The organism is Actinomadura rubrisoli, from assembly GCF_004349215.1.
Classification (GTDB): domain Bacteria; phylum Actinomycetota; class Actinomycetes; order Streptosporangiales; family Streptosporangiaceae; genus Spirillospora; species Spirillospora rubrisoli.
Map to the genome: position 1 here is coordinate 1 of NZ_SMKU01000024.1, position 48,456 is coordinate 48,456.

39 protein-coding genes and 2 pseudogenes are annotated in these 48,456 nt (G+C 71.6%); 28 read left to right on the forward strand and 13 right to left on the reverse strand.

Annotated elements, in window-relative coordinates; genetic code table 11:
• The 6 genes from E1298_RS07850 to E1298_RS07875 form a co-directional block, all read left to right on the forward strand.
• The coding region (locus E1298_RS07850) for an SAM-dependent methyltransferase (protein WP_207944498.1) at positions 1 to 254 on the forward strand (254 nt) is incomplete at its 5' end.
• Between the two features lie 161 nt (positions 255 to 415).
• Positions 416 to 1,978, forward strand: coding sequence for an ABC transporter substrate-binding protein (locus E1298_RS07855; protein ID WP_243725441.1), 1,563 nt, complete (start codon positions 416 to 418; stop codon positions 1,976 to 1,978).
• On the forward strand, positions 1,979 to 2,962 hold the full coding sequence (locus E1298_RS07860) for an ABC transporter permease (protein ID WP_131890456.1): 984 nt from the start codon (positions 1,979 to 1,981) through the stop codon (positions 2,960 to 2,962). It abuts the gene before it with no gap.
• Entirely contained in the window at positions 2,952 to 3,848 is an 897-nt protein-coding gene (locus E1298_RS07865; protein ID WP_243725442.1) for an ABC transporter permease, read from the forward strand. The genes E1298_RS07860 and E1298_RS07865 overlap by 11 nt, the downstream gene beginning before the upstream one ends.
• Positions 3,842 to 5,320 carry an ABC transporter ATP-binding protein gene (locus E1298_RS07870; RefSeq protein WP_131890457.1) on the forward strand — a complete coding sequence of 493 codons (1,479 nt, stop codon included), beginning with the start codon at positions 3,842 to 3,844 and terminating at the stop codon, positions 5,318 to 5,320. The genes E1298_RS07865 and E1298_RS07870 overlap by 7 nt, the downstream gene beginning before the upstream one ends.
• Before the next feature lie 213 nt (positions 5,321 to 5,533).
• Positions 5,534 to 6,232 (forward strand): S1 family peptidase, encoded by a 699-nt coding sequence (locus E1298_RS07875; protein WP_131890459.1) that lies wholly within the window; start codon positions 5,534 to 5,536, stop codon positions 6,230 to 6,232.
• A gap of 153 nt (positions 6,233 to 6,385) precedes the next feature.
• Here E1298_RS07875 and E1298_RS07880 read toward each other — a convergent pair whose 3' ends face one another.
• Positions 6,386 to 7,609: a cytochrome P450 family protein gene (locus E1298_RS07880; protein ID WP_207944499.1), complete on the reverse strand. Its 1,224-nt coding sequence runs from the start codon at positions 7,607 to 7,609 to the stop codon at positions 6,386 to 6,388.
• 207 nt (positions 7,610 to 7,816) lie between these two features.
• On the opposite strand from E1298_RS07880, the gene E1298_RS07885 reads away from it, so the two are divergent.
• The gene (locus E1298_RS07885) at positions 7,817 to 8,017 is read left to right on the forward strand and encodes a hypothetical protein (RefSeq protein WP_243725443.1); all 201 of its coding nucleotides are present in this window, start codon (positions 7,817 to 7,819) and stop codon (positions 8,015 to 8,017) included.
• 103 nt (positions 8,018 to 8,120) lie between these two features.
• On the opposite strand, the gene E1298_RS07890 is transcribed toward E1298_RS07885, so the two are convergent.
• Positions 8,121 to 8,738 (reverse strand): HNH endonuclease family protein, encoded by a 618-nt coding sequence (locus E1298_RS07890; protein ID WP_131890461.1) that lies wholly within the window; start codon positions 8,736 to 8,738, stop codon positions 8,121 to 8,123.
• 288 nt (positions 8,739 to 9,026) lie between these two features.
• Between E1298_RS07890 and E1298_RS07895 the strand changes: the two genes are divergently transcribed.
• From E1298_RS07895 to E1298_RS07950, 12 genes are all read left to right on the forward strand, one after another.
• Positions 9,027 to 9,827 (forward strand): SAM-dependent methyltransferase, encoded by an 801-nt coding sequence (locus tag E1298_RS07895; protein WP_207944500.1) that lies wholly within the window; start codon positions 9,027 to 9,029, stop codon positions 9,825 to 9,827.
• Positions 9,828 to 10,107: 280 nt separating this feature from the next.
• The gene (locus E1298_RS07900) at positions 10,108 to 12,429 is read left to right on the forward strand and encodes a VWA domain-containing protein (RefSeq protein WP_131890463.1); all 2,322 of its coding nucleotides are present in this window, start codon (positions 10,108 to 10,110) and stop codon (positions 12,427 to 12,429) included.
• Positions 12,430 to 12,450: 21 nt separating this feature from the next.
• Complete coding sequence (locus E1298_RS07905) at positions 12,451 to 15,624, forward strand: tubulin-like doman-containing protein (RefSeq protein ID WP_131890466.1); 3,174 nt, start codon at positions 12,451 to 12,453, stop codon at positions 15,622 to 15,624.
• 31 nt (positions 15,625 to 15,655) lie between these two features.
• Positions 15,656 to 17,839, forward strand: coding sequence for a hypothetical protein (locus E1298_RS07910; RefSeq protein ID WP_131890468.1), 2,184 nt, complete (start codon positions 15,656 to 15,658; stop codon positions 17,837 to 17,839).
• Positions 17,836 to 18,870, forward strand: a complete 1,035-nt coding sequence (locus E1298_RS07915) for a protein kinase family protein (RefSeq protein WP_131890471.1) — start codon at positions 17,836 to 17,838, stop codon at positions 18,868 to 18,870. The genes E1298_RS07910 and E1298_RS07915 overlap by 4 nt, the downstream gene beginning before the upstream one ends.
• A gap of 5 nt (positions 18,871 to 18,875) precedes the next feature.
• Positions 18,876 to 19,925 carry a GTPase domain-containing protein gene (locus E1298_RS07920; RefSeq protein ID WP_131890474.1) on the forward strand — a complete coding sequence of 350 codons (1,050 nt, stop codon included), beginning with the start codon at positions 18,876 to 18,878 and terminating at the stop codon, positions 19,923 to 19,925.
• 34 nt (positions 19,926 to 19,959) lie between these two features.
• Entirely contained in the window at positions 19,960 to 21,012 is a 1,053-nt protein-coding gene (locus E1298_RS07925; RefSeq protein WP_131890477.1) for a toll/interleukin-1 receptor domain-containing protein, read from the forward strand.
• Positions 21,013 to 21,138: 126 nt separating this feature from the next.
• On the forward strand, positions 21,139 to 21,861 hold the full coding sequence (locus E1298_RS07930; protein ID WP_131890479.1) for a Crp/Fnr family transcriptional regulator: 723 nt from the start codon (positions 21,139 to 21,141) through the stop codon (positions 21,859 to 21,861).
• 56 nt (positions 21,862 to 21,917) lie between these two features.
• Positions 21,918 to 22,559, forward strand: coding sequence for a hypothetical protein (locus E1298_RS07935; RefSeq protein ID WP_131890481.1), 642 nt, complete (start codon positions 21,918 to 21,920; stop codon positions 22,557 to 22,559).
• A gap of 24 nt (positions 22,560 to 22,583) precedes the next feature.
• Positions 22,584 to 25,820, forward strand: coding sequence for a hypothetical protein (locus E1298_RS07940; protein ID WP_131890482.1), 3,237 nt, complete (start codon positions 22,584 to 22,586; stop codon positions 25,818 to 25,820).
• 11 nt (positions 25,821 to 25,831) lie between these two features.
• Positions 25,832 to 28,411, forward strand: coding sequence for a CHAT domain-containing tetratricopeptide repeat protein (locus E1298_RS07945; RefSeq protein WP_131890484.1), 2,580 nt, complete (start codon positions 25,832 to 25,834; stop codon positions 28,409 to 28,411).
• Positions 28,383 to 29,258, forward strand: coding sequence for a toll/interleukin-1 receptor domain-containing protein (locus E1298_RS07950; RefSeq protein ID WP_131890487.1), 876 nt, complete (start codon positions 28,383 to 28,385; stop codon positions 29,256 to 29,258). The genes E1298_RS07945 and E1298_RS07950 overlap by 29 nt, the downstream gene beginning before the upstream one ends.
• Before the next feature lie 76 nt (positions 29,259 to 29,334).
• On the opposite strand, the gene E1298_RS07955 is transcribed toward E1298_RS07950, so the two are convergent.
• From E1298_RS07955 to E1298_RS07970, 4 genes are all read right to left on the reverse strand, one after another.
• Complete coding sequence (locus tag E1298_RS07955; RefSeq protein ID WP_131890489.1) at positions 29,335 to 30,531, reverse strand: cytochrome P450; 1,197 nt, start codon at positions 30,529 to 30,531, stop codon at positions 29,335 to 29,337.
• 195 nt (positions 30,532 to 30,726) lie between these two features.
• Positions 30,727 to 31,167, reverse strand: a complete 441-nt coding sequence (locus E1298_RS07960) for a VOC family protein (RefSeq protein WP_131890492.1) — start codon at positions 31,165 to 31,167, stop codon at positions 30,727 to 30,729.
• Positions 31,168 to 31,228: 61 nt separating this feature from the next.
• Positions 31,229 to 31,801, reverse strand: a complete 573-nt coding sequence (locus E1298_RS07965; RefSeq protein WP_131890495.1) for a TIGR03086 family metal-binding protein — start codon at positions 31,799 to 31,801, stop codon at positions 31,229 to 31,231.
• A gap of 252 nt (positions 31,802 to 32,053) precedes the next feature.
• The gene (locus tag E1298_RS07970) at positions 32,054 to 33,070 is read right to left on the reverse strand and encodes a LacI family DNA-binding transcriptional regulator (RefSeq protein WP_243725444.1); all 1,017 of its coding nucleotides are present in this window, start codon (positions 33,068 to 33,070) and stop codon (positions 32,054 to 32,056) included.
• Between the two features lie 358 nt (positions 33,071 to 33,428).
• Between E1298_RS07970 and E1298_RS07975 the strand changes: the two genes are divergently transcribed.
• From E1298_RS07975 to E1298_RS07995, 5 genes are read left to right on the forward strand one after another with little or no spacing between them, the layout of a single operon-like run.
• A complete protein-coding gene (locus E1298_RS07975; protein ID WP_131890497.1) occupies positions 33,429 to 34,472 on the forward strand; it encodes a class I mannose-6-phosphate isomerase in 1,044 nt (347 codons plus the stop codon).
• On the forward strand, positions 34,469 to 35,305 hold the full coding sequence (locus tag E1298_RS07980) for an ATP-binding cassette domain-containing protein (protein ID WP_131890499.1): 837 nt from the start codon (positions 34,469 to 34,471) through the stop codon (positions 35,303 to 35,305). Before E1298_RS07975 ends, E1298_RS07980 begins: the two co-directional genes overlap by 4 nt.
• A complete protein-coding gene (locus E1298_RS07985; protein ID WP_131890502.1) occupies positions 35,302 to 36,360 on the forward strand; it encodes an ABC transporter permease in 1,059 nt (352 codons plus the stop codon). Before E1298_RS07980 ends, E1298_RS07985 begins: the two co-directional genes overlap by 4 nt.
• A gap of 49 nt (positions 36,361 to 36,409) precedes the next feature.
• Complete coding sequence (locus E1298_RS07990) at positions 36,410 to 37,381, forward strand: ABC transporter substrate-binding protein (RefSeq protein ID WP_131890505.1); 972 nt, start codon at positions 36,410 to 36,412, stop codon at positions 37,379 to 37,381.
• 10 nt (positions 37,382 to 37,391) lie between these two features.
• Positions 37,392 to 38,291: a carbohydrate kinase family protein gene (locus tag E1298_RS07995; protein WP_131890508.1), complete on the forward strand. Its 900-nt coding sequence runs from the start codon at positions 37,392 to 37,394 to the stop codon at positions 38,289 to 38,291.
• Between the two features lie 60 nt (positions 38,292 to 38,351).
• Here E1298_RS07995 and E1298_RS08000 read toward each other — a convergent pair whose 3' ends face one another.
• Positions 38,352 to 38,816 (reverse strand): MarR family winged helix-turn-helix transcriptional regulator, encoded by a 465-nt coding sequence (locus E1298_RS08000; RefSeq protein ID WP_131890511.1) that lies wholly within the window; start codon positions 38,814 to 38,816, stop codon positions 38,352 to 38,354.
• A gap of 47 nt (positions 38,817 to 38,863) precedes the next feature.
• Between E1298_RS08000 and E1298_RS51150 the strand changes: the two are divergent.
• The 3 genes and pseudogenes from E1298_RS51150 to E1298_RS08010 form a co-directional block, all read left to right on the forward strand.
• Positions 38,864 to 39,433, forward strand: a pseudogene (locus E1298_RS51150) (CocE/NonD family hydrolase); the annotation flags it as partial.
• Positions 39,416 to 39,811, forward strand: coding sequence for a CocE/NonD family hydrolase C-terminal non-catalytic domain-containing protein (locus tag E1298_RS51155; protein ID WP_279497948.1), 396 nt, complete (start codon positions 39,416 to 39,418; stop codon positions 39,809 to 39,811). The pseudogene E1298_RS51150 and the gene E1298_RS51155, both read left to right, overlap by 18 nt.
• A 34-nt stretch (positions 39,812 to 39,845) precedes the next feature.
• The gene (locus E1298_RS08010; protein WP_131890516.1) at positions 39,846 to 40,430 is read left to right on the forward strand and encodes an isochorismatase family protein; all 585 of its coding nucleotides are present in this window, start codon (positions 39,846 to 39,848) and stop codon (positions 40,428 to 40,430) included.
• A 12-nt stretch (positions 40,431 to 40,442) separates the two neighbouring features.
• Here the strand turns inward: E1298_RS08010 and E1298_RS08015 are convergent, their stop codons facing one another.
• The 3 genes from E1298_RS08015 to E1298_RS08025 are packed head-to-tail and all read right to left on the reverse strand — an operon-like array spanning position 40,443 to position 44,649.
• A complete protein-coding gene (locus tag E1298_RS08015) occupies positions 40,443 to 41,801 on the reverse strand; it encodes an amidase (protein ID WP_131890519.1) in 1,359 nt (452 codons plus the stop codon).
• A 29-nt stretch (positions 41,802 to 41,830) separates the two neighbouring features.
• Positions 41,831 to 43,453 (reverse strand): amidohydrolase, encoded by a 1,623-nt coding sequence (locus tag E1298_RS08020; protein WP_131890522.1) that lies wholly within the window; start codon positions 43,451 to 43,453, stop codon positions 41,831 to 41,833.
• Positions 43,450 to 44,649, reverse strand: coding sequence for a hypothetical protein (locus tag E1298_RS08025; RefSeq protein ID WP_131890524.1), 1,200 nt, complete (start codon positions 44,647 to 44,649; stop codon positions 43,450 to 43,452). Before E1298_RS08025 ends, E1298_RS08020 begins: the two co-directional genes overlap by 4 nt.
• Before the next feature lie 146 nt (positions 44,650 to 44,795).
• On the opposite strand from E1298_RS08025, the gene E1298_RS08030 reads away from it, so the two are divergent.
• On the forward strand, positions 44,796 to 45,896 hold the full coding sequence (locus tag E1298_RS08030) for a LacI family DNA-binding transcriptional regulator (protein WP_207944502.1): 1,101 nt from the start codon (positions 44,796 to 44,798) through the stop codon (positions 45,894 to 45,896).
• Between the two features lie 61 nt (positions 45,897 to 45,957).
• Here E1298_RS08030 and E1298_RS08035 read toward each other — a convergent pair whose 3' ends face one another.
• The 3 genes and pseudogenes from E1298_RS08035 to E1298_RS47910 form a co-directional block, all read right to left on the reverse strand.
• Positions 45,958 to 46,191 (reverse strand): DUF397 domain-containing protein, encoded by a 234-nt coding sequence (locus E1298_RS08035; RefSeq protein ID WP_131890526.1) that lies wholly within the window; start codon positions 46,189 to 46,191, stop codon positions 45,958 to 45,960.
• A 133-nt stretch (positions 46,192 to 46,324) separates the two neighbouring features.
• Positions 46,325 to 47,170, reverse strand: a complete 846-nt coding sequence (locus E1298_RS08040; protein WP_131890529.1) for a hypothetical protein — start codon at positions 47,168 to 47,170, stop codon at positions 46,325 to 46,327.
• A gap of 902 nt (positions 47,171 to 48,072) precedes the next feature.
• Positions 48,073 to 48,456 (reverse strand): annotated as a pseudogene (locus E1298_RS47910) (hypothetical protein); the annotation flags it as partial.

Below are 48,456 nucleotides of genomic sequence, written 5' to 3' on the forward strand. Positions count from 1 at the left end.
CGCCGGGCAGTTTCCTGGCCATCACCCATCCGGGCATCGACCAGTTGCCCGAGCAGATGGCGGCCGCCGAGAAGGCTCTCACCGATGCGATGGGCTTCCGGGTGACCTTCCGGACGCACGAGGGCGTGAGCGCCTTCTTCACCGGGCTGGAAGTGCTCGATCCCGGGGTCGTCGCCGTCCAGGAATGGCGCCCCGATTCGGCTCCGGCGTCCACCACGACGGGCATGTGGGGCGGCGTAGCGCGCAAGGCGTAAGCCACCCGCCTGACCCGGCCGCCTGACCCGGCCGCCGGGCCCGGACGGCCGGGTCAGGCGGCCTTCGCGTCCCGCTGATCGTCGCGGGGCGCGACGCGCTGGTCGTCGGCCAGCTAGATGCGGTGGAGTCGCTACTGCAAATCGTTTGCAATAATACGGTCATGCTGAAACGTCCGGTTCTGGCCTTGATGGCCGTTGTCATGGCGGCCTCGACCGCAGCGGCGTGCGGGCAGGGCGGCGAGCCCGCCTCCGGGAAGGACGGGTCGCTGACGTACGCGATCGGCGATGAGCCGGAGACGTTCAATCCGGGCCTCCAGGACGAGCACACCGACCCGGTGACCGAGCTGGTGTTCCGCGGCCTGACCCGGCACGACAAGGACAACAGGGTGGTTCCGGCCCTGGCGAGGTCGTGGCAGGCGGCGCCGGACGGCAAGACCTACACCTTCGCGCTGCGTCCCGGCGCCACATGGCAGGACGGCAAGCCGTTCACCGCCCGTGACGTCAAGTTCACCGTCGAGACCGTCCGGGACGCGGGCGCGGACTCGCCGCTGTCGCGGAACTTCACCGCGGTCAAGGCGATCGAGACGCCGGACCCGGCGACGGTCCGGCTCAAGCTGGACAAGCCGTTCGCCCCCATGCTGGACGCGCTGTCGATGGGCATGCTGCCCGAGCACCTGCTGCGGGGCAAGAAGCTCACCGATCCCGGGTTCGGGCAGCATCCGGTGGGAACCGGCCCGTTCGCGCTCAAGACCTACAAGCACGGCCAGTACGCCGAACTGACCGCCTTCGACGGCTACTACGAGGGCCGGCCCGGCCTGAAGAAGATCGTCGTCAAGTACGTCCCGGACGACTCGGCGCGGCTGATCCAGCTGCGGGGCGGTGAGGTGGACGCGGCCAACCTCGCGCCCCAGCAGGCGGGCAAGGCCACGGGCCACCGGCTGGAGGTGTACCCGACCGCCGACTACCGGGCGATCCTGTTCAACATGGGCCACCCGGCGTTCGCCGATCGCCGGGTGCGCCGGGCGATGAACCACGCCGTCGACCGCGACGCCATCACCAGGAGCGTCGTCCTCGGCTACGGCTCGCCCGCGAAGGGCCCGCTGGACACCAGCCCGTACGCCGCCGCACCCGGGTTCGCCTTCGACCCCGGGAAGGTCTCCGCCCTGATGAAGGAGGCGGGTTACGTCAAGAACGGGCGGGGACTGTGGGCCCGGAACGGCAGGACGGTCGCGTTCGAGCTGACCACCTTCGCCGAGGACTCGCTGCGGGTCGCCATCCTCAACGTGTCCGCCACCCAGCTCAAGCAGCAGGGCTTCGACGTCGACCCGCGTCCACGCCCGCGCGACTGGGTGCGCAAGCATTGGGGCGACCTGCAAGGGTTCGTGGTGGGCTGGGGCACGCCCTACGACCCGGACTCCTCGGTGTACGGGCCGTTCGCCTCGTCCCAAGCCCTGGGCAAGGGCGGTTCCAACTACGGCTCCTACAGCAACCCGGCCGCCGACAAGGCGCTGGACGAAGGGCGCTCCACACTCGACCCTGCCAAGCGCAAGGCCGCCTACAGCGCGTTCCAGCAGGCGTTGCAGGACGACCCGCCCTTCCTGTGGATCTCCTACCTCAAGACCATCAACGCCGTCCCGAAGAACCTGACCGGACCCGCCCAGCGCACGCTCGGCCACCACGGATACGGCTTCTTCTGGAACGCCGAGACCTGGCGCTACAACTAGATGACACTGCGCCTGATCAGCCGGGCGGCGACGGCGGCGCTGGTCGTCGTCGCCCTGTCGGTGGTCTGCTTCGGCCTGCTGGACGCCTCGCCCGGCGACCCGGCCGCCTCCGTGCTGGAGGCGAGGTCGGGCGGGCGCTCCCCGGCACCCGCGGCCGTCGCCGAACTGCGCGCCGACATGGGCCTGGACGACCCGCCGCCCGCCCGGTACTGGCGATGGGCATCGCACGCCGTCCGCGGTGACCTGGGAACCTCGTACATGTCGGGACGGCCCGTCACCGAGACGCTGGGCGACACGGTGCCGTGGACGCTGCTGCTCACCGCCGCCGCGATCCTGCTGAGCTTCACCGCCGCCCTCGCGGTCGGCCTGGTCGCGGCGCTCACCCGCCGCGCGTGGCTCCGCCGCGGCATCGACCTGATCCTGTTCGTGATGGGCGGCATGCCCGGCTTCGTCGCCGCGCTCCTGCTGCTGTACGTGTTCGCGGCGGCCACCCACCTGATGCCGTCCGGAGGCGTCAGCCGTCCCGGCGAGCCCGTCACGGCGTACGGGCTGCTCGCCCATCTGGTGCTGCCGGCGTGCGCGCTGGCGTTCGGCCACCACTTCGGGGTCTACGTGCGGCTGGTGGAGAACGGCGTCGGGCGCCTGAAGGACGCGCCGCACGTGGAGAACGCCCGCGTCCGCGGGCTGCCCCGGCGGACGGTCGTCTCCCGGCACCTGATGCGGCCCGGGCTGGTGCCGTTCACCGCGCGCCTCGGCGTCGGCGTCGGCACCCTGATCGCCGGCGTCTACACCACCGAGGTGATCTTCTCCTGGCCCGGCATGGGACGCGAGGCCATCGCCGCCGCGCGCGCCCAGGACCACCCGCTGCTCATCGCGATCGTGCTGATCACCGGCCTGATCGTGATCGCCGCCAACCTGGTCGCCGAGCTCATCGTCGCGGCGCTGGACCCCCGCGTCCGGACGGGCCGGTCCGATGCCGTCTGACCCGCTCGGCACCCGCGACCCCGTCCGCACCGGCGACCCCGTCCGCGTCCGCGGGCTGATGGCCGTCCGGCTGCGGCCCCGGCGCCCGGCGCTGGCCGTCGCCGTCGCCCTACTGGCCGCGCTGGCGCTGCTCGCCGCCCTGGCGCCGCTGCTCACCTCGCTGGACCCGGTCGCCACCGACACCACGGCGACCTCGCTGCCGCCCGGCTCTCCCGGGCATCCGCTCGGCACGGACCCGCTCGGCCGCGACCTGTGGACCCGCATGCTGTACGGCGCCCGCACGTCCCTGTTGGTCGGGCTGAGCGCCGCCGCGATCACGGTCGGGCTGGGCATGCTCGCCGGCGGGCTGGCCGCCATCGCGCCGCGCTGGGTGGACGGCCTGATCGCCCGCGCCGCCGACATCCTGCTGGCGCTGCCGCTGCTGGTCGTCGTGCTCGCCCTCGCCGCCGTCGCCGGGCCGTCCCTGGGGCTGGTGGTCGCGGCCATCGCGGTGACGAGCTGGATGCCGGTCGCGCTGATCGTCCGCGCCGAGCTCCGCGGCCGCCGCGAGCGCCTCCACATCCGCGCCGCCTACGCGCTCGGGCTGTCGCGGTGGCAGGTCATGTGGCGGCACCTGCTGCCCGGCGCGCTGCCCCCGGTCGCGTCCATCGCCGCGTTCGAGGTCGGGCACGCCGTCCTGACCGAGTCCACGCTCAGCTTCCTCGGCCTGGGCGTCCCGCCGAACCGCCCGAGCTGGGGAAACCTGCTCACCGAGGCGCAGGCGCACCTGATGACCGGCGAGTGGTACACCGTCGCGATACCCGCCGCCGCCGTGGTCGTCACGATCATCGCGGTCAACGTCGTCGCCGGCGCGCTCGCCGGCCCGGACGAAGGCAGGACATGGTGAAGACCCACGACACGGCGACCGCCGGCCTCACCGTCACCGGTCTCACCGTCGACGTCCCCGGACGCCGCGTCGTGCACGGCATCGACCTCACCGTCCCCGCCGGACGCGTCCTGGCGCTGGTCGGGCCGAGCGGCAGCGGCAAGACGCTCACCGCCCGCGCCATCGCCGGCCTTCAACCGCACGGCGGCACCGTCCTGGTCGACGGCCGTCCGCCTGTGCGCGGACGGGACGTCGGATACGCCTTCCAGGACGCCCTGGCCTCACTGAACCCGACCGTCACCGTCCGGCGGCACCTCACCGAAACCGTCAGCGCCCACCGGACGGGTGACCCCGCCACCGCGCTGTCCCGCTTCGGCCTCGACCCCGCGCTGGCCGGCGCCTACCCCTTCGAACTGTCCGGCGGCCAGGCGCAACGCGTGGCACTCGCGCTGGCGACCGTGCACGAACCGTCCGTCCTCATCGCCGACGAGGTCACCACCGCCCTCGACCCCGTCACGCAGGCCACGGTCCTGGACCTGGTCCGCGCCCAGGCCGGTGACCGCGCCGTCCTGCTGATCACCCACGACCTGGCCGCCGCCGCCCGCTGGGCCGACGACATCGCCGTCATGCGGGACGGCCGCGTCATCGAGCACGGCCCCGCACGGCAGATCCTGACCGAACCGGCCAGCGACCTGGTCCGTGAATGGGCCGCGGTCGCCACGGGAACGCACCGCCCGGCGGCCGCGCCCACCGCGTCCGGCGGCGAAGACCTGGCCCTGACCGGCGTGCGGCGGGTCCTGCGCTCCCGGAGGCGCACGACCCTCGCTCTGGACGCCGTCGACCTGGACATCCGGTCCGGGGAGGCCGTGGCGATCGTCGGACGCAGCGGATCGGGCAAATCCACCCTCATCGGCGCGCTCGCCGCCCTCGACCGTCCCGACCAGGGCACCGTGCAGCGCGACGGCCAGGACGTCTGGGCTCTGCGCGGCCGTGAACGGCGCGCCGTCCGGCACCGGACCGGGCTGATCTTCCAGGACCCGCTCGCCTCCTTCGACCCCCGCCACACCGTCCGCCAGGTCATCGCCGAAGCCGGCCCCTACGACGACGGGCTGCTGCGCCACGTCGGCCTCGATCCGGCCATGGGCGGACGCCGTCCCGCCACGCTGTCCGGCGGCGAGCGCCAGCGCGTGGGCATCGCCCGCGCCCTCGCCCAGAAGCCCCGCGTCCTGCTCGCCGACGAACCCACCAGCGGCCTGGACGTCCTCACCCAGGAACGCGTTCTGCGCCTGCTGGCCGGCCTGCGCCGCGACCACGGCCTGACCATCGTCCTGGTCACCCATGACCTGCGCGTCGCCCGCCGCGTCGCCGACCGGATCATCGTCCTGCACGACGGCCGGATCGTCGAGGACCTGCCCGCGCCCGGCCTCGACACCGCCCGGCACCCCGAATCCCGTCGGCTACTGAAAGCGACCGCACCGGAACCGGCGAATTAGGGCCCGCGGCGATCAGCGCGGGATCAAAAGATGAGATGCCCGCTGACTTCGCGGATTTCCCGGCTCTCATTCGCGTTGGCCAAAGTGATGTCTATTCCCTTCTATGTCAAGAGAATAAAGTCTGAAAAACCAGTGCACCCTGGAAGTGCTACAAGAGTTGTTCGCTGGTCTACTTTAACGGAGGCCCTGTGCATACCGGCAAAGGAGCTGTGCATGCCCTCCCGACGCGCCATTACCCTGATAGGTGCCGCGCTCGTCCTGCTCTTCGGGACGGCCCTCCCGGCAGCGGCTGACGGGCCCCGCCCGCCGGCCGGCAAGGCCGCGCCCATCATCGGCGGCTACTTCGTCACCGACGCTCCCTGGGCCGCCTCGATCTACCGCAGCGGAACGTTCACCTGCTCCGGCACCATCGTCGCGCCGACGTGGGTCCTCACCGCGGCCCACTGCGTGGGAAGCGGCCTCACGGTCCGCGTCGGCAGCGTCTACCAGTCGCGCGCCACCACGATCAATGTCAGCGACTACCAGGTGGCGCCGAAGGGCGACCTTGCCCTGGTGCACCTGGCCAGCGCCCACGACACCGCCTACTCCCAACTCGCCGACGCCGATCCGCCGGTCGACTCGACCAACCAGATCTGCGGATGGGGCCGCACCAGCACCAACGGCCCGTTCTCGGACCAGCTCAAATGCGCCGACGTCCGCGTCACGTCCACCAAGTGCTACGACCACCGCTACGGCCCGGCGATCTGCACCACCAAGATCAACGGCGCCGCCTGGAGCGGCGACTCCGGCGGTCCGCAGCGCTACAACGACAAGCAGGTCGCCGTCGCCTCCACCGCCGACGGCCGGTCGGAGCAGACGTACGGGAGCGTGGCCGCCAGCCGCGCCTGGATCCGCACCGTGGCCGGAGTCTGACCTCCCGCCCCCTTAGATCACCCCGCGGAGCGCCCGGCCGGAAGGATTCCGGCCGGGCGTTCCGCGTCACCACGACGCTGTCGCGGCCGCGAGAGCTACGACCCCAGCACAAGAATCCCGTGGCGGCTGTCTTGCGTCCGAACAGCTGAAGGGCTATGCCGGTCTGCTCGGTGAGGTGCCGGGCGTGAATGTGACCGGCAGTTCGTGAAGGCCGCGCACGAGCGAGCTCGGCTGCCGCCGCAACCGGTCCGCCGGAACGGCCGGCGCCAGGTCGGGAAGGCGGCGTACCAATGCTTCCAGGGCGACGGCTCCCTCCAAGCGCGCGAGCGGTGCGCCAAGGCAATGGTGGACGCCGTATCCGAAACCGAGATGGGCGTTGTCGGTGCGGGTGATGTCGAACTGTTCGGGAGCATCGAAACGGTCGGGATCGCGATGGGCGGCGGCCAAGGCGATGACCACCGGCTCACCGGTCGGAATGGTCACGTCGCCGATCGTCACCGGCTCGGTCGTGAACCGCCATGCCGCCAGTTCCATCGGGCCGTCATAGCGAAGAACCTCCTCCACGGCGGATTCGATCAAGCCGGGCCGCTCACGCAGCAGGGAGAGCTGCCGCGGGTTGCCGAGCAGCGCGAGAATCCCGTTGCCGATGAGTCCCGCCGTGTTCTCGTGCCCCGCGATCAGCAGCAAGAAGATCATCGATATCAGCTCCGTGTCGCTGAGCCGGCCGTCCTCTTCCGCGCCGACAAGGTCGCTGATCAAGTCGTCGCCCGGCTCGGCGCGCTTGGCGGAGACGAGGGCACGGAGGTAGTCGCCCGGACGGGGCGCGTCGACCGCGCGCCCGTCACCCTTTCCCGGACGAACCGCGTTGGACGTCCACTGCCGGAAGAAGTGCCGGTCCGAGGCGGGCACGCCCAGCAGTTCGCACATGATGGCCATCGGCAGCGGATAGGCGAACTCGGCGATGAGCTCGCATTCGCCTCGGGCCGCGAATCCGTCGATCAATGAGTCGGCGAGTGCCCGCACCCGTCCGCGCAGATCCTCCGTCCGCCGAGCGGTGAACGCCGCGGAGACCAGCCGCCGCAACCGCGTGTGATCCGGCGGCTCGCGGGTGAGCAGGTGCACTCCCAGGCCCGCCCCGTCCTCCAGGGGACGCCCGCGATCGGCCTCTTTCCAGGCCGGCCCCGCCATCCGGGGATCCCGGCTGAGCCGAGGGTCGGCCAACGCGGCACGGGCGTCCTCATACCGCGACACCACCCAGCACCGCACGCCATCGCGAAGTTCCACCTGGCAGACCGGCTCTTCACGCCGGATTCGCGCATACGCGGGGTAAGGGTCGATTCCCGCGTCCGAACCCAGCAGCTTCGCCTTGATATTCACGCTGCGCTCCTCGTCACAAACGTCAGCCCGCAACCTTGGTCCCCCCGATTCTCGGACAGCCGACCGCGCACTGGTAGCCGTGTTTCCGGCGTATCAGGGCGTCGCATGCGAACGCCTTCCGCCGCACCGGGGCGGTGACGTCCGGGATGAAGGTGCGGGAGCGGGGTAGAGGCGGGGGCAGACGACCCGGCTTGAGGAGTGAGGGTGATGGCCTTCTGGGACCGGTTGACGCGCGGCCGCTCGCGCCGCCGCACCGCCGCCGCACGTGAGCGGCGCCGCACTCCGAGCTTCCGGGAGATGCGCGCCCGGCTCCGCACCGAGAAGGCCGAGGCCAAGCTGCTGGAGACGGAGACCAAGATCCACCAGGAGGCCGCCCGGATGCGCATGGGGCTGCGCCCCCGCCGGTAGGCCGCGGACGCGTACGGCCCCGTCCCAGCCTGAGGCCGGGAACGGGGCCGTCCTGCATGACGGCGGCCGCTATTCGGCCGCGTGCACGGAGTTCACGCCATGGTCAGCAGGTCTGGAGCAGTTCGGCCAGTGCGCTCTTCTCGGCCTGGTCGACGGTCAGGCCGTAGCGGTGCTTGACGTCGATCCAGGATCGGGCATAGGTGCAGTAGAACGAGGTCAGCGGAGGCTTCCATTGGGCGGGGTCCTTGTCGCCCTTGGCCTGGTTCACATTGTCGGTGACGGTCCAGAGCTGCGAGCTGGTCAGGTCGTTGGCGAACTGGCGCCTGCGGTCGGTCGTCCACCGGTCGGCGCCGGATCGCCAGGCTTGGGCGAGGGGGACCATGTGGTCGATGTCGAGGTCGGACGCCTTCGTCCACCGGCCACCGTCGTAGGGACTGGTCCAGGTGCCGGAGACGGCCGCGCATTGGGCGTCGGCCTGGACGTTGTCGCCGTCGCGCTTGAGGACGGTCTCGCGCGTGTTGCAGGTGCCGGAGACGGTGATCCAGTGCGGGAACTTCTGGCGGCTGTAGCCGGTCATGGAGCCCTCGGCGGCGATGGTGAGACCGGCGAGGCGCTGGGCGGCCTCGGCCTCACCGGGCGGAGGCGGCGGTTCGGCGGACGCGGCCGGTGCGGCGGCGAGGAAGGCGGCGGCCAGAGCGGCGGGGACGGCGAGACGACGCATGCGGGATCTCCCTGGTCAGGCTCATGATCACCGCCAGTTTCGACTCGGGGTGCGCCGCCGCCGCGCCAACACGATCATGAAGTGTGATCATTTGACCCGCCGCTGCCCCGGGCATGCCAAGATCGCCAACCGTGGGGGGACGCCGACACAACGATGCGACCCGAATAGGACCGGGTGCCGAATGGACGCGGCCGCGGCGCCGCAGGCACGGCGACCACCGACACGCTGTTTCCGCTGGCAGGAGTCCGGATAACGATCTCTCCTGCGGATTCGGGCTAGTCTGTGCTCATGGTCGCCGAGGAGGAGATGGTCGTCCCTCGGGGGATTGACGTCCATACTCCGCATATTGCGCGGATTTATGATTATTGGCTGGGCGGCAAGGACAACTTCGCGGTTGATCGTGCGGCGGCCGAGCGGGTGATGGCGGCGACGCCGACGATCAAGCCGGGGGTGGCGGCGAACCGGGCGTTCCTGCAGCGGGTGGTGCGGTTCATGGCGGGCGAGGGCGTCACCCAGTTCCTCGACATCGGTACCGGCATTCCCACCGCCGACAACACGCATCTGGTCGCGCAGCAGGCGAGCCCGCAGAGCCGGGTGGTGTATGTCGACAACGATCCGATCGTGCTGGCGCATGCCCGCGCGCTGCTGTCCGGAGTCACCGCACCGACCGCTTTCCTCGACGCGGACCTTCGCGATACCGACCGGATCCTTGAGGGGGCCGCCGACCTTCTGGATTTCCGGCGGCCGGTGGGCTTGCTGCTGATCGCGATCTTGCACTGCGTCCCGGACGGCGACGACCCGCGGCTCATCGTTCGGACGCTGATGGACGCTTTGCCGCCGGGCAGTTTCCTGGCCATCACCCATCCGGGCATCGACCAGTTGCCCGAGCAGATGGCGGCCGCCGAGAAGGCTCTCACCGATGCGATGGGCTTCCGGGTGACCTTCCGGACGCACGAGGGCGTGAGCGCCTTCTTCACCGGGCTGGAAGTGCTCGATCCCGGGGTCGTCGCCGTCCAGGAATGGCGCCCCGATTCGCCTCCGGCGTCCACCACGACCGGCATGTGGGGCGGCGCGGCCCGCAAGCCGTGAGCCTGTGACCTAGAGCAACGGCGGCGCGGGAACCGGCTGGCCGCATCTCTGGAATGGACCGTAACAACCCACCGAGTGTCTCCGACTATGTCCTGAATTTTCGGGGCAACTGCGGGGCGGTGCGGTCTGTGTTCCGTTTCGTCTGGTCTCCCGAACGGTAACTCGAAAGGCGTACCAGTACGGGTTCTGTGCGCCGCGTCCCTGAAAGCATCCGCGTCTGGGCTCGGGGATCCGGCGCGGCCGGTCACCCGCGTGCCCTCGGACGACGTCGAGGACGGTGATGACCGAGATCAGGTTGTTCGCGCGAGTACGACGGGGAGTCACGTGGGGCTGTCTGGCCGCCGTGGTCGCCGTACTGGTCCCTGTGCTCCCGGGGCGGGCGGAGGCGCGGGTACCCGAGCCGACGCCGCTGGATCTGGTGGTGGCCGTCGACGAATCGGGAAGCCTGGCGGTCAAGGACGTGCGAGCGGAGATCGAAGCGGCCGCGACCATCGTCCAAGCAGGGCTGAATCCGCGAACACGTGTAACGGTTCTAGGGTTCGGCAGCGCCAACGGCACCAGCGGGCGAGCGGTCACCCAGTATTGCAGGCCCACGGTCGTGGCAACGGCCGAGCAATTGCAGTACCTGTCGAACTGTGTGAAAGGGCTTCATCCGCGCACCGAAGCCGAGGGGGACGACACCGATCATGGCGCCGCCCTTTCGGAAGCGCTGCGGGTCCTCCGATCGGGGTCGCCGAGCAATGCGCTCAAAAGGATCTTTCTGCTCACCGACGGGCAAACGGACATTTCGGGCTCATCCTCGTCCGGCTCGGGCGACCGCGACGCCGAGGCCCAGCGGCTGCTCCGGCAACGGCTCGCCACCGCCCGGAGCGAGGGAGTGGGCATATGGCCGGTCGGATTCGGTTCCGAGGTGGATCAGGCCGGCCTGAACCGGTTCGCCGAAGGCGGGGCCCAGCGCGGTTGCGATGGGCGTGCCGAGTCCCTGCCCCGTGCGCGGCGGGTGCGGGACTCCCGGGAGGTGGCGCGGTCGCTCGTCGCGGCCTACGCCGCCGCCTCCTGCTTGAGGATCAGCCCGCCCTCGGAGGGCGACCTGCGGCCCGCCGGGACGCTCGAACTCCCGCTGGCCGTTCCCGGCATCGCGTCCGAGGCGACATTGACGGTGGCCAAGGGTGATCCCCGGGTGTGGGTGGAGTTCATAGACCCGAACGGCCGCACGGCCCCGTCGAACGGATCTCAGGGCCGGTCGGCGTTCACCCGTAGCGGCGCCGGCGGCACGATCGAGACGTTGCGTGTGGTCGCTCCGCTGAACGGCACGTGGCGGATCAGGCTGACCGCACCAGGCGGGGTGGCACGACAGTCGGTCGGGGCCGTAGCGATGTACCAAGGCGTCATTCGATCCGCGCTCGTGGTGGAGCGACCTCAGATCCGGACCGGCGAACAGGTCACCGCCCGGCTCTCGCTGGTCACGCGGGGCGGCTACGTCCAAGACCCGAAAGAACTGCGGGGGTTGTCCTTCACCGTCACGGCGACCGGCCAAGCGCTCGGCGTGGGGAGGGCGGTGCCGATGCGCGACGACGGGCAGGCTCCGGACGATACCCCCGGCGACGGCTCGTACGCGGGCGTCTTCACCGCGCCCGGTGCGCCCGGCAAGGTCACCTTGACCGGCTCGGTGGCGGGGGACGGCCTGCGGCCCGACGGGAACCCGACCGCCACGATCAACGTCGTCGCGCGGCCGCCGGACGTCCAGGGCGAGGTCCGGTTCCCTGGCGGGACGACCGTCCACCCGGGCGGCGCGGTCCACGGCACGATCCAGTTCCACAACTCCACCCCCCGTACGATCCGGGCGCGGCTCCTCCTGCGCGCACCGCCACAGGCCCAGGCGACGCTCGCGCAGGGCACGCCCCTGACCGTCCGGCCAGGCGGATCCTCGTATCCGTTCGAGGTGCGCTTCGGCGGAGGGGCCGCGCTCGGCCGGGCCTCGGCGACACTCCAGTTGGCCGACGAGTCCGATCCGGCGAAGGTCTACCTGGTCAAGCAGCGCACGATCAGCGTCGAGAAGCCTCCGGGCCTGCTGGAACGGCACCTCTGGCAGATCCTCGGCGGGATCGCGCTGATCGCCCTGGTGCTCGCCGCCCCCTGGTCGAAGCGGCATGCCCGCCGCGTCCGAGCGGACGTGCGGAGCCTGCGGGTCGCGCTCGTCCACAACGGCGAGCAGGCCGGCCGGGAACTGCGGCCGGGGCGCGGCAAATGGTCCGACGAGTTCCCCTTCATCATCCGCGACATCGAATCGAACCCCCTGCTGGACGAGCCCAGAGGCGACAAGCAGGCCCTGGTAGCGCGGCACACGGCGGACGGGCGGGTCAAAGTGTGCCGCCCGGACGGCACGGAGTTCCAGGTCGGGTTCGGTGCGGAGAGCGAGCCCGTCGCGGACGGTGTGCGGCTCGTCTTCCGGAGTGTCCCTTCCCGGTACGCCCCCAGCGGGCTGATCAGGCTGTTCACGCGCGGCCGACCGCCGAAGTCTCCTCCTATCCGCGACCCCAAATCCAGTTCGCCGGATTCGTTTAAGACCATTCCGTCCGATTCGTCCGACGACTGGCTGTGAGCCCCCGGGAGAAACGCGACCATGAAGCTCTATCACCCCTTGCTGTTCATCGGGCTCGGCGGCACCGGCGGCACGATCGGCGCCGTGCTGGAACGCCGCCTCCGCGCCGAGATCTGCGGCCCGGACGGGACCGGCTTCCAGCGGAAGCGGCCGGATGCGACGCGCTACGAACTGCCCGCCTGCGCTCAGTTCGTCTATATCGATGTCAACCAGGCCGATTTGGACCGGTTGCCCGAGCGGGCGGTGCCGGATCCGCGGTACGCCGCGGCGACCCGGGCGACCGCCCACAACATCGGGCTGGAGACGTATGCCGACAGCTTTCCGGAGCTGGCGCGCAATCTGCGGCTCCGGATGGGGCCGGAGGTGGCGGGCTGGCTGCCGGGGCGGTCCGGTGAGCCCCATGTGAGCCCGCTGGCGAAGGGGGCGGGGCAGTTGCCGACGATCGGCCGTGCGGTGTTCTTCGACACCTTCTCCCACGGTCCGGCGCCCGTCGTCGCAAAGCTGGGGGCGGCGATCGGCCGGTTGTCGTCGGCGCAGGCGGCCGCGGACCTGTCGCGCATGGCGGACGGCGCGGCGGGCGATCCGGCGGCGGTCGAGGTGTTCGTGGCGTTCTCGATCGCCGGCGGCACCGGTGCCGGGATCTTCTACGACGCCCTGCACCTGGTGGCCGGGCTGTTCGCCCGCACCTCGATCAAACCCAAGATCCATCCGCTGGTGCTGATGCCGTCGGCGTTCCCGGAGGGCGGCGGCGGCGGCCGCTCCGCCGAACTGAACGCCGCCCGCGCCGTACTGGATCTGGCCCAGTTGGTCGACCGGCAGAACAGCGGTACGCCCGGGGGTTCGCTGCTGTCTCCCGGCGGCCACGGCCCCGCCGCGGACCCCACCGGCCTGGCGCCCGCCGACGACGTCTCGGTATCGCTCCCGGAGATGGGCCGGATCGAGATGCGGCCGGGCATCGCCCAGACCGCCTATCTGTTCTCCCGGCCGCCCGGCGTCGAGCCCGATGATCTGCGCCGCTCGGTGGTCGCGCTGATCCTGTCGTTGGTCGGTACGGAGCTCAACGACCGCACCGCGGCCGACGCCGACCAGCACCAGTCCTTCGCCGACAGCTTCCTCAACTCGGCCAACGAGAGGCAGATCCAGGCGAAGGACGGCATCGGCGACCAGGGCGTGTCGACCGCGCTGGTCGCCTCCCTGACCGTGCCGGCGGACGAACTGGCCGACATGGTGGCCGAGCGGCTGCTGACCGACGGTGTCGAGCAGCTGGCCGTCCCGCTGGGCGCGGCAGAGGCCAACCGTGCGCCGATCGAGCGATTCTTCACCTACTCCGGGCTCCACGACCTCCTGACCCGGCCGAAGGAGGACTTCACCGAGCCCGAGCCGACACACGGCGCGCGCAACATCACCATCGGGCTCGGCGACCGGGCGGAGTCGATGCGGGCGGCCCTGGCCAGGCACCGCTCCCGGCTCGACCGCTCCGTACCCGAGCAGGTGGACGCATTCGACCCTGGTGACGCCGTCGTACGGCTGCTCGCCGAGTTCGACCCGTTCCGCGTGCGGCGGATCGTCTTCGGCCACGACGGGCTGGGCAGCGAGGCCGAACGGGAGGGCGCGCACGGGCTGATGGTGCGGCGTCGCGAGCCGCCTCCCGCACCCAAGCTGGACGACGGGCGGGACGCGATACCGACGGCACCGGAGTTGCGTGACCGAATGGGCGGCTTCGTCTCGATGCGGTGGAACCATGAGCTGCCCGCTCAGGCTCGTCGGGACCAGGACACCTGGTACCAGTGGCAGACGCGCGTCCAGTGGACCCAACCGTGGTCGAAGCTGGCGCGGAGTTGGCAGCCCAAGCTCGACCGGACGAAGGCCACCTTGTCGGCCCTGATCCGGGAGCTGACCGAGCGCGCCCGGCGCGAGCGCGAGAATCCCAGGGGCCGCGCCGAGCGGTTGCACCGGTACCGGGGCGGGGTGTCGTACCTGCTGCCGGCGGGCGGTGATCTGGAGCGCTTCCACCGGACGGCGGTCCAGCGGCTGATCGCGGCGGGTGTCGCGGCGGGAACGCTGTCCACCGGGGCGCGCGAAGGCGACCTCCTGAACGCCCTTCTCACCCCGGAAGGATGGCGCGAGGCGTTCGCCGAGCTGCGCGTCGACGGCTCGCAGAAGGCGGCCGAACGCGCCGTGGACGCGCTCAGGAAGCACCTGCGGAACCAGATCGCGGCGTCCCTGCGGACGCATGGGCCAGATCACGGGCCGCTGCTTCCCCGGCTGGCCGACCTGCTGGCCGAGGCCGCCCAGGGAGCGGGACGGCTCGCCGAGGAGGAGCTGGTGCCCTTCCGCGCCAGGCTGGCGGGCCTGGTACCGCCCGCCTTCGCCCCGCAGGGCCGGGGACCGCTGAAGGTGCTGGTCACCTATCCCGCCGCCGCCCCCGATCCGGCGACCGAAGAATACCTGCGGCGCACGATCGACCTTCCGACAGGCGAGACGGCCACCTACCAGTTCACCGCCACCACGACCGAGTCGATCTCGGTGGTGCTGTTCCGCACCTCGATGGGGATCACCGAAGTGCGCGAGGTCCGGGAACTGCTGAGAACCTGGGCCGACGCGATCGACCGTCCACAGCCGCAGGACTACCTGCGATGGCGGCAACGTACCGGGCACAGTTTCGGTCACCTGGCCACCCGCGAGGAACACAGGGTCCAGATCGCCCACAGACTCCTTAGCGCGCTCTGGAACGGCCGCGTCACCGTGGACGGCGACCCCGCCTCCCCGATCAGCATGACCGTCCGGCTGACGGACGAGGTGGGCATGACCCTGGATCTGCAGCCGCTCGACCGCGCGTCGTCATGGGGCAGCGTGCTGCGCGCGTACGAGGTGTGCGCCATCGCCGATGACACCGACCTGCGCCGCGACTTCTGCGCCCGGCTGATGCGAGAGGTCCCCGAAGGCGTCGGCACCCAGCCCAAGCCGCCGGACGACCTCTACCGGCTGCTGCGCGTCCTGGCCGCCGAGCAGATCACGGTGATCGATCGGATGCTGGACGGGCTGCACCCGTCGGTGCGGACGCGCGCCGTGCACATGCGCGACTTCTGGGCCCACACCGTCCCGGCCGCGCTGGAGCGGGAGTTCACCGAGGTCATGGCGATCCGCCGCAATCTGTGGGAGCTGGAGAGGGCCGTCGCGGAGCGGGAGTTGTGAAGGATTGGACGAACTGAGGACGCGACCGGCGGTGGCCGAACTCGACCTGCGGGGGACCGACCCCGCGCAGGCGCTGAAGCTGCTTGACGAGCTGTGGGAGACGCAAGGCAGGGACACGTGCCGGGTCCTGGTCACCGACGAGGCCGGGCTTCTGATGCCGCACACGGGAGTCTTCGCGCGACTGCGGTCCCCGCTGGTGGGCGCGCTGCTGTGCGTGGCGGTCGGCCGCCCGCGCGACGGCGCCACCGGGTTGGAGGTGCCGGGTCAGCTGCTGGCCGGGCAGGACGCGGGGCTGCTGTGGGTGCCCGACCCGGACGGCCACGACTGGCGGTTGGACGGCCCGGCGCTGACCGTCCGTCCCGACGAGCCCGGCTCGGGCCTGGTGCGGCTCCGCGAACTGCTGCGGATTCCCGAGGTGTTCGACCGGACGGCGGAACTGGCGGCCGCCATGCCCGGCGGTGTGTCCAACCCGGGTCTGCGGCTGGCGACGGCGCTGCCCGCCGACGCCGAGTTCGCCTCGGCGCTGCTGACCGCCATCTCCGAATTGCTGGAGCCAGGCGTCCCGCCCGCGCTGGACATCGCTCCGGCGGACCCGGTCGGCCGACCGGAGCAGGGCCCGGAGCAGGGACCGGAGCATGGAGCGGTGCGGCTGCGGGACGAGAGCCCTCTCAACGAGGCCGGCCGGCGAGCCGAGGACGCCCTGGCGACCGCCTGCCGGACCGCGAAGCGGCTGGGCGGCCCGTCCTCACTGCTGCTGCTCCTGAGGCCGGTCCCCGCCGTCAAGGCCGTGGCGGACGCCGGACGGGCGGTGGCGGAGGTCCGGTCGGGCTGGGTCGAGCTGTTCGCCGAGGCCCCCGTGGACACCGAGCCGCTCCCCGGCCAACGCCGGCTGATCACTGACCAGGGCGTGCTGCTGCCCGCGTCCGAGAAACCGGACCGGCAGGGGGCGCGCACCGTGTTCGGCGGGTACGTCGCCGAAGCCCTGGCACGGGGGTCCTCGCTCGACGGGCTCAAGGAAGGGCTCCGCCGGCAGAAAGGGCGTGTCGTCCCGCCGCGCCTGGATCCGAAGGCCGAACTGGACCGGGCCTGCCCGTCCGAACTGGTGGAACGACTGCGCGGGGACACTCCGCTTCCCCCGCCCGAGCTGTGGCTTCCCGTGCCGGGCCTGATCGCCGCGGGCCTTGCCGGGGTCGGCTGGCCCGGGACCGGCGGGGCCGTGGTCGCGGTGATCTACACGCTCCTGGTGGGCCTGACCGTCGTCCGCGGCCCGGGCGCCCGGCTCCCCGAACGGCTCGTGCCGGTCGCGGCGACCGGCGCGGTCAGTGCGGTGGGCGCGCTGGAGGGGAGCGCGGTCACCGGCGAACTCCCTGCGGGGCTGCGGGCAGCGGCCATGCTCGTCGCGCTGTCCGGGGCGGTCGCGGTGGTGCTGTGGTCATGGCGGCGCCGCTGCCGCGGGTGGATCCGGGCGACGGGACTGGACGACGCCCCAGCGGCGCTCGCGGACCTGCGGACCACGGCCGCGCGGCTCGCGTCGGGCTGGTCGCGGGCCGCCCGCGCGCGTGGCGGCGTCGCGGACCTGGTCCGGGCCGCGGCCGCCCTCGACGGCGTCCGGGAGGCGCTGCGGCACCACGCAGGGACGCACGGCGGGCCAGGCGGGCACGCCGGTGCGCGGGCGGAGTTGCTCGCGTCCGTCCGCGGTCATCTCAGGACCCTGGTCCAGGTCGCCCTCGAACCGTGCTGGGGGGACCCGCTGGACGAGCTGCCGATCGCGCACCAGGACCGCGCGAGAGCCGCGACCGCCGCCCATCTCGCGGAATGGGAACGGCACGTGATCCGGCATGGCGCACTCGAACCGCCGCCGTTCGCCGCGAACACGGCGCTCACCGGCCAGAACGCGACGTCCCCGAAAACGGCGCCGGTGTCCCAAGAGGACGTGCTCGCGCTGAGCGCCGAGGTCACGCGCGGCACCGACGCCGTGATGTGGCAACTGCTCGGCCCCGGCGACCTCCCCCTGGTGCGCTCCGGCGAACGCCGCCCGCCCTGCGTGCGGTTCGCCCCGCAGGCCATCCGGACCGCGCTGAGCGCGCGCTGCCCCGCCGACACGCTCTGGGGGCGGTCGTCCCGGCACGCGGGAGTGCTGCGGCTGGTGCCCGTGCGGTCCGACCTGGTGCGGCAGTGCTGGTCCTCTGACGACGATCCTTGGGAGGCAACGTGAACGAGGTGACCGCCCGGCCCGCGACGCGTCGACGGCTGAGCTACCTCGACGTCCGGACCGGCCGTCTCGTGGAAGCGGAACTCGTGGCCGCGAACGGGAACGGCGCGGAGGTGAAGCTGGAGACCGCCGAGGGCGCGTTCGAGGCGCGGCTCCTGCGTTCCGGCTCCGCTGGACACCGGGCGCTCGACAACGAGATCATCACCGGGCTGCGGCTGCGGCGCCGTCTCGCCGGGCGGCCCCATCCGGGCGAGGTGGCCGGGCTGATCGGCTACAACACCGCCGGCGGCGAGCCGTTCGCGCTGGCCGAGCCGTACCGCGGGGATCCCTGCGGCGCCGAGGCGGGCCGGCTCCTGCCCCACGACCTGCACCGGTTCCAGGTGAGCCTGCTCGTGGGCGTGCGGCTGCTCGCGGCGGCCGGGATCGTGCACCGCGCGCTGGGCCCGCGGACCGTGCGGTGGGACGGCGACCGGGTGCAGATCACCGGCTTCGCTCATGCGGCCGTGCCCGGCGAGCCGCGCACGGCGGTCGGCGCACCGCCGTGGAGCGCGCCCGAGCAGCATCCCGAACACGTCGCCGGGGACGTGACCGATCGCGACGACCTGTGGGCGGTGGGGCGCCTCATCCTCTACATGGCCACCGGCGAGGAGAACCGGGGGCCGGACGCCGCGGAACTGCCTCCCGAGCTGGGACGGCTGGTGGACGGGGTCTTCGCGCCGCCCGGGGAACGCCCCGCCGTGACCGAGATGCTGCGCCGCGTCGAGGCGGCCGATCCCGTGCCGTACGGGCCGGAACCGGACCCGGGCCTGGTGGCGGGGCGGCGCGAGTTCTTCCACGTCCGGCAGACCAAGGATCCGAAGACCGCACCGGTGCGGGAAGGCGAGCAGAAGCCCGAAACCGGTGGTAGGAAGTCCCGCCTCGGGCGGCTTCCGTCCATCTGGCGGGAGAAGAACAGACCATCGGCGCACTGGGCGTGGCTCGCCGTCTCGGTGATCGCGCTGCTGGCCTTGGCGGCGCGCTTGATCGGGGGTTGAGAGGGATGCCGGATTCCTGGGTGCTGTGCCCGATCTGCCTTCAGCGGATCACGTGGGACGACCCCCCGCTGTACCGCTACGACGCCGCGAGAGACGACTACGTCGAGCAGCCGGTCCCGCCGGACGCCGGCCCCGAGCAGTTGGCCAGGCTCCGCCTCGCGGCGCGGGTCCGCTGCCCGAACCAGCGCGGCGAACCCCACCACCTGCCCGCCTCCTACGGCGGGTCCGGCCGGCCGCTGGTCTTCGGGCTGGTGGGCGCCCGCGGCTCGGGCAAGACCCACCTGCTGACCGCGATGATCAATGCCGTCGATCGCGGCGACCTGTACCGGCACTACGGGCTGGCCTGCTGGCCGCTGGAGGTGCTGCTGCATCAGGAGTACCTGCGAGACAACGTCGGGCCGCTGATCGGCGGGGCGTGCGTGCTTCCACCGACCCCGCCGGGCCGGGTGATGTTCGCCGACGGCTTCATGGTCGCGCAGGAGCACGGGCCGCCCCGGCCGGTCGCGCTGTTCGACGTGGCGGGCGACGATCTGACCCGGGTCGCCGACGCCACCGCGTTCCTCGACGTCGTCGACGGGCTGATCTTCGTGGTCGACCCGCTGCGGCTGGACGGGCCCGCCCGCCGCGACAGCACCTTCGGGGCCGTCCTGGACCTCCTGCGGGCATCGGGGCGGCTGCCGGAGGTGAGCGCCGCCGTGGTCGTCAACAAGGCGGACCTCCTCCGCTTCGAGGACCCCGTCGCGCTGTGGCTGCGCCGCGACACCGCGACGCTCGACCCCGAGGAGTCGCTGCGCGAGAGCGCGGACGTGTACGCCTATCTGCACAGTCGCGGAGCCCACGCCTGGACGCGGCCGTACGGCGAATGCACCCGCGCCACGCTGCACGTCGCGTCGGCGACCGGGTCGAGCGCCACGCAGGAGACCGACGCGGGCGACGCGGGCGACGCGCGCTTCGCGCAGGGCGTCCATCCGCGGCGGGTGCTGCGGCCGCTGGTCTCCCTGCTGGCCATGAACGGCGCGCTGGCCTCTTCCGAGGCCGCGCGGATCGGGATCTGAGAAGGGGAACGCGATGCGGCGGCTATTGCTCTCGGTGGACGCGAAAGGATACGGCGGCGCCACCGACCGCGGGCAGGAGAAGATCCAGGACGGGCTGCTCCAGGTGCTGGACGAGGCGGCCGGACGGGCCGGGTTGAGGCGCCGAGGCTGGACCAGGCAGCCCGGCGGCGACGGTGAGCTGGCGATCCTCCCCGACACCGAGCCCGAGCCGCGGGTCGTCGAGGACTTCCCGCGCGCGCTGGCCGCCGCGCTGCACGCCCGCAACCGCGATCTGCGGCCCGGACTCCGGCTGCGGCTGGCCGTCCACCACGGAATGACGTTCACCGCGTCGAACGGGTACGCGGGCGCGGGACCGGTGGCCGTCAGCCGATTGTGCGACAGCCCGGTCCTCAAGGACGCGCTCGCGGCGTCCGGCGCCGACCTGGCGGTCATCTACTCGCGGCAGGTCTTCGCCGACACCATCCGGCAGGAGCACACCGGGCTCAGGCCAGGAGAGCTGCGGGAGGTCCGGGTGGCCCAGAAGGAGTTCGACGAGCCCGCCTGGATCTGGATCCCCGGCCACGACGTCCATGCCCTCACCCTTCCCGAACCCGACCCGGAGCCCGAACCCGAACCCGAACCCGAAGCCGAGCCCGAGCCGGTCGCGGGATCGGGGCGGCCCGGCCTTGATCACGCGGCCGGGATCGACGCGGTCATCTGCTTCGCCGAGCAGGACGTGGCGGCGGTCGAACGGCTTGCCATGAAGCTGCGCCGCAAGGGCGTGAGCATCTGGATCGAGCCGTGGGTCGATCCAGGACTGGTCGTCCTGCTGGAGAAGGAACGGGCGATCGGCAGGGCCGCGAACGGCATCCTGGTGTTCAGCCGGGCGGCGATGGCGCAGTCCGGGGTCATGGACGACTACGCCGCGCTGCTGACCCGCGTGCACGAGACGGGTGGACGGCGGTTCGTCCCCGTGCTGATCGAGGACGTGCCGCTGCCCCGTTTCGCGGCCCTCCGCCGCGCGCTCGACCTGACCGGAGATCGCGCCGACGAGGAAAGCCGTATCGATCTTCTCGCGCATACGATCCGTTCTGACACGCCTAGTTAAGGTACGAAATTTCCGGTAAAAGTTCACTTTGCTTTCAGGGGAACCGGAACAGGAATCCGCCTGTGGCCGCCCGATCCTGAGGTTAAGCTGGCGATCTCCCAAATAACCTCACCGAAGAGCCACACCATGGCAAATCACCTTGACCCGATCGGCGGATGGCGTCCCCGTAGCCTGCTCGGCGGGCTGTCCGCGATAACCCGGGCCCGCCTGCTGGAACTGGGAGGGCTGCGCCAGATCGCCGCAGGCGAAACGATCATTATGGAGGGCGCGACCGAATCGCGCGATGTGTTCGTTCTGCTCCAGGGCACCGCCAAGATCACCAGTGGCACCGACAGCGGCGGCACCGTTCTGCTGTCGATCCGTGCGGACGGTGACGTGGTCGGCGAACTGGCGGCGCTGGACGGCAACCCTCGGCTGGCCAGGGTCACCACGATCCGGCCGTGCGTGGCCCGGAGGATCGGCCAGCGCGAGTTCCTGGACTTCCTGTCCGCGCATCCCGATGCGTCGCTGGCCGTCAACCGCATTGTCTCGGCGAAGCTGCGCGGCGCGACCTGGCATCGGGTCGAGTCCGCCAATCCGGCGCCGATCAGGGTCGCCCGTGTGCTGATGCTGCTCGCCCATGAGCACGGCGAGCCCTCGGCCGAGGGCATCGTCATCCGCCCGTTGACCCAGCCCGACATAGCCGACCTGGTGAGCGCCAAGGAGCGGACCGTGCAGAAGGCGCTGGCGACATTGCAGCGCGACGGCGCGATCGTCCAGGGCTACAGGAAGATCATCATCCGTGACCGGGAGGCGCTGTGTTCGGCCGCGGAAATCAGCGAGATCCCGCCCGAGTACGGGATTGGCTGACTCGGGACCCCTCATAGTTATTGGGTCCCTGACCGGCGCGGCGCAGAAAGGGCCAGATGCACGATTCGGACCCCGTACGACGGCTTTGCGCGGCGGTCGCCGTCCACCGGCGCCCGGCCGCCTCCGGCACCGGCCCGCGCGGCCGGCCCTACCGGCGGATGGTGGCGGCGATACGGAGCGCCTGCGCGGCCGCAGGGCTTGACCGCGCGCTCCTTCAAGGGCACTCGTCGGTGCCCGACGGCCAGGACACCGATGCCGGGGCCGCCCTCCTGGTGATGCCCGCCGGGATGAACGAGGCACGCGTCATCACCGACCTCGTGCACAGCCTGGACGACGCCATCACGGAGGCCCGGCGTGCCGGCACCGAACCGCTGCACGTGGTGATCGCGTTCGACCAGGGCATCACCTGGCTGACCGAGAGCGGTTTCGAAGGATGCGTGGTGACGGCGGTGCACCGGCTGTGCGCCGAGGAGGCGACGCCCGCCGCGACGCCCGCCGCGGTGCGCGGCGTGCCCGAGCACGGCGTCAGGGTCGTCATCTCCGCCGCGCTGCTGGACGACCTGGCTCCGCCTCCGCCGGGCGGGGACGACCGTGCCGCGGCCGGGTTCGAGCCGTTGTCGGTCGAGCTTCCGGGGCGACGGATCGCGGCGTGGTCGTATCCGTCCGGCCGGCGTTTCCGGTTCCCCGGCCAGAACTGACCGTGACCTGGAGGAAATGTCGACATGGCGCTGGAACCTCCCCGAAGGCTGCCCCCATCGCTGCTGTCCCAGCGCCTCCAGACGACGGCCATCGTGCTCGTGTCGGCGCTGGCGATCGGACTGGTAGTCGTACTGGGGCCGCGCTTGGCAAATGGCTCCCCGTCCGTCCCGCCGGACCCGCCCGGCTCGTCCGGCCCGTCCGGTCCGTCCAGCACCCCGCCGAACGGGCGGGCGCCGGTCCCGCTCGACGGTCCCTTCACCGTCTCCTATTCCGGAGCGGCGAGTCGTCTCACCGACCTGCCGGAGGGGGAGAAACGGGCGCAGCTCGGGGATTGGCTCCGCACCGCCCTTGCCGCTCGGCTGCATATGGACACCGCCAGCTACCGGTCTGCCGTGCACGACGCCGTCCCGGTACGGGACGAGGGGCTGGCCGATATGACCGCGCAGCCCGTGGGGCCGGGGCGCGCCCTGTTCGATGGGCGCGACGGCCTGCACCTGCTGCTCCCGGCTGACGACCCGCATGCGTCACGCACCATCGGCGTTCTGCTCGACCAGCATCAGACCGACCACGGTTCCGATCCACAATGGGTCCAGGTCCACCGCTACACAAGTGACAAGCGCGCCCAGACGATCCGGGTCGATGCGGGTAAACGGCAGACAGCGGCGCAGATCCGCACGGCGCACGGCTACGTCGCGATGCGCGTGGACCGTCCCGACCAGTTGCGCGAGTTCTTGAAGCGCACGCGGCACCTGTCCCGGCTGGAGCGGCGGGGCCAGGAGATCTGGGCCGGAGGCTGGAAATGGCCGACCGGCTCCGCCCCTCCGCTGACCATGGCGGACGTCACCGCGATCCAAAGGGGATATCTCAAGGACCCGGTGCAATTCCCCGGCTTCTCGCTCGACCCGCCGAAATCGGGGCGCGGGGACGTGGTCGAAACTCTCAGACAGGGGAGGATGTACCATCGTGCCCGATATGAGGGAGGGCTGAAAGGCACCGAGGTCGGCATGACCTTGTTCTATTCTGACCTTATTGCGAAAATGTGGGTGAGCGGCACCGGAACGGGCGTTCCGACCAAGGCGGTCAAGGGCTTCGTTCCCGATCCGGATGCGGTGATCCCCCTTGGGCACTGCCCGGCGGCGGGGAAGACGCCGGAAGAACGCGGGCGGCTCTGGTTCGGGCAGAACCAGTCCGGTTTCCTTTTCGATGACAAGCGGATGGAGATCGGGGCACGAGCCACCCGGTTGTTCATGCGGACGTCTGCCGCCGATGGCGGCGAGGTCGAGTCGAGCTACGGCTTCGGCCGGGGTCTGCGCTGGTGGGACGCCCATTTCCAGGAGATCGCGGATTACGACCCGCAGTTTGCGCGACTTGATCAAATTATGCGATGGAGTGCGGCCCTCGAATGGCTGAGCACTCGATCGGACTCTCCCCGCCTTCCGGGGCTCGATGACCGGGACGTCCGCGACGATCTGCGTTTCAAGGAATGGTACCAGCGTCATTCTGAGTTGCGGGAGCGGGGCGATCTCACGTTCGTCCCGGGTGCGCGGGAGACGGTGATCACCGGGCTGTCCAAGGCCCACGAGTACTGCGGCCAGATGATCGTCAAGGGCGGCGTCTCGCTCGCCGACACCGTCCACCACATGGACGAGGGGACGTGGCGTCCCGGCGCCGTGCCCGAGGCGGACCGCCGCGCAGGTCTCTACGACCCCTCTTCCCGCCTGGACTCCGACGGGAAAGGGAAGATCAGCCAGGTGTGGCTGGACGGGGAAGGGCAGGTCGTCGAACACCTCGATCGCCAGTACTCGACCGCGGAGAACGGAGTCTCGGTCATCGAGACCACCGGCAAGAGACGGCCGAGCGGATCGTTCGGCAAGCTGAAGGTCTGGCGTGGCAAGAGCGCGAAGCGCTCGCTGCGGATCGAACGCGGGGCCAAGGACGGGTTCATCACCGAGAGCGTCGCGCTTGAAGGTCGCGAATGGGGACGACTCGAAGCAGACGCCACCGGTGGGCGGGTTCTGCTGCGCTGGGTCAGGGGCCTGCTGGAACGCGCTCGGCTGGCCTTGCAGTCGACGCAGGACGGCTCGGCGCCCGCCCGCGGCAGCGTCCTGTACCGCTACGGGGACTCCTACAAGGTCGGAGGGCACGACGCGCCCTGGCTCTCGATCACCAAGGACATCAAGGCCCCGGCTGACGATCTGGCCTTCCGCCTGGGGCGTCCTCGGCCGGGCGGTGCGCCCGAGTTCCTCCTGGGCCGGCTCTCCCCCCGCCCTGGCGAAGGACCGTCGAGTCCGCGCGGGCCTCCTCCGGGATCGTGGCTGGAGTTCCGTGGCGGGTCGTCAGCCGTCATCGGCCTTCCTTCGGACAGGGCGCGCACGATGCGGGTGGAGACCACCGATGGCCAGAGGTCCGAGGCCCGCGTCCTTGGAGACATCGTCTGGGCGAAAGCCCACGACCCGCTCATGGGGTTGAACAGCCCGGAGCCGCCGGCGGCGCTCCTGCGGGAGTTCGGGCGGGTCGCCCCGGTGTGGCGCGATGCCCAGCAGGCCCGCGACGGGCGGTTCCGCGGCGTCTCGCTCGGCGAGGACGGCACGGCGCTCGTCGGCGCGGACAAGACGATCATCGCTCCGCCCGGTCACCACTTCGCCGAGCGGGTGCGCGAGGCGCTCGGCCCGGACCTGGCCCGATCCAGGCCGCTGATCGCCCTTGAGTCGGGGCATGCCGTCCACCACGGCCAAGGGGAGATCATTCCCGGCAAGCAGCGGGAAACGATGGAGCTGAGCGAGGTCGCGGGGCGCGAGAACGTCTTCGTCAGCGACTGGATGCGTTCCGTGACGTTCCGCGACGGCGCGCTGATCAGCGGCTGGGAGCGGCAAGACCGGAAGGTTGTCGTGAAAAAGGCGGAACTGAAAATCGACGCCCGTATCGAGAGCCCCACCGTTCTCGCCGATTCCCAGCAGCAGCGGACCAGCTCGAACCAGACGTTGACCTGGCTCCGCGTCACCGGCCCAGGCGGCCGCCCGAGCGGGGGATACCTGCCAACCCCGATACCGAACGTGCAATCCACGTCCCCAAGCCCGACCCCGAGCCTGCCGCCGAGCCCGCCGTTGAGCCCTCGGCCGAACCCGCCATCAAACCCGCCATCGAGCCCGTCGCCGCCCCCGTCTCCGACGCCCCCCGCACCGCGCGGCGACGTCGTCACGGTGCCGATCTGGCTCGTCTGCCTCGACGAGTCCCCTCAGGATCCCGCCTGCGCCCCCTGATCCCCGGAGAAATGATGCAGATCACCCCGAACGACCCGGTCGGCCGCCACGTCATCGAGGCCGGGCTCTGCTTCGAGGCTGGGGACGTGGACGGATGCGACAACGCCTACGGCAAAGCCGTCCAGGAGTCCGCGGACCGGCCGTCGCTCCGGGAGGAGGTGCAGGAGGATCACGTGAGCAGCCTCATGGAGCTGGGCAAGCGCGCGCTCGCGCTGACGCGCTGCGAGGAGTACCTGGACGAGTGCCCGCCCGGCCCGCTGGGGCTGCGGGTGCTGCGCGCCGAGATCCTCACCGCGCTGGGCGACCCCGCACGCGCCGACGCCGAGGCCCTCGCCATCTCCCGCGATGAGCGCGAGCTGTCCGAGGAGCAGGTGGCGCGGCTGCACCGTGTGCGCGGGCTGGCGCTGGCCAACGACGGGCGGCGCGACCAGGCCACGCGGTATCTCGCCGCCGCGCGCAAAAGGTTCGAGGAACTCCGCCTCGCGGAGCGGCTCGCCCAGCTGAACGAGGAGATCGATGTTCTCCTCAGACGCGAGGGCTACATAACAGCGGCGATCGACCGGCCGCCGGAGACCGTCCCGGACCACCTTTTCCGCGCTGAGGAACTGAGGCACGAGGGCCGTTACGAGGAGGCTCTCAGAACGCTCGTCGACGCCCTGGACCTTCCCGACCTGGAGCCCGCCCTGTACTGGCCGGTGGTGCGCGAGATGGCCGTCCTCGCGCGGGCGCTGCGCCGCCCGGACCTCGTCGAACGTCTCAAGCCACGGCTGTGGGAGGCCGCCGGTCAGGCGCCTGAACCGCAGGCGGCGTGGGCCGAAGCCGACTCGCTCCTGGAACCCGGGGCTTCCAAGGACGGTCCGGTCGCCCGGCGCTTCGACGCGCGCATCGAGCACATCCGCCGCCTGCTCGACGACAAGCGGCTGGTGGACGCGGAGAAGGACCTGAGGGAGGTGCGCGACCGGGCCGCCTCGCCGCGCGAAATCGCCCTGTGGCATCTGGCGGCCGCCGAGGTCGAGTGGTTCCGGGGCATGAGTTCCCCCGGCGACGCGGCACCTCTGCACGAGTGCGCGGGCCACGCCGCCCAGGCCGTGGACCACGCGCGGACGGACACCCTTCTGGAGGTGCGGATCGAGGCGCTGCGGATCCTCGGTCACGTGTTCGCCGAACTGGGCCTTCCCGATTCCGACGACCGCGCCGTGGACTACTGGGCGCAGGCCCACCGGCTGGAGGAGGAGATCGCGACTCGCCAGCCCGCCGACCTGTTCAGGATCCCCATGCTGCGCGCCGCACGGGACGAGCACGACGAACGCGTCCGCATGGCGCTTGAACGGACCCAGGGGCTGGAGACGCCCACCGCGTCCGGTATCGCGGTCGCCCTGGAAGCCGCACGGGGCGCGCTGATCCTGCCCCAGATCCTGCCCGCCGACGCCCACCGCGCCCGCGATCTGCCCCGGCCCAGCGACTGGAGCGGCGCGCGGCGCTGGGTGAGCGGGATGGCCGCCGTCCTGCCGCGCGACCAGGCGGCCTGGCTGATCCACGCGACGCCTCACCGGGTGCATCACGTCATCGTCTCCCGGGAACTGCTCCTCCACGCCTACGTCGACTCCGACCGGCACGCGCTGTACGAGGCCATCGACGACCTTGCCCGTTGCTGGGACAGCCCCGAGACGCTGGAGGAGAGCGTGGCGGACGGGGAGTTCGACCGCCGCCTCGCCGAGGTCGCCCTGCGGCTCGGCGTCGGCAAGGTGACCGGCCGCCTTCCCGAGCACGTGCGGCGGCTCGCCGCCGTCGCCGGGAACGAGGTGTCGAACGTCCCGCTCGCCGCGCTGCCGCTGCCGGACGAGGGCGGGCCGCTCGGCCTGCGCTACGCGCTGTCGGACCTGCCGTGCCTGTCGGCGCTGGCGCCGTTGCGTGAACGCTCACTCGGCCTGCGCGGCGACAACGTCCTGCTGGTCCAACCCCGGGACGACCTGACGCCGGCGCGCGCGCCCGCCCGCAGCCTGCTTTCCGGACCGGACGCCACGCTCGCCGGCCTGCGAGAAGCGCTCGCGACGCACCGCCACCAGATCGTCCGCATCGACAGCCACGGCATCTACGGCGACGACGCGACGCGCTCGATCATCGGGCTGTCGCCCCCGGGTGCGGAAGGCCACCTGCACTTCGAGCGCCTTGAGAAGATGGACCTGCGCGGCTGCGGGACGTTCCTGCTCGGCGCGTGCGAGTCGGGAATGGCCCAGCGGCTCGGCCGCGACGAGCGGCGCGGCTTCGTACGCGCCGCGTTCAACGCCGGGGCCGCCTCAGTGGTCGCGGCCCGCTGGATCGCGCCGGACCGCCCGGCCGCAAAGCTGCTCGACCGACTCCAGCGCCACCTACGCGCCCTGCCACGTGATCTGGCCCTGCTGGCGGCGATGCGGGACGTCTGCGCCATGGACCACGAAGTGCCGTACCCGCGCAATCCGTCCCGCTGGGCGTGCTGGACCCTCTACGGTGACTCGGGCCCGCAGACGAAGGCCGGGCCACTGCGCCAGAGGATGCGCAGGCTGCACGGCGGAAGGAGCCGCGATGCCCTTGCCCCGCAGCGTCCGGCCTGACGCTCCGAAGGTCTTCCTGTGCTACGCCGACGCCAACCAGGGCACCGCCGACCGCCTGCACATGGAACTGATCGCCCATGGCGTCCGGACGTTCCGCCCGCAGCGCGACACCCTGCCTGGCGACCAGATCGTCCACACGATCGAGAAGCACATCAAAGAGTCCGACTACTTCCTGCTCCTGTGGTCGGGTGCCTGCGCCGGCCAGTCCTGGCTGCGCGACCAGTGGCACTCCACGCTCAAGGAGAACGGCGGATTCCTGTTCGTGCTGCGGCTGGACACCACCGAGGTCCCGCCGCTGCTGGCGGCCCGCCGGCAGTTCAACGCGTTCGACGGCTGGGACGCGGCCGTGACCGCACTCGCCGACTGCTGGAAGAGCGACCGCGCACTCGGCCACTCCGTCCTGCCCGCGCCCGGTCCCGCCGGGCGCATGGACCAGCCAACCACCACCCTCTACATACGCAATCGCGCACTCGACGTCTCCCATGTGCTGGTCGTCCCGGTCACCGCCACGGGCGCGCAGTTGCGGGCACAGGTCCGCACCGCACTGGCCCTTGGGGACGAGGTCAGCGACTTCAACGGCAAGCTCGGCCTCCGCCTGTCCTACGACCTGCTGAAGGACGAGCGGTCCATCCCGGACCTTCCCCTCAACCGGATGGGCCTCGCCGACGGCTCCGTCATCGACCTGGAGATCACGATCAGGTACTTCGCCCCGGACGGCGAACGCACGCCCGTGGTCTACCGTCGCGATCCGGACTTCGACCTTCCGGGCATGAGGCCCGCCACCCGCCGCTCCCTGTACCAGAAGGCGTTCGGCCACCTGATCCCCCGGAGGAACCGCACACCATGACCGAGCCACGCCCTGGCGGCGCCTTCCGTACCGCGTGAGGACGGCGCCGCCGCGACGATCAGCGTCGGTCGGTGTGCTACCAGGTGACCTGGAGTTCCTTGGGGCGGCGGACGAAACGGTCGATGTGCCAGGGGACCTGGTCGGCGGGCCGGGCGAGGCGGAGGCCGGGGAGCCGGCCGGTGAGGGTGGCCAGGGCGATCTGGAGTTCCATCCGCGCCAGGGCCGCGCCGACGCAGCGGTGCAAGCCGTGGCCGAAGGCGAGGTGCGGGTTGTCCTTGCGGGCGAGGTCCAGCGTCTCGGGATCGTCGAAGGCGGCCGGGTCGCGGTTGGCGGCGGCCGGCTCGACGAGTACCTGGTCGCCGGGGTGCAGGAGCGTCCCGCCGACCTCGACGTCCTCCAGGACGAAGCGCGCGAAGGTCCCCTGGGTGATCAGCGGCACGTACCGCAGCAGCTCCTCCACCGCCGTCGGCACCAGTTCCGGCTCGGCGGACAGCCGCGCGTAGCCGCCGCCGTCCAGGAGCAGGAAGATGAAGTTGGGGATCTGCGAGGCGGTGGTCTCGTGGCCGGCGCCCAGCAGGATGCGCACTAAGTTGTTCACCTCGTCGTCGGTGAGGTTGTCGCCCTCGACCCGCGCGCTGACCAGCGCGCCGATGAGGTCGTCGGTCGGATGCCGCCGCCGGTGCGCGGCCAGCTCTCCCAGATAGGCGTTCATCGCCTCCACGCTGGCCGTCGCCCGCTCGGCCGTTCCGGCGTAGTTCAGCAGGTCGTCGCTCCAGTCGGTGAAGCGGGTCCGGTCGGAGCTGGGCACGCCGAGCAGGTCGCAGATGACCTCGACCGGCAGTATGAGCCCGAACCACTCGAACAGGTCCAGCGGCGGCCCCTGCTCGATCATGTCGTCGACGAGCCGGTCGGCGATCCGCTGGGTGCCGGGCCGCAGGTCCTCCACTCTGCGCGGGGTGAAGGTGCGGTACACGAAGCGGCGCAGCCGGGTGTGCTCGGGCGGGTCCTGCTCCGCGAAGGTTCCGCTGGCCACGTGCAAGGGAGTCACCCGGGCGATGCGGTCGGGAGGGATTCCGGCGCGTTCGTGGTCGCGGCCGAAAGCGGGGCTACTCAGGACGAAACGCGCGTCCTCATAACGAGTTACCAGCCAGGCGGGGTCCCCATAGCCGGGCTGAACTCGGACGGGCGCATGGCCGGTGCGGGCTTCGGTGAGCCGGGAAGAGGGCCGCAGCGCGTGGTCGGTCGGGAACGGGAAGGCGGGAAGGACGGACACGGTGGGCTCCAGTCGTGGAGGACACGGGTGTATGTCATTCGATGCCCGTTTCCTATCTCGCGATATGACCGGTGTGTCAGTCCCGTCTGGCGAGAACACCACGTCGCATTCACCCCGCAGGGAGTGGTCGCCTTGACGCTTCGGTGAGCGGTGCGCGGCCCGTCCGACGATGCGCCGCGGGCGCTCGTGAGTGGTTCAGCCGAGCTGCTCGGCCAGCCCGACGACGATGCTCTCGGGACCGCGGATGTAGCAGAGCCGATAGATGTCCTCGTACCGCACGATCTCGCCGACGAGTTCGGCGCCGTGGGCCCGCATGCGGGCGACGACGTCCTCGATGTCGTCGACGGCGAACATGACGCGGCGAATGCCCAGCGTGTTCGCCGGCGCGTTCTCCGGCTCCGGCTTGATCGCCGCCGGCGTGTGGAACCTCGCCAGCTCGATCCGGCCGTGGCCGTCCGGAACCCGCAGCATGGCGACGTCCTGCCGGACGTCCTTGAGCCCGATGACACGTTCCGCCCAGCTCCCCTCCAGTGGCCCCTTGCCCTCCAGCTCCATCCCGAGTTTGACGAAGAACGCAATAACGGCCTCAAGGTCGTTGACAACGATGAGGACGTTGTCCATCCGCTGGATCGTCATATGCCCGAGCGTAGTGGCCGACGCCGCGGCGCCGGCCAGGGAATTCTGAGCGGCGTCCGGCTCAGCGTCCTGTCCAGAACGGGTCCCGGCCGATGAAACCGAGCAGTTTGGTCTGGGTATCGGCATCGCCGGGCACCTCGACCCGGTCGCCGAACTGGCCGGAGGAGCGGAGGACCTGCTCCATTTGCTCCATTCCACCGAGGAGCTGGGCGCAGAAGTCGGGGTCCAGCCGGTCGTCCTGGCCGGTGGCCCTGGACAAGTCCCACGTGTGCATGAACACGTCAGCGGTGTAGAACTGGTCGATCGCGGTCTCCAGAGGCAGGCTGCCGATGTGCGGGTTGGTGAGTTCCCGGTGTGCGGTCTCCGGATCGTCCAGCACCGCCTGCACACTCTCGCAGTGGACCTGCCACGCCGCGACCGGGTTCTCGTCCACCGCCGGCCCGCGGCGCAGTTCGATGCCGGCGCCGGAGGCCAGGAACCCGGGGAACCATTCGGTCAGGTGGCGGACGACGTCGCGGGCGGTCCAGTCGGCGACCGGGGACGGCGCGTCCCAGGACCGGGTTCCGCGGACCCGGTCGGTGAACAGCCCGGCGACCTGCCGGTGTCGCTCGGCCGGGCGGTCAGACATCGCCATCGGTGAGCATCCTCTCCAACTGGGCGTAACCTTCGATCCAGGTGTCCATCATGTCGAATGCCTGGACGTGCAGGCGCACCGGCTGGCTGACGAGCCCGGCGTCCGCCCGTCAACCGCGCATTGCGCGCCGCGTGCTCGGCGTGTGTCTCGGCTGGATCCGCGCCGATCCGCGCTTCGGGCGGGGGCGTCGGACGCCATGAGAAGCCGTTCCGGCGGACGGGCGCGGCCCCGGCCGGGCCGTCGTGTTGGGCGTCAGGTTTTCAGGAGGTCGATGCCGCGCTGGACGAGACGCGTGGGGATCATGATCTCGGACGGCCAGGAGGTGTCGCCGCCGATCCGCTCGAAGAGCCGGACGGCGGCGGCGCGGCCCAGTTCCTGCACGTCGTAGGCGATCGCGGTCAGCGGGCGCGGCATCAGCGTGGACAGCTCGAAGTCGTCGAAGCCCATCAGCGCGGCGGCGTCGTCGCGCCGGTACAGCTCCCGGATGGCGCCGATGGTGATCCGGTTGTTGCCGGCGAAGAACGCGGTGGGCGGGTCGCCGCCGTCGAGCATGGCGGCGACGGCGGAGGCGGCCTCGCCGGGGTCCGCCACGCCGACCCTGACCAGGGAGTCGTCGTAGGGGACGCCGGCGTCGGCCAGCGCCCGGCGCACACCGGCCAGCCGCTCGCGCGCGGTGTAGATGGCGGGAGAGTCGATGATGACGCCGATCCGGCGGTGCCCGGCCTCCAGCAGGTCCACGATCCCGGCCCGGGCGCCCGCCGCGTTGTCGATGACAACGCTGTCAGCCATGATCCCGGACGGCGGGCGGTCCAGGAAGACCATCCGCATGCCCATCTCCACCTCGGTCCGGGCGAAGGAGTGGTCGGGCCCGGTGGGCACGATGATCAGCCCGTCCACCCTGCGCTGGCACAGGTCGAGGAACTGGCGCTGCTCCAGCTCGGGGTCCTCTTCCGAGCTGACGGTGATCAGGTGGGTGTCGTGCGCGCGCGCGACCCTGGCCACCGCCGCCGCGATCGTGGAGTAGAACGGGTTGGCCAGGTCCTCGATGATCAGCCCGATCGTCGCGGTCTGCCGGCCGGAGCGCAGGGAACTCGCCAGGGCGTTGCGCCGGAACCCGAGTTCGCCGATCGCCGCGAGCACCTGCTCGACCAGTTCCGCGCGCACGTTGGGCTCGTGGTTGATCACCCGGGACACCGTCTTCGGGCTCACCCCGGCGGCGGCCGCCACGTCCGAGATCGTCGGCCTGCGCCGCCTGTCCTGCTTGTCCACCGAAGCCCTTCTGCCGAGACCGCTCCACCGTCGTCCGCCGTGCCGCGCGGGGGTGCCACGGTGAGCTGACGGTGCCCCGACCAACGTAATGGTCCCAGCACTTGTGACAACGATATCAAGCAGCCTCTGACCTTCCGCTCTGCCGGGATGTCGATCCCGTGCCGCGAGGCGGCGGAGCCTTCACTATTTGTGCAGCTAGGGGCGGCTAATGCGCGGCGCTGCGGGTGTGGACGGGACGAGCGTCGAATCACGAAGAGGTCACGGCGGCCGGTCCCGTCTTGACAACGATGTCTCGCAACGGGGACCTTGAGGCGCACGTGCGGTGCGCCGCAGCCGATCATCACCCTCGGCGAGGACGATGTCTGACCACCACCCCATCCCCCTGACCGCGAACCAGCCCCGGCACTTCTACCGAGGCGGCGCCGGGATCGGCCGCTTCCGGGGCGGCCTCCCGCCCGACGACCACCGTCCGGAGGACTGGGTCGGCTCGACCACCAGCCGGTTCGGCGGCGGCGACGCTGGTCTCACCGTTCTGCCCGATGGCCGCCCCCTGCGCGCCGCGATCGCCGCGGACCCGGACGGATGGCTCGGACCAGAACACGTGCGGCACTGGGGGAGCTCCCCGGCCCTGCTGGTGAAGCTGCTCGACACCGGGCAGCGGCTGCCGGTGCACGTCCACCCGAGCCGCGAGTTCGCCCGCGCCCACCTCGGCAGCGCGTTCGGCAAGACCGAGGCATGGCTGGTCATGGACGTGCCGGGCGGCGAGGGGCGGGTCCACCTCGGCTTCCGGGAGGACGTCGGGCACGACCGCCTGCGCGAGTGGATCCGCGTCCAGGACGGCGCGGCGATGCTGGCGCGGATGAACCCGGTCACGGTCCGGCCGGGCGACGCCGTGCTGGTCCCCGCCGGGCTGCCGCACGCGGTGGATGCAGGGGTCTTCCTCGTCGAGGTCCAGGAGCCGACCGACTTCAGCATCATGCTGGAGTGGGCGGGCTTCTCGCCGGACGGCGCGGACACGGACCTGCGGCTCGGCTGGGACACCGCCGTGTGCTGCGTGGACGGCCGCGCGCGCTCCGCCGCCGAGGTCGCGCGGCTCGTCCGGCGGCCGGCGGAGCAGCCCGAGTCAGGGCCCGGGGTGCGGCGGGTGTGGCCCGAGGGCGCCGACTCGTTCTTCCGCGCCGAACTGGTCGGCGGCGGCGCCGAGCTGGCCGCGAGCTTCGCGGTGCTGATCGTGCTGCGCGGCGGCGGTGAGCTGCGCGGCGGCCGCGAGGCGATGCCGTTGCGCGCGGGGCAGACCGTCCTCGTCCCCTACGGGGCGGGACCGACGGCGGTGCACGGTGACATCGAGATCCTGCGTTGCCTGCCCCCGGCGGGCGGTCCGGCGAGCGGGGGGACGCCATGACGCCGCTGCTCGAAGCGCACGGCATCGAGAAGAGCTACGGGCACGTGGAGGCGCTGCGCGGCGCCGACTTCTCCCTGTCGGCGGGCGAGGTCGTCGCGCTGATCGGTGACAACGGCGCCGGCAAGTCGACGCTCGTGAAGATCCTCTCCGGGGTGGAGGCGCCGGACGCCGGGCGGATCCTGGTCGACGGGAACCCGGTCCGGTTCGAGTCGGTCGAGCAGGCCCGCCGGTCGGGCATCGAGACCGTCCACCAGGACCTCGCGCTGTGCGCCGACCTCACCCCGGCCGCCAACTTCTTTCTCGGCCGCGAGGTGCTGCGGTCCGGCCTGCTCGGCCGGCTCGGCTTCCTCGACAACGCCGCCATGCGGGCCCGGGCGCGGCAGGAGTGCGAGCGCCTCGGCGTGCGGCTGAAATCGGACTCGGTAGCGGTGTCCACGCTGTCCGGCGGGCAGCGGCAGGGCGTCGCCGTGGCCCGCGCGGTGACCTGGGCCCGCCGGGTGGTGTTCATGGACGAGCCGACCGCCGCGCTCGGCGTGGTGCAGACCGGCCGGGTCCTGGACCTGATCCGCACCGTCCGCGACTCCGGGGTGGCGGTCGTGCTGATCACGCACAACATGCAGGACGTCAAGGCCGTCGCCGACCGGATCGAGGTGCTGCGCCTCGGCCGCCGGGCCGCGAGGTTCTCGGGCGCCGACGTGTCCATGGAGGAGCTGGTCGGGGCCATGACCGGCGCGCTGGAAGCGGACCTGGCCCCGCCGGACGCCGCCGGTGCGGACGCCGCGTCAGAGAAGACCTCCGAACCCGGATCCGCGGATGGGGAGCAGAAGCGATGACCGCACCGAGCCGTCCATCGAGCCCGCAGAACGCCAAGGCCGGCGGGGCCCCGGCGGACGGGGCGGACGCGCGCGCCGGATCGCCGCTCACCGGCCTCCTCGGCCGGCTGGGCACGGCGCAGGAGGTGTGGATCGGCCTGGTCCTGGCCGTCCTGCTGGTCGGGTTCTCGGTGCTCGAACCGGACAGCTTCGCGACGTCGTTCAACCTGCTGAACCTGGTCGCCGACGCCGCCATCCTGCTGCTGCTCGCCATCGGCATGACGTATGTGATCATCTCGGCGGGCATCGACCTGTCGGTCGGCGGGCTGCTCGTGTTCTCCGGCGTCACCGCCACCAAGACGATGGAGGCGACCGGCGGCACGTCCACCGGCTCGCTGCTGCTGGGCGCCGCGGTGGCGGTGCTCACCGGGCTCGCGTGGGGCGTGCTCAACGGCGCGCTCGTCGCCTACGGGCGGATCCCGCCGCTGATCGTCACCCTCGGGACGCTCGGCATGTCGCTCGGCGGCGCGCTGCTGATCACCGGCGGGGTGGACATGCGGGCGCCGGGCCGGCTCAACCTGGGGCTCGGGCTGGACAAGTTCGCCGGGGTGCCGCTGATCGTCTGGATCTCCGTCGCGGTCACGCTCCTGCTCGGCGTGGTCCTCGCGCAGTGCCGTTTCGGACGCCACACCTACGCGATCGGCTCCAACATCAAGGCCGCGCGCAACTCCGGCGTCCAGGTCAACAGGCACCTGGTCAAGGTGTACGGGCTGGCCGGGCTGCTGGCCGGCCTCGCGGGCTACCTGTCGCTGGCCAAGTACGGCATCACCGGGGTGTCGGCGCACTCCACCGACAACCTTCAGGCGATCGCCGCCGTGGTGATCGGCGGCACGAGCCTGTTCGGCGGCGCCGGCACCGCGACCGGCACGGTCATCGGCGTGTTCATCCCCGCCGTTCTGCAGAACGGCTTCCAGATCCTCGGCGTGAAGCCGTTCTGGCAGCAGGTCGTGGTGGGGGCGGTGCTCATCGCCGCCGTCTACCTCGACCAATGGCGCCGCAAGGCGCGAGACAACTGACGAGACCGGCCGGCAGGCACGGCCCGGCGGCCATGACGGGAAGCGGACGATGCGCAAAGCGATGAGCTTGACCATGGCGGCGGTGCTCGCGGTCGGCGCCACGGCGTGTGGCGACGACGGCGGTTCCGGCGGTTCCGGCAAGAAGATCAAGTTGACCCTCGTCCAGGGCATGGCGGGCGAGGAGTTCTACGAGACGATGGCCTGCGGCGCGAAGGCGGAGGCGGCCAGGCTCGGCGTCGACCTGAAGGTGCAGGGCCCGCAGAAGTTCGACCCGACCCTGCAGACCCCCATCGTCAACTCGGTGGTGGCGGGCAGGCCGGACGCGATGCTGATCGCGCCCACCGACACCAAGGCGCTGATCGCGCCGCTGACCCAGGCCAAGGCCGCCGGAATCAAGATCATCCTGGTGGACACGGTGGTCGAGGAGCGCAGCATCGGGCTGTCGCGGATCAGCACCGACAACGCCAAGGGCGGCGAGGCCGCGGCCACCGCGCTGACCAAGCAGATCGGCGACAAGGGCAAGGTGCTGGTCATCTCGACCGACCCCGGCGTCAGCACCGTGGACGCCCGGGTGAAGGGCTTCGAGCAGGCGATCAAGACGTCGCACCCGGGCGTCCGGTACATCGGCGTGCAGTACTCGCACAACGACGTCGGCGACGCCAGCAAGATCGTCAACTCGGCGCTGGCGAAGGACCCCGACCTGGCCGGCGTGTTCGCCACCAACCTCAACTCCGCGACGGGCGCGGGCTCGGCGCTGCAGCAGGCCGGCAAGCTCGGCAAGGTGAAGATGATCGGCTTCGACGCCGGCCCGGCGCAGGTCAAGCAGCTGCGCGACGGCGTCGTCCAGGGCCTGATCGCCCAGCTGCCCGGCGCGATCGGCGCCAAGGGCGTCGACCAGGCCGTCGCGGCGGTGCGCGGGCAGCCGGTCACCGCGTCCATTCCGACCGACGCCACCGTCGTCACCAAGGAGAATGTCGACGCGCCCGAGGGGCAGAAGGTGCTCTACAAGGCCGGGTGCTGAGGAGGACGCGATGGCCCGGATCCTGGTGTTCGGCGAGGCCCTGGTCGACCTGGTCGGGGACCCCGGCGGACGGCGCTTCCGGGCCGACCCCGGCGGCAGCCCCGCCAACGTCGCCGTCGGGCTCGGGCGGCTCGGCAACGCGGTGACGCTCGTGACCGGCCTCGGCGACGACGCGTTCGGCCGCCTGGTCACCGGGCACCTGACCGCGTCCGGGGTGACGCCCGACGTGCGGCCCGCCCCCTTCACCCCGCTCGCCGTCGTGTCGGTCGACGACCAGGGCGTCCCGTCCTACGACTTCGCGCTCTCCTGGACGCCCTCCGCGCCCGCGATGCCGCCGGACACGGCCGTCCTGTGCACCGGATCGCTGGCGGCGGCGCTGGCGGAGGGGCCCGTCGAGGCGGCGATGGCCGGGGCGCCCGCGGTCGCCTACGATCCGAACATCAGGCCGCCGCTGCTCGGCGACCGGGCGTCCGAGCGGCGGCGGGTCGAGCGGCAGGTGGCCCTCAGCGACGTGGTCAAGGCCAGCGACGAGGACCTCGCGTGGCTCTACCCCGGGGCCGACCCCGTGGAGATCGCCCACCGGTGGCGCCGCCTCGGCCCCGCGCTCGTCGCCGTCACCCGGGGGCCGCGCGGCTGCGTCGCCGTCACCGCCGCCGGCCAGGTCGAACGCCCCGCCCCGCCGGTCGAGGTCGCCGACACCGTGGGCGCGGGGGACGCGTTCATGTCGGGCCTGCTGTCGGCGCTGCTGGCCGCCGGCCTGCTCGATCCCGCGCGCCGCGCCGACCTCGCGCAGGCCGGCGCGACGGCGTTGTCGGCCCCGCTCGCCACGGCGCTGGCGTCCGCCGCCATCACGTGCGCGCGCCCCGGCGCCGACCCGCCGACCGGTGAAGAACTCAAGACCTTCCTGTGACACGCGTCGGCTACGACGCCGACCGCGCGAAGCGCAGGACGACATAGCGGGCACGGTGCCCTAGGACGAGGGCGATCGGATCTCGGGCACGTAGAGGTCGAGGGTCCGCGTGATCTGGCGCAGCAGGGAGCGCAGTTCGTCCTGCTGCGCCGGGGTGAGCTCGGCCATGGCGCGGTCCTCGACGCGCTTGGCCGCCGCTTGGGCCCGCTCGATCAGTTCCAGTCCTTCGCCGGTGATCCGGACTTCGAGGATCCGGCCGTGGGTGGGATGCGGGGTGCGGGTCACCAGCCCCCGGTCGAGCAGGGACGCGACCGCGGCGGACATGGACTGCGCGGTGACCCCCGCCCGGTACCCGAGTTCGGCCCCGGAGAGTCCGTCCGGGTGCTCCAGGCCCAGTTGGGCCAGGGCGGCGAACTGCGCGTGGTTGAGGGAGAACCCGCGCAGGACGCGTTCAAACTGCTGGGACAGCGCGTTGCTGACCATCCGCATCATGTACGGCAACCGCTGGCCGTAGTCCCGCACCATCCGCGTCCTCCGTTCAGAGCCCCGATCGCGAGCACGTCGCGGCCCAGGACTGGGCGACCGGCGCGGTCGGCATGATCGGCATGTCCCACTACGCGTGGAGCCAGTGGAACGCGGCCCGCACCCGTCCGCCGCACCTGAAGACGATCGTCGCCTACGACGGCGCCACGGACATGTACCGCGACTGGATGTACCACGGCGGCATCCCCACCCAGGGGTTCTTCTCGGCCTGGCTGTTCGGGTCGGTGCTCATGCAGCACCACCTCAACGGGATCGACTTCCGCGCCGGACGCAATGACCAGTTCGTCTTCGACGCCCTCAGCCACCCCTTCGACGACGAGTGGCAGCGCCGCCGGTCCCCGTTCTGGGAGCTGGACCAGGTCGACATCCCCGTCTTCTCGATCGGCGTGTGGGGCAAGGCGTCGCTGCATCTGCGCGGCAACTTCTACGGCTACGAGCGCGTCACCGGGCCCAAGCAGCTCCTGGTCGCCCACCCCGACGGCTTCGCCGCCGCCCAGCGGTACTTCTTCGACGAGGACTTCCACCGAACCGAGCTGCTGCCCTGGTACGACCAGCACCTCAAGGGGCTGGACACCGGCGTCATGGACCGGCCCGCCGTCCGGTACTTCGTCGGGCTGTCGCTGGTGCCCGGACCGCAGTCGGACGCAGCGCGGCCGATCCGGGTCACCCAAGGCTGGCTGCGCGCCTCGCACCGGGCCGAACTGCCCGAGCTGACCAGTCCGCTGCGCCCCTTCCACGCCCACACCCGCGCCGACCCGGTCGAGCCCGGAACCGTCTACCGACTGCGCGTCGAACTACTGCCGATGTCGTTCCTGGCCCGTCGCGGCGACCGGATCCGACTGCAGATCAGCAACCACGACTCCCTGATCGCCGACGCCCCCATGACTCATTTCTACGGCCAGAAGACCGGCACCGACACCTACCACCACGACCCCGCCCACTCCTCCGGCCTCCGGTTGCAGGAGCGACCCCGGTGATCACCATCACCGGCTCACCGCGAAGGAATCCCCCATGCCGCTGCAGATGCTTCCGCCCGCCGAAACCGCCGTGCTGCTGATCGACCACCAGGACGGCACCATGAGCTGGGTCTCCTCGATCGACCGCGAGGTGATGAAGGCGAACGCCCTCGCCCTCGGCAAGGCGGCCAAGGCCCTCGACATGCCCCTGGTCCTCACCTCGTCCTTGGAGGACCACGCGCAGGGCCCGCCGGCCAAGGAGCTCGCGGAGATCGCCCCGGAGGAGTTCGCCGCGCGGATCCAGCGCACCGGCGTCGTCAACGCCATGGACGACCCCGGCTTCGCCGCCGCCGTCACCGCGACCGGACGGCGCAACCTGATCCTCGCCGGCGTCACCAACGACGTGTGCACCGTCTACCCCGCGCTCACCGCGCTCAAAGAGGGCTACACCGTGTACGTCGCCGCCGACGCCGGCGGCTCGACCAGCAAGATCGCCGACGACATCGCCCTGCGCCAGATGGAGCGGGCCGGCGCCGTCATCGCCTCGACGAACATGCTGCTCACCGGGCTGGCGCGCCACTGGAACAGCCCCGCCGGCCAAGCCCTCCTCCCCATCGTCGGCGAACTCATCCCCACCTAGGCTCGGCGGCGTCTAGCCGAGAGCCTCCAGGCCGGCGGCTACTGACAGGAGGCGCTGTTCGTCGTAGTGGCGGGCGATGAGCTGGACGCCCGCCGGACGGCCCTTGGGCGTGGTGCCGGGCGGGACGGAGATCGCCGGGTGGCCGGTGTGGTTGGCCAGGGAGGTCAGCCGGACCATGGCGGCCACGGCGTCCTCGGGACGGCCGGCCAGCTCGACCTCCGTGCGTCCCATCTCGGGCGGGTCGACGGCCAGGGTGGGCAGGGCGATGACGTCCACGCCGGTGAGGGCCTCGTCCACCTTGGCGCGCAGGACGAGACGGCCGCGCTGGGCGGTCAGGTACTCCTTGGCGGTGACGGTGGCGCCGGCCGCTATGCCCTCCTTCATCGGCGCGTTGTAGCGGTCCTCCGAGGCGCCGAAGCGGCGCAGGTGGTAGGCGGCCATCTCGGCGGACAGCACCGGCCAGTGAACGCCCTTGACCTCTTCCTGGTCGGGAAGCTCGATCAGGACGACCTCGGCACCCGCCTCGGTGGCGGCGGTGAGGGCGGCGCGGAAGTCCTCCTGCAAATGCGGTTCGGCGATGCTCAGATAGTCGTCGGACGGGATCCCGATGCGTACCCCGGCAAGCCCGGAGGCCCCGGACGGCTCGCCGCCGGTCGCCGTCCCCACGCCGCTGAGCAGGACGTCGAACATCGCCGCGACGTCGGCGACCGTGCGGCCGATCGGGCCGGCGTGGTCGAGGGACCAGGCCAGCGGGATGATCCCGTCGGTGGGCAGGAGGCCGTAGGTGGGCTTGAGGCCGACGACCGCGCAGCATGCCGCCGGGATCCGCACGCTGCCGCCGGTGTCGGTGCCGATGGCCGCGAAGCACATCCCGGCCTGGACGGCCGCCGCCGAGCCGCCGCTGGAGCCGCCCGCCGTCCGGCTCCGGTCGAACGGGTTGCGGGCCGGGCCGAGCGTGGTCAGCGCGAACTCGTCCATGGAGGTCGTCCCGACGATGACGGCGCCCGCCTGCTTGAGCGCGCCGACCAGGGACGCGTCGCGGGCGGCGCGCCGTCCTTCCAGGACGCGGGAGCCCGCGTCCTGGGGCAGGCCGGCCATCGCGACCATGCTCTTGACGGCGACCGGCACCCCGTCGAGCGGGCTGAGCGGCGTCCCGCGGGCCAGCCGCCGCGCGGCCTCGGCGGCCTCCTCGCGGGCCAGTTCGGCGCGCGAATGCGCGAACGCGCGCAACCCGCCCTCGTCATCGTTGCCGTCACGGTCGATCCGGCGGAGCGCGGCCTCGACGGCGTCCACCGGCGTGACCTTCCCGCCGTCGTAGAGGTCGCGTAGCTCGCGGATCGTGCGGCCGTCTTCGGGCGCGAAGGTGGACATCGGGATCTCCTAGATGATTGCGGTAAAGGTCATCCGGCGTGCCAGACCCGGCGGGCGCCGACCCACGTGGACAGCACCGGGATCTCCGCCAGGCCCTCCGGCTCGGTGCGCAGCGGGTCCTCGCCGAGCACCGTGAAGTCGGCGATCCGGCCCACGGCGATCCGGCCCTTGTCGTCCTGCTCGCCGGAGGCCGCCGCCGAGCCGGCGGTGTAGACCTCCAGCGCCTCGTACGGGGTGAGCCGCTGCCCCTCGCCGAGGACGGTGCCGTCCTGGGCCCGCCGGGTGGTCAGCGACCGCAGCGCGTACAGCGGTTCCAGCGGGCCGCACGGGTAGTCCGACGAGCCCGCCACCGTGATCCCCGCGTCGAGGAACGTGCGGTGCGGGCTGATCCGCGCGGCACGTTCCCGTCCGTAGTGACCGACGAGATTGTGGCCATGGTAGGAAATGAAGGCGCCGAACGGCACCGGGATCACGTCCAGCGCGCGGATCCGCTTCACCAGCTCGGGATCGACCACCGAGCAGTGCTCGATGCGGTGGGTCTGGCCGGGGCGCGGCGGCGTGGCGCCGATCGCCGCCTCCATGGCGTCCAGCACCTTGGAGATCGCGAGGTCGCCGTTGGCGTGCACCGCCAGCCGGCTGCCCGCCGCGTGCACCCGGTGGACGACCTCGGCGATCTCCTCGTCCGGCATGACCTGGATGCCGCCGGTGCGCTCGCCGAGCGCGCCCCGGTACGGCGCCCGGCACAGGCAGGTGCCGCCGGAGACCGCGCCGTCGGTCATCATCTTGACGCCGCTGAAGCGCAGCATGCCGTCGCCGAAACCCGTGCGCATGCCCAGTTCGCGCGCCGGCTCGAAGAACTCGTACCACAGCAGCATCCCCACCCGGGCGGTGAGGGCGCCGGCGTCCCGCGCGGCCTGGTAGAGCGCCCAGTCGGCGGGGTGCACCATGGCGTCGCACACCGAGGTGATCCCGGCGGCGTTCATACGGGCGAGCATCCGGCGCAGCGACTCGACCCGCGCCGGCATGGTCGGCTGCGGGACGAGCGGGGGCCGCGAACCGTGCCCGAGGTAGCCCTCCATCCAGGCCCGCTCGTACAGGACGCCCGTCAGCCGGCCCCCGTCGCGCACCAGTTCGCCGCCGACCGGGTCGGGCGTGCCCTCGTCATAGCCGGCGGCGGCCAGCGCCCGCGAGTTGGCGACGGCGCCGTGGTACGAGTAATGGATGATCAGGACGGGATGCCGCGCCGAGACCTGGTCGAGCAGCGTCCGGTCGACGCTCCGGCCGTCCTCGGTGCGGGAGACGTCGAAGTTGTGCCCGACCACCCACTCACCCTCGGGCGTGCGCGCGGCCCGCTCGGCCAGCGCCCGCCGCACCTGCTCGGCGCTGCCGGTGACGGACGGCGCCAGATCCACGTACAGGCCGCCGTCGGCCAGCACCGACGGGTGGGCGTGCGCGTCGTTGAACCCGGGCAGCAGCACCCCGGACCCGAGGTCGACGTCCTCGGCGCCGGGGAACCGGTCGCGCAGCTCGCGCCGGCCGCCGACCGCCACGACGCGCTCGCCGAGCGTGGCGACGGCCTCGGGCTCGTCGCCGTTCATGGTGATGATCCGGCGGGCCGAGAAGATCCTGGCCTGGGAGGCGTGCGGGCTCATATGAGTCCCGCCGAGTCGAGCAGCTTGAGCACGGGCACTCCGATCGTGGTGATGACGGTCATCGACATGACGCTTCCGATGAAGGGGTGGAAGTCGGCGGGCAGCCGCACGGCGATCGCGCGGGCCAGCGGCGCACCGGCGGCGGCACCCGAGACGGACGCGAGCAGGATCACCGGCCAGCCACCGTCCAGGGCGATCACGGCCGCCGGGGCGAAGGAGACCACCGGCACGAACGTGGGGTACCAGCCGTGCCGCCGCCACTCGTCGGCGTACAGCCACACGCCCAGGACGGCGGTGAGGATCTGCGCGGTGAGCAGGTCGGGGAACACCCCGCTGCCGTACGCCGGGCCCAGGGTGTTGATCGTCCAGGCCAGGACCGCCCCGCCGACCAGGCCGAGGGACGCCCACTCGTTCCCGTAGAACTGCGCTTCGCTGAAGTCCGCGAGCGCCCGGCGGGCCAGCCATCCCTTCGGCAGTGCCCCGTCCGGGGCGGCGTCGGGGACGGGATCGGGCTCGGTGGCGAGGCCGTCCGGGGCGGGCGGCGGGAAGGCCATCCAGGGCAGTGCCCGGCAGATCAGGAACGCGAGCAGCGCGCCGACCCACATGCCGGTGACGTTCCCGATGACGCCCGGGAGGTCCAGTGGCTGGCAGAAATGCTTGATGACAAGGATCGACACCGGCGTCGTGAGCACCGCGCCCAGCCCGGCCGCGGTCAGGGCTACCCGAAGACCGGCCCCGTACACCAGCACGACCGCCGGTGCCACCGACACGAACGGCACGAACGTCGGCTGCCAGACGTCGGGCGCGAGCGTCCAGCCCCACAGCAGGTTGGACAGCAGCAGCCCGAGCCCGGACGCCCCCAGCAGCCACGGCCACAGCCCGGTGCCGTAGGAGATGTCGAACCCCCTGGCCCGCAGCCGCCGCCGCGTCGCGTAGTACGCGCCCGCCCCGAACACCAGCAGCCCGACGCCGGCCAGCGAGGACTTGTAGAACTGCGCCTCGTTGGTGTCGCCCAGCACCCACACGACCCATTCGCCGAGCCCCCGGCCCGCGGGGCTCGCCGCGTCCGCCGCCTCGCCGGGCAGGTCGTCCTCCACGGCCTTCATGGCCAGGTTGAGCAGCACGGCGCCGCCGCAGAGCAGCAGCAGCTGTGTCGCCGGCCGCGAGCGACGCGGAGCGATGACCTCGGTCGCCATGGGCGTGGACCTCCTGGGGCAGCCGGTCGCGCGAACTTTGCGCAAACGTTTGGCTATAACGTTTGCTCAATAAGAGACTGCTAGCCTGGACGCTGTCAAGAGCCGATGCACGGAAATTCGGCCGACGAGTCTGGCCAGGAAAACGGGTGGTCTTGCGAGGGGCGAGCGAGGTGGGGGCCGCCGATCCCGGGACGGGCGGCCCGCCGGGGCAGGCCGGGCCGAGCGCGCCGTCCGGCCGGGCGACGCTGAAGACGATCGCCGAGCTGACCGGGCTGCACGTGTCCACGGTGTCGCGGGTGCTCAACGGCACCTCCAGCGGCGCGCGGGCCGCCTCGGCGGCGACGGCCGAGCGGGTCCGCCAGGTCGCCCGGGAAGTCGGCTACGTGCCCGACATCCAGGCGGCGGGGCTGCGCCGGCAGACCTCCCGGCTGCTCGGCGTGATGATGGCCCGGCTCACCGACCAGGTGCTCGCCTCGATCTACGAGGGCGTCGAGCGGGCCGCGACCCGGCACGGCTTCCACACCATGGTCAGCAACTCCTGGGACGATCCCGCCACCCGGGAGGCCCACATCGCGATGCTCCTGTCCCGCCGGGTGGATGCGATGATCTTCGGTGACGCGCACGTGGACGGCAGGTTCGTCGCCGAGTTCGCCACGCACGGCGTCCCGTTCGTCCTGGTCAACCGGCGGGCCGGCGACCATCCCTCGGTCACCTGCGACGACCTGGAGGGCGGCCGGCTGGCGGCCGAGCATCTCCACGCGCTCGGGCACCGCCGGGTGGGCGTGGTCGCCGGGCTGCCGTACGCGGCCAACGGCCTGGACCGCACGTCCGGCTTCACCCGCTACTTCGCCGAGCGCGGCCACCCCGTCCCCGGGCGGCTCGTCGTCCACGCGAGCTTCGACGCGGCCGGCGGCGCGCTGGCCGCCGCGCGCCTGCTGGACCACGAGCCCCGCCTGTCGGCGATCTTCGCGGTGAGCGACTTCGCCGCCATCGGCGTCCTCGGCCTGCTCCGCGAGCGCGGCCTGCGCGCCGGCCAGGACGTCGCCGTGGTCGGCTTCAACGACGTGCCCATCGCCGCGCAGCTCACGATCCCGCTCAGCAGCGTGCGCTCACCGATGTGCGACGTCGGCGCTCAGGGCGTCGACCTCCTGGTGCGGATGATGCGCGGCGAGCCCCCCGAGCGCATCATGCTCCCGCCGGAACTGCGCGTGCGCGAATCCAGCGCCCGGCCCTACACCGACGCCTGAAAGGTGCAGGGGGCGTCCCGCACCGTCCCGTACATCGTGTGCGGGACGGTGCGGGATGGTCCTAGTGCAGGTCGTGAGCTCCTTGCTTGATCTCGGTCAAGAGTGCCTGCCAGCGCCGGGGGAGGACGGCGATCACGGGACCGAGGGTGTCGGTGCTGTCCCGGAACGCGATCCCCTGGGGTGCGCGGGCGAGTTCGACGCAGTCGTTGCCTTCCATGCAGCGGCTACTGGTGCGCCAGGCCAGGTCCGGTCGGAGGTGTTCCGGGGAGCGGGCGGGTTCTTCTACGCTTCGCATGCGGGCTCCTTTTCTAGATGGTCGTCTGGTGAACGGTCAGCTCGTGAACGGTGGCGTGTCCCGGCTCCACCCGGGATTCCGCCTGCGGCGGGGCCCCTGCTGCTTGCGGGCGCGGGGGCCCCGGCCCTATCCGTTAGCGGCCGGGGGGCCGCTGCCTGATGAGGCGTGTCAACAGTTGTCTGCGCGCTTCCTCCCAATAGGTGATGGTCTCCTCGTCGGCACCGCAGCCGACCAGGTAGGCCCGGACGAGGGCGGCCTTGGGCGGCTTGCCGTTCTTGCCGATATTGCTGAGCGAGGCGATGCCGTACTTCTTCTCCGCCAGCGGGCTGTCCTTGATGGCTTCGACCATGGTGCGCAGCGGCGGTTTGTCGGCGTTCTCGCGATAGATCTGCATCGCCTGGACGTATTCCTCGACGGTGGTGGCCTTCTTGGGGTCGCCGTCGGTCTCGTCATCGAGGTGGGAACCGTTCCTGATGTCCTCCTTGTCGGGGCTGCTCGGGTCGGTCGTGGCGGCGGCCTCGCCGGTGCCGGTGTCGGCATTCGCGATGGCTGCCGGTTGGTCGGGGGCCGCCGGCGGCACGATCAGCGGGTCGCGCTGGGGGTCGGCGCCTGCTTGGGATTCCCCGGCCATGATGGAGTCATAGAGGTTCCGCGCGACCTCGACATCGGCCGCCTGGGCCCTGCAGTCCAGGAGCACCGCTTGCAGCTCGCACCACCCGATGCCGGTGAGGTCACCGGCGGCGATCTTGTGCCGAGTGGCGGTCACGACGCCGCGGTCGGCGGCTTCGCGATCGGTGGCGGCCTTGCTCGTCCGGGCGGCCTTGCAGCCGTCGTCTTGGAGGGCCTGGGCGTGGTAAGCCCGCACGACAAGCGCGTTCAGCCAGATCGTGGCGTCAGCGTTGGGATGCAGTTGCTGCAGGAAGTTCTCGACGTCGCGCGGGGTGGTCCTCCCTCGACCCCTCCAGAAGCGTCCCCTCATCCAGTTGGGGCACATGAGGATGTCCGAGTTCGGCGGGGAAGTCCGTCAGCGGTCCCCTGCCGTTCGGGTGCTCCTCGCGCGCCGCCGGACGATGTGGGCGCCCCCCGCGCGGGGCGCGCCCTGGGGCCGCCTCCTGTGTGGGCGATGCTGCGGGTACGGGGATGACTGCATCGTCACGTCCTTCGTTCGTGCTCTTGATGGCTGTGCTGCTAGGGAGAACCGGGTGACTCTTAGGCTTCATTCGCGGAATCGGGCGGGTAGCGGCCACTCGACTCGCCGGTGAAGCCCACATGACGATGGGGACTATATCCCCCGCTCGCGCGTCGGGCATAGAAGACACGGCTCTCGTTCGACCGAAAACGGATGGCTCGCTATCCACGGACTAAATTGAACGCCGATTGCCCTGTGACCTGCGCAAACATCTGCGTTCAGTGTTGTTCAACCTTGTTTTGTTTATACTGTTTGCAGTCAAACTGCTGACGTCGGCCGCTCCGCTGCGAGATGCTTCGGGGACGCATTGGCGGCAGAACGTGCCGATGCATGTGCATCTCGGTGAGTCCGTCTGTTGAACCGGGTGACCACACGAGATTGCAGAAAAGGGTGGAGCCGGGTGATGGATACCGCGGTAGCGGCGGGATGCCGGGGCTCCGCTCCTGGCCGGTGCGCGCTGAGGTTGAGCGCGCACCGGCTTCATCTGTTCCCGGCCAGGTGATCCGCGTCCGCCCGGGTGTTCGCTGCTGTTCAGCGCCGGATCGGGCGGTCGCTCCCCGGCAGCGCCGGCGACCTCATACTCATTTTCCTGACTATACAGCGAAGTTCCTAGGGAAAACGGGCAGGAAAGCCCCCTGTACGCAGGCCCGATGCCCGCCGGTGATCGTCTCTCGCCGCGACGCAACCCTACGTCACCCACGCCGCACCTGGCCGGCGTGCGGCGGGGGAAACCAGGTGTAGGCGGTAGTGGCTGTGTCTTCGTCGGTGATGTGCAGCGACCGGTAGGCGCCGGGATCGCGCAGGCCGCCGTGTTCGGTGGCCTCGGCGTGCAGGCGCTCGGAGACGATGAAGCCGAGGCAGGCGCCGCTGTCATCGAGGGCCTGCTTGAACGCGGCGGCGTCCAGCAGCCCGAACAGGTGGGTCAGCGGAGGGCCCGTCACCCCGCGCGGGTCGCGGCGGACGGTGCCGGTGTGCACGGCCACACGGAGTCGCAGGGTGGCGGTGCCGGCCACGATCCGGTTGAAGCGGCGCAGCACGGCGTCGAGGTGGGGGGCCAGGGGGTCCAGGAGATCGAC

Bases quoted from the DNA above. Each gene is read 5' to 3' on its own strand.
- E1298_RS07855 (WP_243725441.1), top strand. From the start codon at position 416: ATGCTGAAACGTCCGGTTCTGGCCTTGATGGCCGTTGTCATGGCGGCC.
- E1298_RS07860 (WP_131890456.1), top strand. From the start codon at position 1,979: ATGACACTGCGCCTGATCAGCCGGGCGGCGACGGCGGCGCTGGTCGTC.
- E1298_RS07865 (WP_243725442.1), top strand. From the start codon at position 2,952: ATGCCGTCTGACCCGCTCGGCACCCGCGACCCCGTCCGCACCGGCGAC.
- E1298_RS07870 (WP_131890457.1), top strand. From the start codon at position 3,842: ATGGTGAAGACCCACGACACGGCGACCGCCGGCCTCACCGTCACCGGT.
- E1298_RS07875 (WP_131890459.1), top strand. From the start codon at position 5,534: ATGCCCTCCCGACGCGCCATTACCCTGATAGGTGCCGCGCTCGTCCTG.
- E1298_RS07885 (WP_243725443.1), top strand. From the start codon at position 7,817: ATGGCCTTCTGGGACCGGTTGACGCGCGGCCGCTCGCGCCGCCGCACC.
- E1298_RS07890 (WP_131890461.1), bottom strand. From the start codon at position 8,738: ATGCGTCGTCTCGCCGTCCCCGCCGCTCTGGCCGCCGCCTTCCTCGCC.
- E1298_RS07895 (WP_207944500.1), top strand. From the start codon at position 9,027: ATGGTCGCCGAGGAGGAGATGGTCGTCCCTCGGGGGATTGACGTCCAT.
- E1298_RS07900 (WP_131890463.1), top strand. From the start codon at position 10,108: ATGACCGAGATCAGGTTGTTCGCGCGAGTACGACGGGGAGTCACGTGG.
- E1298_RS07905 (WP_131890466.1), top strand. From the start codon at position 12,451: ATGAAGCTCTATCACCCCTTGCTGTTCATCGGGCTCGGCGGCACCGGC.
- E1298_RS07920 (WP_131890474.1), top strand. From the start codon at position 18,876: ATGCCGGATTCCTGGGTGCTGTGCCCGATCTGCCTTCAGCGGATCACG.
- E1298_RS07930 (WP_131890479.1), top strand. From the start codon at position 21,139: ATGGCAAATCACCTTGACCCGATCGGCGGATGGCGTCCCCGTAGCCTG.
- E1298_RS07935 (WP_131890481.1), top strand. From the start codon at position 21,918: ATGCACGATTCGGACCCCGTACGACGGCTTTGCGCGGCGGTCGCCGTC.
- E1298_RS07940 (WP_131890482.1), top strand. From the start codon at position 22,584: ATGGCGCTGGAACCTCCCCGAAGGCTGCCCCCATCGCTGCTGTCCCAG.
- E1298_RS07945 (WP_131890484.1), top strand. From the start codon at position 25,832: ATGATGCAGATCACCCCGAACGACCCGGTCGGCCGCCACGTCATCGAG.
- E1298_RS07950 (WP_131890487.1), top strand. From the start codon at position 28,383: ATGCCCTTGCCCCGCAGCGTCCGGCCTGACGCTCCGAAGGTCTTCCTG.
- E1298_RS07960 (WP_131890492.1), bottom strand. From the start codon at position 31,167: ATGACGATCCAGCGGATGGACAACGTCCTCATCGTTGTCAACGACCTT.
- E1298_RS07965 (WP_131890495.1), bottom strand. From the start codon at position 31,801: ATGGCGATGTCTGACCGCCCGGCCGAGCGACACCGGCAGGTCGCCGGG.
- E1298_RS07975 (WP_131890497.1), top strand. From the start codon at position 33,429: ATGTCTGACCACCACCCCATCCCCCTGACCGCGAACCAGCCCCGGCAC.
- E1298_RS07980 (WP_131890499.1), top strand. From the start codon at position 34,469: ATGACGCCGCTGCTCGAAGCGCACGGCATCGAGAAGAGCTACGGGCAC.
- E1298_RS07985 (WP_131890502.1), top strand. From the start codon at position 35,302: ATGACCGCACCGAGCCGTCCATCGAGCCCGCAGAACGCCAAGGCCGGC.
- E1298_RS07990 (WP_131890505.1), top strand. From the start codon at position 36,410: ATGCGCAAAGCGATGAGCTTGACCATGGCGGCGGTGCTCGCGGTCGGC.
- E1298_RS07995 (WP_131890508.1), top strand. From the start codon at position 37,392: ATGGCCCGGATCCTGGTGTTCGGCGAGGCCCTGGTCGACCTGGTCGGG.
- E1298_RS08000 (WP_131890511.1), bottom strand. From the start codon at position 38,816: ATGGTGCGGGACTACGGCCAGCGGTTGCCGTACATGATGCGGATGGTC.
- E1298_RS51155 (WP_279497948.1), top strand. From the start codon at position 39,416: ATGGACCGGCCCGCCGTCCGGTACTTCGTCGGGCTGTCGCTGGTGCCC.
- E1298_RS08010 (WP_131890516.1), top strand. From the start codon at position 39,846: ATGCCGCTGCAGATGCTTCCGCCCGCCGAAACCGCCGTGCTGCTGATC.
- E1298_RS08015 (WP_131890519.1), bottom strand. From the start codon at position 41,801: ATGTCCACCTTCGCGCCCGAAGACGGCCGCACGATCCGCGAGCTACGC.
- E1298_RS08020 (WP_131890522.1), bottom strand. From the start codon at position 43,453: ATGAGCCCGCACGCCTCCCAGGCCAGGATCTTCTCGGCCCGCCGGATC.
- E1298_RS08025 (WP_131890524.1), bottom strand. From the start codon at position 44,649: ATGGCGACCGAGGTCATCGCTCCGCGTCGCTCGCGGCCGGCGACACAG.
- E1298_RS08035 (WP_131890526.1), bottom strand. From the start codon at position 46,191: ATGCGAAGCGTAGAAGAACCCGCCCGCTCCCCGGAACACCTCCGACCG.
- E1298_RS08040 (WP_131890529.1), bottom strand. From the start codon at position 47,170: ATGAGGGGACGCTTCTGGAGGGGTCGAGGGAGGACCACCCCGCGCGAC.